The sequence below is a fragment of the Coriobacteriia bacterium genome (genome assembly GCA_030652115.1).
Lineage (GTDB): Bacteria > Actinomycetota > Coriobacteriia > Anaerosomatales > Anaerosomataceae > UBA6100.
The window spans coordinates 57672-115099 of the sequence record JAUSBK010000007.1 but is presented as its reverse complement, the minus strand read 5'-3'; the positions used below and the strand labels follow the sequence as shown (position 1 = coordinate 115099).

Genomic DNA, 57428 nt, shown 5'->3' with positions numbered 1-57428 from the left:
ATCACCTCGCCGGTGACGTGGTCGAACTCCGTGATCGACTCGATCTCGTCGCCGAAGAACGCGACCCGGATGGGCACATCGGCGTACGGCGGGAAGATGTCGAGCACATCTCCCCGCACCCTGAATGCACCGCGCTGGAGCTCGTAGTCGTTGCGGTCGTAGTTCACGTCGATAAGGTCGCGGATGAGCTGGTCGCGATCGTACGTGACGCCCTCGGAGAGGAAGACCGCCATGCCCGCGTAGTCCTCGGGCGAACCGATGCCGTAGATGCACGACACGCTGGCGACGACCACCACGTCCTTGCGTGAGAGCAGCGCCGCAGTGGCCGCATGGCGGAGCTTCTCCACCTCGGCGTTGATGCTGGCGTCCTTCTCGATGAACGTGTCGGTGGTGGGGACGTATGCCTCGGGCTGGTAGTAGTCGTAGTACGAGACGAAGTACATGACCGCGTTCTCGGGCATCGTGTCGCGGATCTCGCTCGCGAGCTGCGCGGCAAGCGTCTTGTTGGGCGCAAGGATGAGCGTGGGCTTCTGGACCGCCTCGATGAGCTTGGCCATCGTGAAGGTCTTGCCCGAGCCGGTGACGCCGAGAAGCGTCTGGTCGTGCAGGCCAGCGCGGACGCCTTCTGCCAGCCCCGCTATCGCGGTGGGCTGATCGCCGGCAGGCTCGAACTCGGAAACGACCTTCAGCTCGCGCACATGCTCTCCTACATGCCTCGGGAGTCGATCTCATTCTCCCAGAACGCTATGACATCGCGCTTGAACTCGTCGAGCTCCCCGTCGTTCTCGATCACGTAGTCGGCGATCTCGCGTCGTTCTGCATCGCCGGCCTGTCGCGCGATGCGATCCTCGGCGTCCTCCTGCGACATGCCGCGCGCCGTGGCCCGCTCGATCCGGGTGTCCTCGTGAGCCGAGATGGCAAGCACCGCATCCACGGGCTCGAGAAACAGAGGCGACTCGGCCAGCAGCGGGATCACGAGCACCACCGTGCGCGGCGCGTCGGCCTGCAGCGCGAGCGCGTCGAGGGCGCCGGCCGTCGCTGTGAACACCGCAGGGTGAACGACAGCGTTCAGACGCGCGGTGGTCTCCTCCGAGGCGAAGGCGGCTGCGGCGAGCGCCTTGTGGTCGATGCGCCCGTTGGACCCCACTACTCCCTCACCGAATGCCGCCACAACGCGGTCGCGGACCGCCGGCACTTCGTCGAGCAGGGTCTTTGCCACATCATCCAGATCGATCACCAGCGCGCCGCGCTCGGCGAAGACGGCTGCAGCCGTGGACTTGCCCGATCCGAGGCCGCCGGTGAGTGCGAGTACGTACATGCTGCCCTCCAGATGGTTCGGGGCCGAACCCGCACTTTCGCGCAGGGCCGGCCCCGGTCGGTTCGCTAGCGACAGTGCGACGGGCTAGTCCTCCTTGGACTCGTCCTCGTCATCCTTGTCGTCATCATCGTCATCATCGTCGTCATCATCATCGTCGTCATCATCGTCGTCATCGTCATCATCGTCGTCATCATCGTCGTCCGACTCCGCGGACTCCTCAGACGCCTCGGGCTCCTCGGTCTCAGCGACTTCCTCGACCTCAGCAACTTCCTCGACCTCTGCGGGCTCCTCAGACGCCTCGGGCTCCTCGGTCTCAGCGGCCTCCTCGACCTCTGCGGGCTCCTCGACCTCAGCGGCCTCCTCGACCTCAGCAGCCTCCGGAGCCTCAACGGCTTCCTCGGCGGACTCGACAGCCTCGACGGCCTCGTCGGATTCGGCGCCCTCTTCGGCATCCTCGCTGTCGTCCGGCACGGCGTCGGGGAGACCAAGCTCCTCGTTGGCGGCGCGGATGGAAAGCGAGATGCGACGGCGATCCATGTCGACGTCCTGGATCTTGATCTTGATCTCGTCGCCGACATTCACGACATCTTCCGGCTTCTCGACGTGACCGCGCGCCATCTCGGAGATGTGCACCAGGCCCTCGACGTTGTTGCCGATCTCAACGAACGCGCCGAACGGGACGATCTTGGTGACCTTGCCGTCCATGATGGCGCCGATCTGGAACTCCTTGACGAGCTGCTTCCACGGATCGTCCTGGGTCTGCTTGAGGCCGAGGGAGATACGCTCGCGGCTGAGGTCGACGTCGAGAACCTGAACCTCGACCTTGTCGCCCACCGCAACGACCTCGGACGGGTGGTTCACGTGGCTCCATGAGAGCTCGGAGATGTGCACGAGTCCGTCGATGCCGCCGAGGTCCACGAAGGCGCCGAAGTCGACGATCGAGGAGACAGTACCGGGAAGGATCATGCCCTTCACGAGCTTGTTCAGAATGTCCTGGCGCTCCTGCTTGCGGTCCTCTTCGAGCACCACGCGGCGGGAGAGCACGACGTTGTTGCGGTTGCGGTCCATCTCGATGACGCGCGACTCGAGGCGCTCGCCGAGGAACATGTGGAGGTCCTTCACGCGGCGAAGGTCCACGAGCGAGGCAGGCAGGAAGCCGCGCAGGCCGATGTCCAGGATGAGACCACCCTTGACGACTTCGATGACCTCGCCCTCGACGGTCTCGCCGGCTTCGAACTTCTTCTCGATGTCGTTCCACGCGCGCTCGTAAGCGGCACGCTTCTTGGAGAGGATCAGGCGGCCGTCCTTGTCTTCCTTCTGGAGGACGAGGGCCTCGATCTCGTCGCCGAGCTGCACGATATCGGCAGGGTTGGCGTCCTTGCGGATCGAGAGCTCGCGCGCCGGGATGACGCCTTCGGACTTGTAGCCGATGTCGAGAAGGACCTCGTCCCGCTCGACCTGGACCACGGTACCGGTCACCAGATCACCGTCGTCAAAGTCGGTGATGGTGCCATCGATAAGGGCGTGCATCTCCTCGTCGGTGTACTCGTGATCGTCGTGCTCGATGTAGCTGTCGTTCTCGTCTACCACTTTGGTGGCCCCTTTCGTGCTTCGGGGGCCCCGGGTGCCAACGTCTCGGTCGCTTTGCTTTCCGGTCGGTCATGCTCTCGGGGGCCAACAGGACTGTGCGCTGCGCGCAGGTGCGCAGAAGCCCTAGGATGATACCACCCGGGGCCGTGTGTTGGGTAGTCAGCGGAAGAAGGCGCCCGTCGCTCGCGACCGGACGCCTTCTGTCATGCTGCGCGTGCCACGATCTCCTACCCCCGGCTGTCAGCGCGATTCGTCCAAACAAGCGTTGCCGCAATGCCGATGACCGCCAGCCCTACGGCGATCGCCCACGATCCGGCCGTGAGCCGCGTCTCAATCGGAATGATCGGGCCGAAGAGGGTTCCTCCCACTACCGACGGCATGGCCCAGGGCAGCCAATCGCCCCAGCCGGCGATGCCTCCGAGCATGCCCGCGAGAAACCCAGCAGCCGACAGCATCATCGGCGCGAACACGCCCCGGCTCACAACCGCGACCAACGCGATCAGGGGCTGGGTGAGCAGGATCAGCAGCGCCACGGTGAGTACATCGCCAACAACCGGCCAGACCTCTGCCCATGCGAACCCGTCGAGACCCATTGCGAAGGCCGCGAGCCCCTGGGCAACCAGTGAGAGAATCGCGAGCACGAAGACCCAGACGCTCAGCACCGCGAACTTGGCGAGAACGAAGTACTCGCGGCGCGCGGGCGCAGTCAGCATGTTCGGCGACACGCCCTCGGCATACTCACGACCGAACACGAACGCGGTGATGAGCCCGAAGAGGAGGATGCCCCACCAGGTACCCATGGTCATCGCACCGAGCTTGAAGAACTCGGGCCAGGACAGCTGCGATTCCCCGGAGTCCTGAGCGTACGCGAAGATGTTCGACATCACAGGTGCAAGCAGGACCGTGACGACACTCCAGAGCGGCAGCGACGCTCGCTTCAGTTTGGTCAGCTCGGCTGTGAGTGCCCGGACCACCACAACCGCCTAAGCCGCTTCGGCGGTTCGGTTGACCCTGCGAAGCACCAGCAGCATCCCGACGGCGAACACAGCGAACGCGATCACCCATGACACGGCCGTCAGCTCACCCCTGAGCGGCATCCATGTGACACCGAACAGTACGATCGGCATGCTCCAGGGGACGTATGCGGCGAAATCCGTTCCGATCAGGCTGCTGGCGACCGTGAAGGTTGCGAGCGCGAAGAGCATCGGCCAAAGATAGCCCTTTCGGCGAAGTGAGAGCCACGCCACGAGCGGCAGCGTGAGGTAGAGCGGCAGCATCGCGTACAGCGTGTCCACGAAGGCTCTCCAGACGTACACCCACTTGAAGCCTTCGAAGCCGAGGTAGATCGCATCAACCCCAACCTGCGCGATCACCGCCAGCAGCCCGAGTCCGATCGCCCAGACCGCGACCACGACCATTTTCGCGACGACAAACGCCTCACGCCTCACTGGCAGCGTGGCCGAGGCGATGTCGGTCCCCTCGCGCAGCTCGCGCCCGAACACGTACGCGGTGACGAGGCTGAGCAGCATCATGCCCCATGCGCCGGAGACACCCATCGGGATGAAGCGCATCGCCGTCTCCCAGTTGATCTCGATGATGCCAGCGTCCACAAACACGTTGTCCTGCGCGCTCGTATCGCCGGCGGCGACCTGCGCCTCCATATCGAGCACCAGGTCCTCGAGCACCGGGTACGTTGCCAGCCCGATCGAGGTGTAGCCGATGATCACCAGCGCGGTCCACAGGATCATGCGCGACCTCTTGAGCTTGCTGAACTCCGCCTGCAGCGCCCGTATCACCGCACGTCCCCCCTCGCCGTGGCGGGCGCTGCCGTCGCGCCCTCGCCGTTGCCGTGACCGCCCGTGAGCTTCACGAAGTGGTCCTCCAGGTTCTCCTCGGACATGTGCGCCGAGATGATGCCCACGCCGGACTTCACGAGCGTGGTGGTGTACTCCTCGGCGCGATCGAATCCCGAGTACACGCGCACGATGCCCCCCTCGTGCACCGCGAAGTCCCGCACCTTGCAGGTCTCCTCGAGCGCCCATGCCGCGCGGTGCGCATCGGACACGCGGAACTCCAGGTACTCGCGGTTGCGCTCGCGCAGCTCCGCGTAGCCGATCTCCTCCAGCAGGCGCCCCTCGTGGATGATGCCGATGGTGTCGGCGAGCTGCTGCACTTCGGAAAGGATGTGGCTCGAGAGGAACACCGTGGTGTTGCGCTCGGCGGCGAGCCGCTTGAGCAGGGCACGAACGTCGGCGATGCCCACGGGGTCAAGGCCATTGGTGGGCTCGTCCAAGATGAGCACCTCAGGCTTGTGCAAGAGCGCCCGCCCGAGTCCGACCCGCTGCTTGTTGCCGAGCGACAGCGTGTCCACTCGCCTGTCGAGGTACTCGCCAAGGCCGCAGAGCTCGACCGCCTCGTCCACCCAGGTCCCGCGTCGCAGGCCGAGCAGCTTGCGCTGCAGCTCGAGGTTCTCGCGAACAGTGAGATTGCCGTACGCGCCCGCGGCCTCCACCATCGAGCCGATCCGGGCGAACGCGCGCACCACGTTCGGCGCCATCCGGTGGCCGAGGATCTCCACCGAGCCGGCGGTCGGCTTGATGAGCGCCAGCATCAGGCGGATCGTGGTGGTCTTGCCTGCGCCGTTGCGCCCGAGGAACGCGTAGATCTCGCCCCGGCGCACGGTGAGATTGAGATCGCGTACCGCCGTGACCGAACCGAACCGCTTCGTGAGTCCCTCGGTGCGGATCACGGTCTCGCGTGTGACATCCGACATCTGCGCACCCCCTTCATCACCCAGTGTCGGACGTCAGGCTGACGCCGCGCTTGCGCAATCCTTACGATTCGCTGAACTCCGGGCCGGCCGAGCGCCAGGCGGCCCTAGTCTCCGACGGGTGCCGCGGGGAAGACGAGCGAGAACGCGACCGTGCCCGCGCCGATCCGCTCGACCCCGACCGACGCCCCCATGCGGTTGGCCAACTCGCGCGCGATCGAGAGCCCAAGCCCGGCGCCGCCGCCAGTCCCGGCCACACCGCGCTCGAAGAGCCGCTCGGTGTCGGCTGGCAGCTCGGCACCATCGTTGATGAGGCGCACCACGCACGTTTCGCCTTCGCTCGCGACCGACACCGAGAAGACCGTCATGCCCCGTGCGTGTCGCACCGCGTTGGAGATCAGGTTGTCCAGGATGCGTGCCACAGCCGAACCATCGGCGTCCACCGTGCATGCGCGCTCGGGTATCTGCACCGCCACAGCGACGGTCCGTGCGGCAAGCTGCGGCTCGAACCCGAGGACCGCCCGGCGGACCGCTTCGGCAAGATCGAGGGGTACGCGCCTGAGTTCGAGGTCGCCCGCGTCGAGCCGCGCCTCGTAGAAGAGGTCGTCGGTGAGCTCGGCCAGCTCGTCGGTCTTGGCCGCGATGATCGCCAGATATCGGTCGGGATCATCGCCGAGGCCGCGCTGCAGCGCGTCCACGTAGCCCGCCACAGACGCGATCGGGGTTCGCAGGTCGTGGGACACGTTGGCAAGCAGTCGGCGCTGCGCTTCGTCCCGCACCGCAGCAGCCTCGCGTTCGGTCTGCATCGCGTCGGCGAGGGTGTTCACGCCCTCGGCGATGCGGCTCGCGCTGTCCGACCCCGGCATGATGATGCGATGCGCCAGGTTGCCCCGCGCGAGCTCGGCCACGCCCTCGGCCACGCGGCGCACGCACGCCCGGCGGCGTGCCGTGAGCGCGAGGTCCACGCCGAGACCGGCCGCAAACGCCGCCATGAGCGCTGCGATGAGCGTCCAGCCGGTCACGACGCACCACCCGAGAAGCGGTAGCCGATGCCCCACACGGTGGTGATCAACGTCGGCTCGTCGGGGTGCTCCTCGATCTTGGTGCGCAGGCGGCGAACGTGGACTTGCACGGTCGAAAGGTCGCCAAGCGGCGCCTCGCCCCACACGCTCTCGTAGATCTGCGCTTTCGTGTACACACGCGCGGGGTGCTCTGCGAGCATCGCGAGCAGATCGAACTCCTTGGCCGTGAGTTCCACCTCGGTACCGCGGACGGTGACCCGCCGGCGCAAGAGGTCGATGCGCACCGGACCGGCTTCGATCACGGCCTCCTGGTCGGTGCCCCGCGCCATCGCAGCACCGGCCCCACCGCTCGCGTACCGCCTGAGGTGCGCCTTCACGCGCGCGACGAGTTCGATCGGGCTGAACGGCTTGGTCACGTAGTCGTCGGCTCCCACACCCAGACCGACCGCCTTGTCCACGTCGGTGTCGCGAGCGGAGAGCATCATGATGGGAACGTCCGAGCGTTCGCGGATGGAACGTGCGAGGTCGAAGCCGTCACCATCGGGCAGCATGACGTCGAGGATGGCGAGCACGAACTGCCCGCTGTCGAAGGCGGCCAGTGCATGCGCCACGTCCTCGGCGGTCGTGACTTCATATCCCTCGGCTTCGAGGTTGAGCCTCACGACCTCACGGATCTCCGGCTGGTCGTCAACGACCAGGATGCGTCCCCTCACGATCCCCCCTTCCAACCCCTAGCCCGTCCCCTACTTGGCCCTGGCCCAGTTTGGACCCGACCCCACGCCCACCTCAAGCGGCACGTGGAGCGATGCAATGCCCGTCATCGCCTCGCACACCATGGCCGAGAGCCGTTCGAGCTCGGCCGGCGGCGCCTCGAAGACGAGTTCGTCGTGTACCTGCAACACCATACGCGCCTCAAAGTGCTCCTCGCGCAGCCGCCGGTCCACCTCGACCATCGCGAGCTTCATGAGATCGGCAGCCGTGCCCTGCATCGGGTGGTTCATCGCCGTGCGCTCGCCAAAGGAGCGGAGGTTGTAGTTGCTGCTGCGGAGCTCGGGGATCGGCCGGCGACGGCCGTAGAGCGTCTCCGCGTAGCCGTTTCTGTGGGCTTCCGCGATCGTCTCGTCGAGGTAGGCGCGCACGCGGGGGTACGCGGCAAAGTAGCGATCGATGGTGAGTTGCGCCTCGGCGTATCCGATGCCGAGCGAGTCGCCGAGGCCGTGCGCCGAGATGCCGTACACGATGCCGAAGTTGACCGCCTTGGCCTTGCGGCGCATCTCCGCGTCCACCGCCTCGGGATCCACGCCAAAGACGCGTGCCGCAGTGGCGGCGTGGAAGTCGGCCCCCGAGGTGAACGCCTCGATGAGCCCCGGGTCCCCGGACAGATGCGCGAGGATGCGAAGCTCGATCTGCGAGTAGTCCGCGCCCACCATGAGGTCTCCGGCGCGCGCGGGCACGAACGCCGCCCGGATGCGGCGCCCCAGCTCGGTGCGCACGGGGATGTTCTGCAGGTTCGGACTGCTGCTGGAGAGCCGTCCAGTGGCCGCGACCGTCTGGTTGAAGGTGGTATGCAGCCGCCCGTCCTCGCCGAGGAGGCGCGGCAGCGCGTCGATGTAGGTGCTCGTGAGCTTGGTGAGCTCGCGGTACGCCACGATCTTCTGCGCGATCGGGTGGAGCGGCGCCAACGCCGCGAGCACGCTCGCGGCGGTAGAGTAGCCGGTCTTCGTCTTCTTCTGGGTGGGCAGCTGCAGCTTGTCGAAGAGCACCTCGCCGAGCTGCTTGGGCGAGTCGATAGTGAACTCGCAGCCGGCAAGCTCGTGGATCTCAGACGCAAGCCTGCCGATCTCCGCGTGTGTCTCGGTCGAAAGCGCGTCGAGCACCGCGCGGTCCAGCCCGACGCCCAGCTCCTCCATGCGCACGAGCACCGGCACAAGGGGCATCTCGATCTCGTCGAGGCAAGGCGTCGCTCCCCACGCCTCGAGCTTCTCGCGCAGCACGGGCGCGAGGTCGGCAGCGGCCTGTGCCTCGGCAGCGAGGTCGCCCGGCTCGAGCGAACGGCCGAGGTGCTCGGCAGCAACCGACGCGATGCCGAAGTCGGAGCGGTTGGCGGCGAGCAGATAGCCGGCGATGCCGCAATCGAACAGGCGCGCCGGGTCGATGAGCGCTGCGGTGCTCGGTCCGGCGTCGACGGTAGATCCGGGCGGGCAGAAGCCTTCGACGATCGCCTTGGTGTCGGCGGCGCTCCAGCGGCCGCTCGCCACGAGCGCCTGCCAGATCCCAGCCGCGGTAGCGCCGCGCAGCACGGTGGCGCACCCGCCGCTTGCGAGTGCGAGCGAGCGCTCCTCGGCGAACAGGCACGCTTCGTCACCCGCACCGGCGGCCACGCCCACGAAGGAGAGCGGCGGGTCTGCCGCAAGCGCACGCGCCCAGGCCTCACCCTCGGCGCCCCCGAGCACGCGGCATCCTGCGGCGGGCGTAAGCTCGGCAGGCTCCTCGGCCGTCTGCGCTCCCGCTCGCCCCGCCCGCAGGCGTGGTATGAGCGAGGTCATCGCAAGGTCGGTGAGCGCGCCGAGCGCCGCCTGGTCGTCCCAGACGCCCCACGCTATCGTTCCCAGATCGATATCCACCGGTACGTCGCGCCGGATGGTGGCCACCACCCGGCTCGCGAGCGCCGCCTCGGTGTTGGCGCGGATGTTCTCGCCGAGCTTGCCGGGAATCTCCTCGGCGTGCTCGAGCACCGCGTCGAGCGTCCCGTATTCCTGCAGCAGCTTGGCTGCGGTCTTCTCCCCCACGCCCGGAATGCCCGGGATGTTGTCCGACGTGTCACCCTTGAGGCCGAGGAAGTCGGCCACCTGCTCGGGCGTCACGCCATAGCGTTCGACGACCGCATCGCTGTCGTAGACGACGATGTCGGTGATGCCCTTCTTGGTGCTCACCACACGCACGTTCTCGTCCACGAGCTGCAGCGCGTCCTTGTCGCCGGTGACGAGCAGCACGCGCATCCCTTCGGCGGAACCGCGTGCCGCAAGCGTGCCGAGGACGTCGTCGCCCTCCCACCCATCGGCCTCCACGATCGGAATGGCGAGCGCGCCGAGGAGGTCCTTGATCATCGGGAACTGCACCTTGAGCTCGGGGTCGGTGGGCGGGCGCTGGATCTTGTACTGCGCGAGCGCCTCGGTGCGAAACGCCGGCTTGCCGCGATCGAACGCGACCACCACGGCGTCCGGGCCGAGGTCGGCCACCATCTTGAAGAGCATCGACATGAACCCGAACACGGCGTTGGTGGGCCGACCGTCCGGGGCGGTCATCGATGGCGGCAGCCCGTGAAACGCGCGGTGTAGCAGGCTGTTGCCGTCGATGACGGCGATGGTGCGCTGGGGCATGAGCTGCCTTTCGGGTACGTACTCGGCAGGTGTGCCGCGGTTACCGCGGCACATGTATCGATTCTACCCGAGGGGCGTGACGTGGGCTTCTTCAACTGGGCAGCACCGTGGGTGCGGCGCTACGGCGACCGCTTCTCCGCCGAAGACGTGGCGAGCATCGCCGAATGGCTGCGCCCCGCAGTGGAGCCGGGAGGACATGTACTCGATGTGGGCGGCGGCGCGGGCCAGCTCGCCGTGCTGCTCGCCGATGCACTCCACGCGCGCGTGACCGTGCTCGATCCCACCGCCGAGATGGTCGCACACGTTCCCTCGAGCGACCGGATCGCCGCCGTCCAGGGTACCGCCGAGGCGATGCCGCTGCCTGACGATGAGTTCGATGCGATCGTGGTTACCGACGCCTTCCATCACTTCCGCGACCAGCCCGCGGCCGTGGCCGAGTTCGTGCGCGTAGTTCGTCACGGCGGGCTTGTGCTCGTGCTCGACCTGGACCCGAGGCCATTCTCGATGCGGGTCATCGCACTGGCCGAGCGGCTCGTGGGAGAACCCGCCACCTTCATGACGCCCGAGCAGATGTGCGCGTTCATGGCCGCGCACGACATCACCGGCGAGTGCACGCCCGAAAAGGACGCGAGCTACCGGTTCCTCGGACGCGTGGGCAAGGACCGCCCGGCGGCGTAGCCGAGGCCCGCGGTCGCGCGCTACTCCACTACGAGTGTCGCGTCAGCGTACCCTTCGGCGCACACGAGCTCGTACGTGCCGGCCACCGGCGCGGGGATGGTCAGGCTCGCACCCTCGGCGGTGATGTCCTGCGTGATGCCGAGCGCGGGGATCGAAACGGTCGCGAGATGCCCCTGGCCCGCCGAGAACGTGATGGTCAGCGGCACGCCAGCGGGCGTCTTGAAGAACGAGGGCTCGAGCACTTCGCCCGGCACGAGATGGATGCTGCGACCGGTGCCGTCGGCCGTCAGCTGCGTCTCGGCGGCATCCGCAATCGATTGCGTGACGTAGCCACTTGCGGCCAGCTGCTGCCGAAGCGAGTCCGCGGAGACGATCGAGGCGTCGAAAGCGACCGTGAGCGTGAGCGCCTGCGTGTCGAACGCGAGCGTGGCGACGCCTGGCGCGGACTCGAGGCTCTGGAAGATGTGGGACGACTCGTGCGCGGCATCGCCGCCCTCGAGCAGCGTGATGTCGAACACAGCGGTGGCGTTCGGCTCGGTGCGGGACACCGTCATCGTGATCGTGTCGCCCTCGGTCGCAAGCGAGCCGGGCTGCGACCCGCCGGTCACAACGGCGGTCATGGCGATGGCGGCGATCGTGAACGCGATCAGCAGGTGCAGGGGGCGGAGCTTCACTGGGTCTCCTCGTGGGCGGCGACAGTGACACTAGCGAAAGCACGTCGCGTGCCGAACGCCCTACCGACGCCAGAGATACCCGACGTTGCGCACCGTCTCGAGCCGGCGCGCCACCTCCGGTCCAAGCTTCGCCCGTATGCGACGGATGTGAACGTCCACCGTGCGCGCTCCGCCGAAGTAGTCGGTGCCCCACACGCGGCTGAGCAGCACCTCGCGACTGTAGACGCGGTTCGGGTGCGTGATGAGGAACGCGAACAGCGCGTACTCGAGGTAGGTAAACTCGACCGGCACCGGTCCGACATACGCCTGGTAGGTGGCAAGGTTGAGCACGAGGTCGTCCACGCGGATGATGTCGTCCGAGCCGACCTCTTCCCCGGGCCACAGAAGCATCCGAACGCGCGCGCCGAGCTCCTGCGCCGACGCCGCTCGCGCCACGAAGTCCGACGGGCACCGCACGGGCAGCCGAAGCCGCTCGAAAGCATCGTGCTCGACGACGAGCATGAGCCGGACATCCGACCCCGCGGCCGAAGCGGTCTCGGCGAGAGCGACAGCCTCATCCGGAGCGTGGCCCGCCTCGACGACCATGAGATCGCCCGGGGCGCTCGCGAGACGGTTCGCGAAGTCGGCGGTCGTGCAGTAGTCGATCGCCACGTCGAGCGCACCGATCGCCGATTCGATCCAGGCCCTGGTGTACAGGTCGTCTGCGACGACCACCACGTGCTTCACATGCACGGCCACACCTCCTCTCGAGTCCGCCGAACGGCAGCGCCGGGCGGAGGGGTCCGCCCGGCGCCATTGCCGTCGTTACGCTGCGCCGGGACGAAACCCGCTGCAGCTAAAGGTACTACAGGATCGACAGGTACTTGTCCTGCTCCCACGGCGTGACGTACGCCACGTACTCGCTCCACTCGGCCTTCTTGTTGGCCACGAAGAAGCTGTGGATATGCTCGCCGAGGACTTCTTTCATGAGCTCGGACTCCTCGAACAGCGCGATCGCCTCGCCGAGGTCCTTCGGCAGCGTCTTGATGCCGGCGGCGTCCAGCTCCTCATCGGACATGTGGAAGATGTTGTTCGTCGCCTCGGGCGCGAGCGTCAGGCCCTCTTCGATGCCCTTGAGGCCGGCGCCCAGCATGACCGCGAAGGCCAGGTACGGGTTGGCTGTGGGATCGGGCATGCGCAGCTCCACGCGGGTCGCGACTTCCTTGCCGGGCTTGTACATCGGCACGCGGACCATGGCCGAGCGGTTACGGCGGGCCCAGCAGACGTACACCGGGGCCTCGTAGCCCGGAACCAGACGCTTGTAGGAGTTCACGAACTGGTTGGTCACGGCGCAGAACTCAGGTGCGTACTTCAGCAGACCGGCGATGTAGCTCTTGCCGATGGCCGAGAGGTGGTAGCCCTCGGGGTCGTTCGCGTCGAACATCGCGTTGCCGGTCCCCGTGAACAGCGACTGGTGCACGTGCATGCCCGAGCCGTTCTGGCCCTGGATGGGCTTCGGCATGAAGGTCGCGTAGACGCCGTTGGCGTGCGCGATCTCCTTGACGGTGAGGCGGTAGGTCATGACGTTGTCGGCCATGGTGAGCGCGTCGGCGTAGCGCAGGTCGATCTCGTGCTGCGACGGAGCCACCTCGTGGTGCGAGTACTCGACCGGGATGCCGAGCTTCTCGAGCGCAAGCACGGTCTCGCGGCGCAGGTCGCTCGCTACGTCGAGCGGCGTCAGGTCGAAGTAGCCGCCCTGGTCGAGCGTCTCGGTGCCCTTGCTATCGGCGAAGTAGAAGAACTCGAGCTCCGGACCCACGTACATCGTGTAGCCCATGTCGGAGGCCTTCTTGAGCACGCGCTTGAGCGCGTAGCGGGGATCGCCCTCAAACGGGGTGCCGTCGGGGTTCTGCACGTCGCAGAACATGCGGCCGGTGCCGCCGCCGTCGCCGCCGTTGCTGCGCCACGGGAGCATCTGGAACGTCGACGGGTCCGGGAACGCGACCATGTCGGACTCCTCGATGCGGGTGAAGCCGTCGATCGAGGAGCCGTCGAAGCCCATGCCCTCCTCGAATGCGCCTTCGAGCTCGCTGTCGGTCACTGCGAACGACTTGAGGAAGCCAAGCACGTCGGTAAACCAGAAACGGATGAAGCGCGTGCCACGCTCCTCAATGCTCTTGAGTACGAAGTCCTTGTCCATCGTCTTGCTCATGGGCGGTACCCTCCTCTGGATGCCTGTGTACTAGTGCAGCGTACGGAACAGATGTTTCGCGCATGTTTCGGAACCGCGAACGGCGCGAGAAACTTCCCACGTCCCCGCTGTTATGCGAGAGTGGCTGTCAACATCTGGAGAACGGAGGCCGCGATGATCCGCGGTGACAGCATCTACCTCACGCGCTTCGACAGGGCCAACGCCGAGACGCTGCGCGGCTGGCTCAACGATCCCGTCGTCAACGAGTGGCTCATCTCGAGCCAGCTCCCGTACTCCAGCGAGCAGGAGCTCGCCTTCTTCGACCTCACCGAGCGCGAATGGAGCGCCGGCAGCGCATACCGTTTCGAGATCCACGTTGCAGACGACGACCGCCTCATCGGCATCGTCGGGCTCGATGCGGTCAGCCTGCTCCACCGTCGCGCCGAGGTGGGCATCTTCATCGGCTCGGCTCCCGACCAGAACCGCGGCTTCGGCCGGGATGCGATCGTGACGCTCCTGCGCTTCGGCTTCGACCGCCTCGGCCTGCACTCGATCGGCATCAAGGCGAACTCCGAGAACGAGCGTGCCGTGCATCTGTACAGCTCGGCCGGCTTCGTGGAGACCGGTCGCGAGCGCGAGTGCGCGTTCATGCGCGGCCGCTTCCGCGACCACGTGTGCTTCGACATCCTCGAGTCGGAGTTCCATGAGCGCTACGGCCGTCAGGAGTAGCTACATCGAGGCGTAGAGCTTCGCGTACGGCCGGTGGCTCATCGGCGCGATGCGCGTGAACGGACGCGCCAGAATCTCGGCGGCGTCCATCCCCATCGCCGTCGCGTAGTCCTCGATGACGGGCCTGAGCTCGGCCAGATCCTCCTCCGAGGCCTCGGTGATTCCCACCTCGGCGCCACACTGCCACGGCTCCACGGTGCCGCGTACGTAGATGACACCTCCGTGCATGCCCGCGCCGAGGAACGATCCGGCGATCGGCTGGGCCTCATCGCGCGTGTTCATGCCGAGTAGCACGAGCATGCCGCCGGCCATGTACTCGCCGAAGAAGTCCCGCGCCTTGCCGCCGCAGACGAGCACCGGCACGAGCTTCTCGTATGCCTTCATGTGGATGCCCACGCGGTAGCCCACGTCGCCTTTGATGTAGACGCGACCGCCACGCATGCCGTAGCCGAGCACGTCGCCGGCGTCGCCATGCACCACGACGCGGCCGTTGCTCATGGTGTTGCCCACGCCGTCTTGCGCATTGCCGAAGACCTCGATCTCGGTGCCGTCGCCGAACATGGCCATATCGTTTCCGGCGCACCCCTGCACCTCGACCTTCACGCCGGAGACGCGCAGGCCGCAGCCGATGTAGCGCTGGCCGTTCACGCCGGAGAGCGTGATCGTCTTCGCGCCTGCCGCGATCTGATCGCGGACGGCGTCGTTGAGCTGCTGGTAGTAGACGCCCGTGGCGTCGATCGTCACCGCGTCGCCGTTGCGCTCGATGGACGGCGCCACGTAGCGGTAGCCCTCGATCACGCCGGCGGGCGGTGCAACGCTTGCTGGCTTCATCATCATCTTCGGCTCTCCCCTACAGTCCGGCCGGCTTGACGCCGAGGATGCGGCACGTCTGCTCATCGAGTCCCACCGAGCGCAGCCGCTCGCGGCTGCCGCGCAAGCTCTCGACGGCGTTCACGCCGAGCGCGCCGAGGATCTCCTGCAGCTCGTGGCTCCACGCATGGATGAGGTTCGTGAGGCGCTCCGCCCCCCACTCGGGATCGATGCGGCGCGTGAGCTCGGGCTTCTGCGTGGTGATGCCCCACGAGCACTTGCCCGTGTGGCAGCTCTGGCAAAGGTGGCAGCCGAGCGCGAGCAGCGTGGCGGTACCGATCGCCACCACGTCGGCGCCGAGCGCAATCGCCTTGGCCGCATCCGCCGAAGAGCGGATCGAGCCGGCCGCGATGATCGACGTCTGATTGCGGATGCCCTCGTCGCGCAGCCGCTGATCCACTGCCGCCAGCGCGATCTCGATCGGGATGCCGATGTGGTCGCGGATGACCTGCGGCGCGGCGCCGGTGCCGCCCTTGAAGCCGTCGAGGTAGATGTAGTCGGCACCCGCGCGAACGATGCCCGAGGCGATGGCCGCCACGTTGTGCACCGCCGCGATCTTCACGCCGACCGTCTTGTAGCCGCTTGCCTCTTTGAGCGCGTAGATGAGCTGGCGCAGGTCCTCGATCGAGTAGATGTCGTGATGCGGCGCCGGCGAGATGGCATCGCTACCCTGCGGGATCATGCGCGTGGACGAGACTTCGCGGTCGATCTTCTCGCCCGGCAGGTGACCGCCGATCCCCGGCTTGGCGCCCTGGCCGATCTTGATCTCGATGGCCGCGCCGCGCTGCAGGTACTCGGGGCTCACGCCAAAGCGGCCCGAGGCCACCTGGACGATCACGTTGTCCTGGTAGGGGTAGAGGTCCTCGTGCAGGCCGCCCTCACCGGTGTTCATCAGGATGCCGCAGCGCTCGGCTGCCATCGCGAGCGACCGGTGCACGTTGAGCGACACGGAGCCGTAGCTCATGGGCGCGAAGATGATGGGCGTGTCGAGCTTCACGTTGCGCTCGAGCCCGGTGCTCCCGGCAAGCTTGAAGCCACCCGTGCCGTTGGGCTCCACCGCCACACTGTCGGACTTGCGGCCGAGGTAGGTGCGGAGCTCCATCGGCTCGCGGAGCGGGTCGATGGACGGGTTCGTGACCTGGCACGCATCGAGCACGAGCTTGTCGAAGATGCGCTCGTACGGACGCGGGTTGCCCATCGAGGTCAGCAGCACGCCTCCGGTCTCGGCCTGCTTCCAGACCGCCTTGCGGGCGTCGGTGGACCAGTTGTCGTTGTCGCGGAATGCGAGCGTGTTCTTCTCGATGGTGATGCAGTGTGCCGGACAGTACGTCACGCAGCGGTGGCACGCGCGGCACTTCTCGTCGTGCGGGATCGGGCGCTCGTTGAAGTCGTAGACACCCCAGCCGCACTGCTGCACGCAGCGCCCGCACTTGTGGCACTTGTCGTAATCGATCTTGACCCGGAACTCGGGCTGCACGAAGGTCTGCTGCATGCTAGACCGCCACCTCCTCTATCTCACAGGCGGTCTCCACCGCGGTCACGGCGCACGATATCTCGGCGGGGCTGGCGTGAAGCTGGCTGTGGAACGGCAGGTCCATGCCCTTCACGCGCGCGATGACCGGCTCACCGGCCTTCGGCATCCAGACGTCGTCGGGCTCCGGCATGATCGTGCGGATCGCGCTCTCTTCCGAGGCGACCATGAGCTTGCTGCCGCTGCGTGCCGCCACGAGCGGGCGGAGCTTGATGCGGTCGTTCAGCGCGACCATGCCGCCATTGAAGCCGAGCACGATGGCGAAGGGGCCGTTCAGCATGCCCGGGCCGTACACCGCGCGGAGCGAACTCATCAGCGCGGCCTGCTCGGGATCCATGCGATCGATCTCAGTCCAGAGCGCGGGCGCAAGCGCCTTGCACGCGAGCTCAAGCGGGAGCTTGTGCCGACGCAGCAGCAGGTCGAACAGGTATGCCGCCACCTCGGTGTCGGTGCCGAGCGAGCACGTGTAGCCGAACTGCTCGAGGTAGCGGCTGTTGATGCCGTAGCTCGAGATCTCGCCGTTGTGCACGATCGACCAGTCGAGCAGCGTGAACGGGTGCGCCCCGCCCCACCAGCCCGGTGTGTTCGTGGGGAAGCGGTTGTGGCCGACCCACGTGTGGCCGGCGTACTCCTCGAGGCGGAAGTAGTGGCCGATCTCCTCGGGGTAGCCCACGCCCTTGAACGCGCCCATGTTCTTGCCCGAGGAGGCGACGAACGCACCGTCCACGCGAGCGTTCACGAGCATGACCACGCTCACGACGTAGTCCTCGGCGGTGACCTCGCGCTCCTCGAGCAGGTGCGCGTGCGGGGTCATGAAGTAGCGCCACAGCAGCGGCGCGTCGGTGATGCCCTTCACGGGACGCGTGGGCATCGGCTCGGCGACCTCGATCAGGAAGTGCTGGTCGAGGATCGCCTCGGCCTCCTCTTTGGCCTTGAGGTCGTGATACATCATGTGGAAGCAGAAGTGGTCCGGGAACTCGGGGTAGATGCCGTAGCCGGCAAATCCGCCGCCGAGGCCGTTGCCGCGATCGCGCTGCACGGCCATCGCGAGGATCGGCTCCTCGCCGCTCATGAGAGCGCCGCTCTCGTCGCAGATGCCCATGAGGCCGCAGCCGCCGTGGATCTTGAACGGCGACTCCTCGCGGTAGTTCGCGGGTGCGAAGTTGTCGTATCGGCTCAGGTCGTAAGGCATGTCATTCACTCCTTCTCCGCGGAAAGCGGGGACGGTTCGTTCGCACCCAGCAGGCGGGCGATCGCATCGCCGCCGCCTTCGGGCAGGGGCTCGAGTCCGAGCTTCTTGCGCGCGCCCTCGCGCGGCTTGCCGAGCGCGCCCGTCTTGAGGAACTCAGCGTAGGCCGCAGCCACCGACTCCGGGCCGTGCCCGCCCTCGAGCGAGAGCTCCTTGAGCTGGCGGAAGACGTCGGCCATGCCGATGCGGCTGTGGCACATCTCCTGGCACGTGTAGCACTCGAGGCACTTCCATAGCTGCCCGTCGGCGACGATCGCATCGAGGTTGCCGGCGAGCAGCGCGGCGATGATGTCGTTCGGCTGGAAGGTGGGGTCCACCTTGCAGACCGGGCAGTCGTCCTTGCACGCCTGGCACGAGTCGCACTTGGCGAGCAGCGCCACGTCGAAGTGCTCGGCAAGCCGCTGCTTGTCGCCAGTGCGCGCCTCCCACTTGGCGAGGAAGCTGTCCACCGGCACGCGATGCATGTCGAGGCCGAGTTCGGCGGGCGCGTGCCCCATCGCGAGCGCGATGAGTTCCGAGAGGTAGAAGACCGGCACGTGCACGTCTTCGTTCGCGCGCTGGAGCGCCGCCTGGTTGAGGTCGAACTGCTGGAAGCAGCTCGGGCAGACCACCACGAGCGCGTCGGCGCCTTCGTTCTGCACGTCGTAGAGCTTGCGCCGCGCGAAGGCGAGCGAGCCCTCACGCTCTCCCACGCGGTCGAGCGCACCGCCGCAGCACTGCATCTTGGTGGTGTAGTCCACGACCTTCGCGCCGAGGGCCGCGACGAGCTCCTCGACCTTGGTCGGGTTGAGCGGGTCGTCCCATCGCACCGCGGGCTGTGGGCGAAGCAGGTGGCAGCCGTAGTGCACGGCGACCTTCATGCCCCAGAGCGGCTTGGTGACCTTCGCGCCGAGCGACCCGACGCCGACGGTGTCGGCCAGCCACTCGGCAAAGTGCACGATGTCCAGATCGCCCGTGTAGTGCAGCTCCTCTGTGGCGAGACGCTCGTTGATGCGCTCGCGACTGCGCCAGTCGCTGCGCAGGTGGCTTGCGGCCTCCTTGAAAGTCGAGTAGCAGCCGTTGCACGGCGTGACCACGCCGAGCTCCGCCTTCTCGACGATTGCGAGGTTGCGCGCGGCGGCCGTGTAGAACGCGTCCTCGTCGTTCGCCTTCACGAGCGTGCCCTCGGGGCAGCAGGTGTGACCCGCAAGCTCGTGCACGGTCGCGCCGAGGTCCTCGAAGACCACGCGCGTCGACTTCTCGATGAAGGGGAACCTCGCAGGGATCGTGCATCCCCAGAAGACCGCGAACTCCCTCATGCGTGCCGCCTCTCATTGCCAGACAAACGAAAACGCCCACCCGGACCACGTTGGGTCCGCTGTGAGCGTCATTGCTCGCATCTTGGATTCGGCTCGCCGTTGAGCCGTGCAAGGGATTCTAGCAGGCGCCGGGCCAAGTGTGAAGATGTGGCCGAAACGCGGAGGAAACCCGGGGCAAACCGTGCGAGCCTTACCCCGCGGCGTCGGCGGCGAGTACCACGGCCTCGGCGACGTCTTTGAGCGACATCCGGCGATCCATGGCAAGCTTCTGCAGCCGGCGGAACGCCTCGGGCTCGGTCATGCCCTTGGTCATGAGCACGCCCTTGGCTCGATCGAGCGCCTTGCGCGTTTCGAGTCGCTCGGTGAGGTCGTCCACCTCGGCCTCGAGCGCACGCGCCTCGGAGAAACGCGAGACCGCAACGGTCATCGCCGGCACGATGTCGCGCTTGGAGAACGGCTTGATGAGGTAGGCCATGGCGCCCGCGGCAGTGGCCTCGTCCACGTACGACTGCTGCGAGAACGCGGTCACCATCACCACGGGCGCGATGCGCTCCTCGCCGATGGCGCGCGCGGCCTCCAGGCCACCGGTGCCGGGCATCTTCACGTCCATGAAGATGATGTCGGGGCGCAGCTCGCGGGCGAGCGCGATCGCCTCGGCGCCGTTACGCGCCTCGCCGACGACCTCGTGGCCCTCTTCGGCAAGCATCTCGCGCAGGTCCATGCGGATGATGGCTTCGTCTTCTGCGATGAGCACGCGCACGGGCAGGATCACCTACGTCCGTTCGGGGACGGGCACGCGAACCGACACGAGCGTGCCGGCCGCCGTGCCGAATGAGAGTGTACCGCGCAGGTCGTCCTCCACGATGGTGCGCACGATCGCCAGGCCGAGGTTGGCCGATGCGCTGACCGAGAAGCCGTCCGGCAGGCCGCGCCCGGTGTCCTTGACGGTGAGCGAGACCTCCGAGGCGGTGCCCCGCATGGTCACGGTGACCGAGCCCGATCCCGACGCGCCGATGCCGTGCTGGATCGCGTTGTGCACGAGCTCGACGGCGACAAGCGCGAGCGAGGTGGCGACCGGCGCGGGCACGAGGCCCGTCTCCCCCTCGACCACGAGCCTGATGTCCGCTCCCGGACCGATGAGGCTACGCCCGACCATCTCGACGACGGTCCGCACCACCGCCGACAGGTCCACCGACTCCTCGGCGGACTCGGCGAGCATCTCATGGACGACTGCCATCGACGACACCCGCTCCACCGCCTCGCCGAGCGCGAGCGCAGCCTCGGTGGTGGAGGACCGACGCGCCTGGATGCGCAGCAGACTGGCGATCGTCTGCAGGTTGTTCTTCACGCGATGGTGCACCTCGCGGATAGTGGCTTCCTTGACGCGCAACTCCTGCTCGCGCCGCCGCGCGTCGGTGACGTCTTCCACGAGCACCAGCGCACCCTCGGCGAGCGCGATCGTCCGGTAGCGGAGCGAGCGGCCGCGGACCTCGAGCGTCATCTCGCGCGCGGCGCCAGTACCGAGCACCGGCGTCACGGTCGAGGCGCCGCCCGGAAGCGCCGAAGCGGGGCTTCCCACGAGCGTGCCCTCGGTGCCGGCGAGCCGCATGATGTTGACGGCGTTCGGGCTGGCGTAGGTGACGGCGCCACTCTCCGCGACCTCGATCACGCCGTCGCCGGCAAGCCGGGTGGTGGAGTATGGGGCGTCGGCGTCGAGGTCCGTGATCGGCGCAGTCTGCAGCCGTTCGAGCACCAGGGCCGCAAGGCGCATGAACGCGACTTCCATCTTGCCGGGAGCCTCGGCCACGCTCTGGCCGACATGGCGGACCACCACCGCGTACGGATGCTCCGCCGGTCCGATGGGATAGCCCGTAGAGGTGAACGCGATACCGCGGCGGATGCGGCGATGCGTGCCGCATGCGACGACGCCGCCTTCGAGCGCGTCGTACGCCTCCGGCTCGTCGGTGCGCACCACCGACTCGCCCACCCGCGTCACCGGCACCGCCGCCGCCGCGGTCATCGGACGGGCGTCCGCAAACACGCGCAGGTCGCCGCCCTCGGCAGCAACGAGCAGCGCCACATCCCCGTAACCCAGGTCGGCGGCCAATTGCAGGTTCGCGGCCACGTTGGTGATGTGGTCGCGTTCGGCGGGAGCGAGCCCTGACAGCGGGGCGCGCGCGGATGATGGTGTGCTCATGCTGAGGATTATACGCATGCGACGGTAGGACCGAAGCGGCCGAAGGAGTCGTGTGGCAACGCCCCCCGCATCACCATCATGTCCGACACCCGTACATCCGATGTATCAGGTAGAATCCATCTGGAATCTGATCGCGGGGAGGGAAGAGATGTCGTTCGGCACGTCATCGACCTACATCTACGCGTACGTCGCGTTCGCCGCAGTCTACCTCGTCGCCAGCTTCACCTTCGTCGCGGCAGCACTCCGGGTGAGCACGGGACTCTCGCGTGCACGTCAGACCGCGCCCGCAGAGGTCACTGTGGAGCCCACCTCTTCGGCGGGCAGCCTCATCGATCACGGCCAGAAAATCGTCGACTACACGCAGCTCGCCACGCTGCTTCCGCTCGTCTACATCGTGGGGAGCATGTTCCTCGGCTCAGTGATCGTCCGCGACGCCGGACTCGCCCGTCTGGTCAACGTAGGCTGGGTGGTCTTCACCCTTCTGTGCGCGGCGGCAAGTGTCGGGCTCGCCGCCCTCGGCATCCGCGAGTCGGGCGCCATCAGCCGCACGCCCACGCTCGCGGAGGACCTCGCCGGACGCGCATCCGACGCACTTCAGCGCATCGGCACGCGCCTCGGCGTGAGTGCGGCCCTGCTGCTTCTGGTGGCGGTGTTCACGCTGCTGAATCTGTGGTCGATCGTGAGCAGTCTCGACGTGCTGAGAGCGGCCGACTTCCTCTTGTAGGCTCCATGCGCGTTACTATGGTGCGTGCGCGCATCCCTGCGCCCGGGTGGCGGAATTGGCAGACGCGGAGGTCTCAAAAACCTCTGGCCGAAAGGTCGTGCGGGTTCGATTCCCGCCCCGGGCACCATCACTCCTCGGCATGCGCCTCGTTAGGCGTCACGTCCCCGGCCCGTGCCCCGCGGTAGAGCGGCGCAGCAAGCAGCAGCATCGCCCCGCCCGCGAGCCAGGCCACCGGGATCGAGACGGCCCGGGACAGCCATCCCAGGCCCAGCTGCCCGCCGGACGCGCCCCCGTCGGCGAAGAACGCGTCGAGCGACAGCACGGTCGCGCGCTGTGCCGATGGGATCTGGCGGTTGAGAAACGCCTGGCGAACCGGGGTCTGCACGCCGAGGATCACGCCCAGGACGATGTAGAGCCCTGCCGCCACCAGGAAGACGGGGATACCGTACGACGCGGCGGGTACCACGATGCCGACGAGACCGATGGCGAGCACGAGGAGCGCCTGCCCGAGTGCCGCCACCGCCAGCACGTTGCCTGCGTTACGCCGCTTCGCGCCCTCGCGCATGACGCGCCCCACCAGTGCGCTGCCGATGATCCCGGAAAGCGCGAAGGCGGCCGTCACCACGCCGTTCACCCACACCAACTCCCGCGCGAGCAGGTCGAGGAAGTACCGCTGCCAGGAGTAGAAGCCGAAGATGAAGAACACGCCCTGCGCGGCCGATGCGAAGAACAGAAGGCGTACAACGCGATTACGCCACCCGAATTCGGTCCCCTCGCGCAGTATGCTGCGCGTCTCCTCGCCGAACCGACGCCATTCAAGAGGCCGAGGCTGGAAGCCCACGTCGCGCATGGCGACCGCAACGAAGGCGAACGCCAGCAGAAGCACAACGCTCCGCACGTAGTACGGCAGCGCCAGGTCGACCTGCCCGAGGAACCCTCCTCCGAGCGTGCCCACGAGGGTGGCTGCGCCGAACACGATCTGCCCTCGGGAGAACACGCCGTCGAGCGGACGGGCATACCCCGTGTACGCGAGGGCATCGACCAGCCAGGCGTCCATCGCCCCCGTCTGACAGGTGAAACCGAATCCGATCAGGACCGAAGCAAGGACGAACATGCCGATTCCGAGGTGCATCTGCGCCGTCAGCACGTAGAGCACTGTCGCGACGGCCAGCGCCCCGATGCCGAGCAGGAACGACGCCTTGCGGCCGATCGTGTCGGCCACCACCCCGGTTGGAACCTCGAAGACCAGCTGGCCGAGGGTGAAGCTCGCGTTGACGACCATCACCGTGAAGATGTCGAGACCCGCATCCAGCAGGAAGAGGGTGTTCACGGCCCAGATGAGCGATGCGGCCAGGGTGAAGAGGCCGTTAGCGGTCAGGTACGTCTTGATGACGCGCGATGAGTCTGGCGCAACTGGCACTGGTTCCCCGTTACCGAAGGGGCATAATCCATCCAGGACTCTGTTCCCTTCATCCCGCGGGGAGGCACATGTGACGCCTGACGTGAGAGCATTCGCCCTCGGACTTCCAAAGGCCGAACTCCATGTACATCTGGAGGGCACGCTCGAGCCGGAGATGATGTTCGAGCTTGCCGCACGCAACAACATCAGCCTCCCGTTCTCCACCGTCCAGGCGGTCCGTGCCGCGTACGACTTCTCGAACCTGCAGTCGTTCCTCGACCTGTACTACGCCGGATGCGCGGCCCTGGTGACCGAAGACGACTTCTACGACCTCACCTGGGCCTACCTGGTGCACGCCGCCGAGGAGAACATCACGCACGTCGAGCCGTTCTTCGATCCGCAGACGCACACCGATCGGGGCGTGCTGTTCGGAACGGTCGTGGCCGGGATCCTTACCGCACTCGAGGACGGTGCGGACCGGTTCGGGATCTCCTACCGCCTCATCATGTCGTTCCTGCGTGACCAGCCGACCGAGAGCGCGCTGCGCACCCTCGAGCACGCGAAGCTCTACGGACATCGCATCGTCGGGGTCGGACTCGACTCGGCGGAGCTGGGACACCCGCCGGAGGACTTCGCCGAGGTCTTCGAGATCGCTCGCGACCGCGGGTACCACGTGGTGGCGCACGCTGGCGAGGAGGGTCCACCCTCGTACATCACCGGCGCGCTCGATGCGCTGGGCGCCGAACGCATCGATCACGGCTACAGTTGTCTGCAAAGCCCGCAGTTGATGGAGCGCCTCGCCCGGGATCGCGTGCCGCTCACGGTCTGCCCGCTGTCGAACGTCCGCCTGCGCGTGGTGGACTCCATGGAGGCGCATCCCATCAAGCAACTGATGGACGCGGGACTCATGGTGACCGTCAACTCGGATGACCCCGCGTACTTCGGCGGCTACCTCACCGACAACTACGTCGCGGTCGCCGAGGCGCTCGGTCTGGGACTCTCCGACCTCGCCACGCTTGCCGAGGCGTCGTTCGAGGCGTCATTCCTCGATCAGGACGCCAAGGATGCCCGCATCGCGGAGGTACGCGCGTACGCTGCATCGCACGGCGTGGAGTAATCGAACACCTGTTCGCTTTCTCGCGGATTCGATGCTAGCATCGGGACAGTACTCCCCCGTACGCGGAGGTCCCGATGGCTGCTCCCCTCCCACGCACCGACGATGCTCAGCAGACCGAGACCGGCGCCCCGGTGCTCCGCGGCCTGAACGACGCGCAGCGCGCCGCAGCGTCGCACGGCAGCGGGCCGCTCCTGATCGTGGCCGGCGCAGGCACCGGCAAGACCGCCACGCTCGCCCACCGCGTCGCCCACCTCGTCGCCGAAGGCATGCCGCCGGGCCGCATCCTTCTTCTCACTTTCACGCGGCGCGCTGCCGAGGAGATGCTCCGCCGCGTCGACGGGCTGCTGCGCAGCGCCGCCAGCGCCGGGGACCTGCACGCATCGCTCTCGGGCGCCCGCGTCTGGGGTGGCACGTTCCACGCGGTTGCCACGCGCCTGCTGCGCATACACGGCGAGTCGATCGGCCTGCCGCCGGGATTCACCATCCTCGACCGCGCGGACGCCGAAGACCTCATGCACGCCGTGCGGACGTCGCTCGACCTCGGCACCAAGGGCAAGCGCTTCCCGCAGAAGGCGACGTGCCTCGACATCTACTCGCGCTGCGTGAACGCCGCCGAGCCGCTCGGCGATGTGCTGCAGACGCGCTACCCGTGGTGCAAGAACGACGCCGAGGACCTGAAGAGCCTGTTCGCGGCGTACGTGGACCGCAAGGAAGCGAGCCACGTGCTCGACTACGACGACCTGCTGCTGTTCTGGCGGGGCATGCTCGCCGACCCGGCGCTCGGCGAGGTCGTGCGCGGGCACTTCGACGCCGTGCTGGTGGACGAGTACCAGGACACCAACGCGCTGCAAGCCGACATCGTGGCGCTCCTGCGCCCCGACGGGACCGGCATCACCGCCGTCGGCGACGACGCGCAGGCGATCTACGGCTTCCGCGCCGCGACCGTGCGCAACATCCTCGACTTCCCCACGCGCTTCGCCGGCGCCACCGTGCTCACCCTCGAGCAGAACTACCGCAGCACGGCGCCCATCCTTTCGGCCACCAACGCGATCATCGCCGAGGCGGCCGAGCGCTACGACAAGGCGCTGTGGACGAACCGCGAGGGCGGCTCGCAGCCGGCGCTCGTCACCTGTCGCGACGAGCGGGAGCAGACCGACTACGTGATCGAGCGCATCCTCGGCCACCGCGAGGAGGGCACGCCGCTCAAAGATCAGGCGGTGCTCTTCCGCGCGATGCACCACTCGATGGAGCTCGAACTCGAACTGCAGCGGCGTAACGTCCCCTTCGTGAAGTACGGTGGCCTCAAGTTCGTGGAGATGGCGCACGTGAAGGACTACGTCGCGTTCCTGCGCCTCGCGGAGAACCCGAACGACGAGGTGGCGGCCCTGCGCGTGCTCGGCCTGCTCCCCGGCGTGGGTCCGCGCACGGCCGCATCGCTCGCGAGCGATCTCGCAGCCGCCGGCGGCGACTTCGAGTCCTGGGTCGGACACGTCGTCCCCACGGCCACGGCCGTACTCTGGCCGGGCTTCGTGACGCTCATGCGCACGCTCGCAAGCGCACCCTCGGAGGACGTGGCCGCGCAACTCGCGGCCGCGCGCGCGTTCTACGCGCCACTTGCCGAGCAGCGCTACGACAACGCGCCCGCACGCCTTGCCGATCTGGAGCAGATCGAGATGCTCGGCTCGCGCTTCGCCGATCGGACCGCGTTCCTCACCGACCTCACGCTCGACGCTCCCCAGTGGACGGGCGACTTCGCGGGCCCTCCCCTGCTGGACGAGGACTACCTCATCCTGTCGACGATGCACTCGGCCAAGGGTCTCGAATTCGACGTGGTGTACGTCATCCACGCCGCCGACGGCAACATCCCCTCGGACATGTCCACCGGCAGCGTCGAGGAGATCGAGGAGGAGCGTCGGCTGTTCTACGTGGCCTGCACGCGCGCCCGCGATGCGCTCTACGTCACCCACCCGCTGCGCTACTACGCGGTCGGGCGCGGACGCGCGGATGCGTACGGGTACGCTCAGCGCACGCGCTTCGTCCCCGACCGGCTGCGCGCGCTCTTTGCCGAGAGCCAGGCTCGTCCCGAGTCGGCGACTGCCGAGAGCGCCCCGGTCGTCGCCACGACCGCCAGTATCCGGGCAGGCGTGCGCTCCATGTGGGAGTAAGGCTTACCTCGTCTCTCGATACCCCTATCCCCCGCCCTCGGCTTGTGGCACGATGCTGTCTCACGAGCAACGAACGGGGGAGTTGCGTGACGACCGCTGTGCAGGTCACTGACCTCACGCGCGAGTACCTGATGGGCGGGGAGCCACTGACGGTCCTGCGAGGGGTGAATCTTGCCGTCGAGCGCGGCGAGATCGTCTGCGTCATGGGCCCGTCGGGCTCAGGCAAGTCGACCCTACTCAACATCGTCGGCGGCCTGGACCGCCCGACATCCGGCTCCGTCGTCATCGACGGTGAAGACCTCGCCGGGATGGACGACGAGCGGCTCGCCGTGTACCGGCGGCGACAGGTCGGTTTCGTCTTCCAGTCGTTCAACCTGATCCCTACGATGACGGCACGCCGTAACGTGGAGCTGCCGCTCGTCTTCGCGGGCGCGTCTCCCGAGGAGCGCGCCGAGCGCGCCGCCGCCGCACTCACCTCCGTCGGCCTGGCCCATCGCATCGATCACCGGCCCACAGAACTCTCCGGGGGCGAGCAGCAACGCGTGGCGATCGCGCGCGCGGTCGTGAACGAGCCGTCGATCATGCTCTCCGACGAACCCACCGGCAACCTGGACACACGCACCGGTCTCGAGATCCTTGAGCTGATGCGCGCGATGAACGCCGCCGGACGCACGCTGCTCATCACTACGCACGACCGAGCCATCGCCGAGTCGGTGGCCGACCGCATCATCACGATCGTGGACGGGTCGATCGAGACCATCGAACAAGGAGGAACCGCGTGAGGCGCACTTGGGTGGCACGGATCCTGGCACTGTCGATCGCACTTGCACTGCTGATCGCCCCCACGGTGGCGTTCGCCGATCCCGATTCCGGCGACACCTCTGAGACGATTCCCGGCTCCACCGCTCCCACCGCTCCCACCGCTCCCACAGCGACCGGCGGCGTCACGGCGGTCATGCCGACACCCGCACCCGTCGTGGTCGTGCGCTCGTACGCGACCGCCCCCGCCCGCGTGACCCCGGGGACGGAGTTCGACCTCACGCTCACGCTCTACAACGCCACGTCCCGACGTGCCGACAACCTGGTCGTGTCGCTCGGCCAGACCACGCCGACCGCGACGGGCACTGCCGCAACTGCCACCGGCGGACTAACGGTCCTCGGAACGGGTAACGCCAAGTACGTCGGCCTGCTCAAGGGCAAGACGGAGGACACGGTCACGTTCCGTGTCATCGTCACGCCCGGCACCCCACCCGGTGCGCTCACCGTGCCCGTGACGGTGAGCTTCGAGCATCAGGGCGCCCGCCAGGAGGTCGGCTATACCCTCGGCGTTCTCGTCGAGCGCGACGCCGTGCTCTCGCTGGTCACCGCCGAGCTTCCCGAGATGGTGATGGTCGGGGAGACCTTCGATGCGAGCTTCGAGGTCGCCAACGCGAGCACGTATGCGCTCTCGGGCGTCACGCTGAGCGTCGAGGCAAGCGGGGCCCAGATCTTCGACGGCACATACTTCCTCGGCACGATGGACGCGGCAACCACCGAGGGGCTCGACGTGCAGATCACCCCTGAGGTGCCGGGAGACCTCGAGGTCGTGTTCGTTGTCTCGTATCGCGACGACTTCGGCCGGCCCCAGGAGTATCGCGAGACGCGAACGGTCACGGTCGAGGACTCTCCGGAGCCCGGCGAGATCGAAGAGGGCACCGAGATCCCTGAAGACGAGACCGGCGAGGACAACTGGTTCGTCTCGTTCTTCAAGGCGCTCTTCGGCCTCGGGTCGTAAGCATGCGCTTCCGCGACCTCGCGTTCCTGGTCGTCTCCAACCTGCGGCGCATGAAGCTCAGGCTGGCTTTGACGTCCCTCGGCGTGGTCATCGGCACCTCGGCGATCGTGCTCATGGTGTCCCTCGGCATCGGCCTCCAGGCGAACCTCACCGCCGAGCTCGGCGACCTGGGCGCGGCGACGCACATCACCGTGATGGGCGGCGGCGGGATGCCGGGCGTCGAGTTCACGTCCTTGAACGACGAGATCGTCGAGGAGATTGCGGCGATCGAGCACGTCGAGGCGGTGCTGCCGAGCACCCCGGTGTTCGTCGACAACATCCAGTACAAGAAGTACGTCATGTACAGCATGCCGTACGGCGTAGACATGGAGAACTTCGAGAAGTTCGGATACGAGATCAAGGAAGGCCGGTTGCCGCGTAACGACACCGAGATCCTCCTCGGTGCGATGCTTCCCGCTTCGTTCTCGGTCGCATCCGAGGACGGGATGATGATGGGGCCGACCTCGACGGTCCCCGAACTCGACCTCCTCGGCAAGCGGCTCGTCATCACCACCTCGATCTATCCGACCGAACAGGACATCAAGGCCGATCCGAACGCGCAGCCGAGGCAGATCAAGCAGAAGTTCACGGTCGTGGGCATCCTCGCCCCGAGCGACATGATGACGGACCAGTCGGCGTTCATCTCGATGGACGCAGCACTCGACATGAACGACACCGATCGCCGGAAGGTCACGTACGAGCAGCTCATCGTCAAGGCCGACTCGGTGAACTCGGTCACTGACATCGAGAAGACCATCATGGACCGCGGCTATTATGCGTACTCCTCGCAGTCTATGCTCGAGAGCCTCAAGAGCGTCTTTCTCATCATCCAGGGCGTGCTCGGCGCGCTCGGCGGCATCGCCATGCTCGTCGCTGCGCTCGGCATCGCGAACACCATGACGATGTCGATCTACGAACGCACGCGGGAGATCGGCATCATGAAGGCGGTCGGCGCCTCGAACCGCCAGATCAAGCGCGTGTTCCTTGGCGAGGCCGCGATCATTGGCGTGCTCGGCGGCATCGGCGGTCTGCTGTTCTCGGGCGCAGGTGCCGCGCTTGCAAACCTTTTCGTGCAGGCGATGATCGCCGGGCAGGCCACGTCCACCGGCGTGGCATCCACCGGGACGACCTCGTTCTTCCAGATCCCGGTGTGGCTCGCCGTCTTCGCCATCGCCTTCGCCGCGGGCATCGGCCTACTCTCAGGCGTGCTCCCTGCGGTCCGCGCCGCGAACCTCGATCCGCTGACCGCGCTTCGACACGAGTGATGAAGGAGTAACCATGCGTTCGTTCGCAAGCATCCTGCTCGGCCTGTTCCGTCCCGCCAGGGGCATCGACGGTGCGGGCAGCGCAGTCAAGTGGCTGTGGGTCCCGCTGGCGATCATCCTGCTCGCCTCGGTGCTCTTCAAGACCGCGGTGTCCACGCCCATGAAGATCGAGGCCCAGACCGCCGAGGCCCAGGCGATCATCCAGGAGCAGATCGAGTCGATGCCCGAGGCCGACCAGAAGCAGTACGAGAAGGACATGGCCACCGCCGAGGCGAGCGGGCAGATGACCGAGGACGAGGCACTCAACACCGCCATGCAGGTGACCTCGGTGGCCGACATCGTGTTCGGCGCTCTCGGCGCGCTCATGGCGATCGTGTACACCGCGACGTTCTTCTTCATCGCGGCCAAGACCTGGGCCAACCCCGTGACGTTCACGACCATGCTCACGGTGGGCGCGCTCTCGTTGCTGCCCAACGCGATCCGCAACTTCATCCAGGGCGCCTACATGGCGTCCTCGGGTGTGTGGCTCCGCTTCAGCGGTCTCGGCGCGCTCGTAGCACCCAAAGAAGTAACCGAGGCACCGGGTGCGGCCTACGCCGTTCTGTCCCAGATCGACCTCTTCGTGATCTGGGGACTGCTCGTCTTGTTCGGCACACTGCTCTCCAAGACGATCGGCATCGATAAGAAGCGCGCCGCGCCCGCGATGCTCGCCTTCATCGTGGTCACCGGGATCGTGAAGGCCATCCCGGTGATCGTGAGCAGCCTGTTCGCCGGCGCGGTGATGTAGCCTTCGCTACCTGCCGAGCAGGTCGAGGATCGTCGCGCTCGCCTCAAGCACGCTCACGTGCATGAACGCCTCCTCAAGCGTGGCGCCCCGCGCGAACGGCCCGTGCGTCCGCAGAACAGCGATGGGCGCTCCGCGGAGCGCTTCGGCAAGCACGTCGGCCGCCTCAGGAGAGGCTATCGTCTGCGCGGCCGTCACTACCGGCACCTCGCCGAGTACGTAGAGGCCCTCCGAGTCCGCGGGCGCGATGATGTCTGCCGAGAAGCTGCGCGCCACGGTGCGCGGCGGATGCGCGTGCACGATCGCGCGCGCGTCGGTGGCGGCGTAGATGGCGCGATGCACCACCAGTTCGCGGCTGCAGCGCTCGTCCGCGGCGCAGGGCGCGATGCCGGTCTCGATGAGATCGTCGTCGGTGAGCCTGCCAAGCATCGAGCCACGTCGCGTGATGATCACCCGGCCGCCGTCACGCACGCTCATGTTCCCGCCGTGGCTCGTGGTGAGCCCGGCGACGAACAGGTCGCGGCCGACCTCGCGGAAGATGCGGATGAGTTCGCGGTCGATCATTCGCCGCCCTTGTCGTCGGAGAGCATCCCCTGATACTCAAGCGCCCGGGCGAGCTTGTAGAAGTCGCTCTCGCGGTCGATGAAGCGCACCTTCGTCTTCATCGTTTCGTCGTCGATGAGCAGGTCGAACGGCACGTACTTGAGGGAGAGCTGGTCCTCCACGCTCACCATGACGCCGGTGAGCCCCTTCTCCACGAGCGCACGGTACGCGCCCACGCCGAGCTGCGTGCCGAGCAGCACGTCAAAGGCGCTCGGCTCGGCGCAGCGCGCCTCGTAACCGATCTGCTTTGCGCGCACCTTGATCGTGATGCCGGTCCGCGCCAGGTAGACGCGCTCCATCTCCCTCGCGAGCACGCGTCCCACCTGGGCGTCGCCGAGCTTGAGGTTGCCGTGCTCGTCGGTCGTCCGCGGACGCAGGTCGTCGGGCAGGTGGTCGGCGAGCCCTTCGGCGATGCAGACGATGCCGTAGCTCCTGCCGTCACTCTCGCGCCGCTGCATGAGGTCCACGAGTCCCTCGGCCTCGATCCGCGCGTCGAACGTGCCGTCGTAGTCCTCCACGGAGATCATCTTGGTCGCCTCGCCGGCGATGCCCGATGCGTAGGTGAGCCAGCCGGCCTTGCGGCCCATGATCTCGAGCACGTACCACACCTGCGTGGAGCGCGCGTCAGCGCCGAGGTTGCGGATCTCGCTCGCGGCGAAGTGAGCTGCCGAGAAGAAGCCGAACGTCCAGTCGATGCCGTAGTAGTCGTTGTCGATCGTCTTCGGCAGGTGGACGATGCGGATCGGCCGTAGATCGGCCACCACGTTCTGGAGCTCCTTGAGGTAGTTCGCGGTCTTGAGCGTGTCGTCGCCGCCGATCGAGACGAGCGCATCGACCTCGTGTGCCTCGAGCGCCGCGTATACGTTGCGAAGCTTCTGGTTGCGCCGGTCGTCGGCGAGGTCATCGCGCTGACCCACCGGCTTGCCGGGGTTCGCGCGCGAGGTGCGAAGGATGATGTCCTTGCGGTTGCGGATGCCGGACACGTCATCGCGCACGAGCCGGATGAAGTGGCGCCCCTCAACGAGCGGATGCTCTTCCGAGTAGCTCTCGAGATTCTCATAGCCGTCGTAGAAGCCCATGACTTCGATACCGCTGTTGAGGAACGAGAGCGCTGCGGCGGAGATCACCGCGTTGGCGGCCGGTGCCGGTCCGCCGCTGAACAGCATGCCTACACGCTTGATATCGGTCGCAGGACTCACGATCACTCCCCCACAGGTCGGATGACGGTACCTCGGCGGGCGCTACCCTGCGCCGTCTGCGAACTCCCCTATCGCACGCAGCCGTGCGTACCGGCGCTCGGCGAGCGCCGCAGAATCCTCGGCCGAAAGGCTCTCGAGTGCAGCCGAGACGCGCGCGCCCACCTCTATAACCACGGCGGTTGGGTCACGATGTGCTCCGCCGAGGGGCTCGGGCACGATCTCATCGGCGATGCCGAGGCGCACGAGATCGTCGGCGGTCAACGTGAGCGCCGAGGCGGTCTCGGGCGCACGGGTCGCGTCCTTGTGCAGGATGACCGCGCACATCTCGGGCGAGATGACCGAGTAGTACGAGTTCTCGAGCATGATGAGGCGATCCCCGAAGCCGATCGCGAGCGCGCCCCCGCTGCCGCCCTCGCCGATGCCGACCACGACAACGGGCACCGGCAGGTCCGAGAGCGTTGCAAGACAACTGGCGATGGCCCACGCCTGGCCGCGCTCTTCGTCCTCGAGGCCGGGAGAAGCGCCAGCAGTGTCGAGGAGCGTGACCACCGGCAGCCCGAACTTGCCCGCCAACCGCATGGCGCGCTCCGCTTTGCGGAAGCCCTCGGGATGCGGCGAGCCGAAGTTGCGGGCGATGTTCTCCTTGGTGGTGCGGCCCTTGCGGTGACCGATCACGACCACGCGTCGGCCGCCGATCGTCGCGAGCGCGGCGAGGATGGCCTCGTCATCGGCAAAGGCGCGATCGCCCTTGAACTCAACGACATCGGTGAACAGTCCGTTCAGGTAGTCGTCGGTCTTGGGTCGCTCCGGATGACGGCTGACCTGCACCTTCTCCCAGGGCGAAAGCGCCGAGTAGAGCGTCTGCCGAAGGCGTTCGACCTCGCGCTCGAGATCGGTGATCTCGGCAGCCAGTTCTGGCATCGCCGCCATGTCGAGCCGACTGAGCTCGGCGAGCTTCTCTTCGAGTTCGACGAGCGGCCGCTCGAACTCCATCACGAAACGGGCCACTACGCCCCACCCCCCGCGGTCGCGGCGGCAGGGGATCCCGGCAGCAGGTAGGCGAGCACGGTGGCGACGCGCTCACGCTGCTCGCCTCGCGGCACCACGCCGTCGATCATCCCGTGCTCCACGAGCGATGCGGCGCTCTGGAAGCCCTTCGGCAGCGAGCGACGGATCGTCTGCTCCACCAGGCGCGGACCGGCGAATCCGATCAGCGCGCCGGGCTCGGCGAAGATAACGTCGGCGAGCGTTGCGAAACTCGCGGTCACGCCGCCATACGTGGGATCAACGAGGAGCGCGATATACGGGAGGCCGGCCTTCGCCAGACGCTCGGCAGCCGCGGCGGTCTTGGCCATCTGCATGAGCGAGAGCATGCCCTCCTGCATACGCGCGCCGCCCGAGGCCACGATGATGATGACCCCTCTGCGCTCGGCGAGCGCGAGCTCGAAGAGCCGTGTGATCTTCTCGCCGACCGCCGAGCCCATCGAAGCGCCCACGAAACGGAAGTCGAGCGCGCCGATCACTACGGGCAGGCCGTCCACGGTGGCGCGGCCGGTGATCGCGGCTTCGGAGAGTCCCGTCGTTTCGCGCGCCTTCTCGAGGGTGCCGGCGTACGGCTTGGCTGCCGTGAACCGGAGCGGATCAAGCGAGGTGACATCCGCGTCGATCTCCACGAAGCTGCCCTCGTCGACGAGCACGTCGATGCGATCGCGTGCGATGAGCTCGAAGTGGTGGCCGCAGTGCGGGCAGACCGAGTGACGATCTGCTACATCGCCCTGATACAGGGTCTTGTTGCAGTCGGGGCACTTGCGCCAGACGCCGTCGGGAAGCCCTTCGGCCGGCAGCGCACCCGCGGAGACCGTGTAACGACGGCTCTCCCGCTGTTTGAACCAGTCGTTGATGGACATGCTGCTCCGCGGCTCGAGGCTGAACGTTCAGGTGGTAATGATAACGCGGCACCGCCCCCGAGGCGATGCCGCGTCAGTGGAACTTCGATGAGCGGCGCCTACAGGCTGAAGTCCTTCTCGCCGTTGAACACCGCAAGCGCGTCGGCCACGCTCCAGTCGCCAAGCGTGATGGCGCTGATCGCCTTGGTCAGACGCACAGCCTCATCAAGCGAGCGCTGATGGATGTTGCGGCCTGTTGCATTGCCGGACGCGCCGCCCACGTGGATCTGCTCCCACAGCTGGGTGAGGAACGTCTGCGCGTCCACGGTCGAGCCGCCGGCGCACACCAGACCGGTACGGCCGGCCGCCGCGGCGGCCTCCTTGAGCTTGTCCGCTGAAGAAGCGGCCTCGTCGCCCTTCGGCGGGTTGACCTTCACGAAATCCGAGCCGAGGCAGCACGCAACGCCCGCAGCGCCGGCGATCAGGTGCGCGTCCTTCTCGTCGGCCACTGCCTTGCCGCGCGGGTAGATCCACAGCACCACGATGAGGCCTATGGAGTGCGCATCGGCAATGAGCTGCCCGGCCTCCATCATCATCTGCGACTCGTACTCGCTGCCGAGGTAGATCGTGTAGCCGATGCCGACCACGTTCACACCGTTTTCGCGCAGGTCGAGCGCGGTCTGGATGTCGTAGAGCTGCGGCGAGTAGGGATCGTCCTGGTGCTTGGCCGGATCCTTGGCCGAGGTCTTCACCAGATGCGTCTTGGAGTTCATCTTCACGAGGTAGTTGATGTCCGGGTAGTCGGCCGCGTACTGCGCGATGAGGCCGCGCTGGCCGGCGAGCACGCCACAGATCCCCTGGCTGCCGATTCGGAAGAGGTGCTCGGGCTCGGCGTCGGCCGGGTCGATGCCCTCGCCGTAGAAGTCGTCATTCAGGTGCTCGATCTTCTGGTCGCACGCGAAGAGCATGAGCCTTCCGGTGTCATGGGTCGCCTTAAGGTAGTTGTCGATGTAGGTATCGCGTGCCGCCGCGGGCACGTCAGCGGGTACATGGACCTGATCACGGGTGATGCTCGGCATGGACTCCTCCTAAAGGATCGTTTGACAGCGCAATGATACGCGGGCGCCCGTGGGCGCACCCCGTCTGTTAGGTTATGCCACACACCGGCTGAGCGCTACCGCGCAGGGCGCTTCAGCGCACCAGCGGCAAGTGCTCTTCTTACCGCGCAGGGCGCTTCAGCGCACCAGCGGCAAGTGCTCTTCTTACCGGCCCGGAAGCTTCTCCATCCGGACGTGCGGCACGCCGGTTCGGCCCGACGGGAAGACGCCGCTCACCGTGGCGTAGCCAAGGCGCTGGTAGAACGGCTCGGCGGTCACGCGGGCGTTCAGCCACAGCAGCGGCAGGCCACGACGCGCCGCCTCGGCCTCGGCTTCCAGCATGAGCGCGCGCCCCACGCCCGAACGCTGCAGCGCAGGCCAGACGCTCACCTGACGGAGGTGACCGCCACCCTCGGCATCGAGCAACAGGCACGCGTAACCCACGACCTCGCCATCGCCCAGCGCGACGAGATGGCACCGGTCCTCGCCCGCGTCGTCCCAGCGGTCGTCGCGAGAGATGCCGAAGGGGGCGAAGAGCGCCTCGTGGCGCAGTGCGTCCACCTGAGCCATCCGGGGGTCGTCCGCCTCGATCCAGACGAGATCGACGGGGATCACTCGGCGCCCCGATACAGATTCGTGATGGGCATGCGCCGATCGCGGCCGAAGGCCTTGTGCGTGACGCGCGTGCCCGGTGCGGCCTGTCGGCGCTTGTACTCGGCGGCGTCCACCATCCGGATCACGCGCTCGACCACCTCGCGGTCGAAGCCCGCGTCCACGATCTCATCAGCGCACCGGTCGTGCTCGACGTAGGCACGCAGCACGCCGTCGAGCACGTCGTAGGGCGGCAGACTGTCCTGGTCGGTCTGGCCGGGGCGCAGCTCGGCCGAAGGCGGCTTGGCGATGGTGGCTTCCGGGATCACCGGTCCCTGCTCGTTGCGCCAGCGGGCCAGCTCCCAAACGCGCGTCTTGAAGACGTCCTTGATGGGCGCAAAGCCGCCCACCATGTCGCCGTAGAGCGTCGAGTAGCCGACCGATATCTCGCTCTTGTTGCCGGTCGCAAGCACCAGCCACCGAAGCTTGTTCGAAAGCGCCATCAGCAGCGTGCCGCGCACCCGCGCCTGCAGGTTCTCCTCGGTCACATCCTCCGGCAGCGCGCCGAAGGCCGGCTCCAGCGTGCCGAGGAGCGACTCGAACGACTCCCCGATCGGCAGGGTGAGCGCGTCGATGCCGAGGTTGCCGGCGAGCGTGAGGGCGTCGTCCACGCTCCCCACGCTCGAATACGGCCCCGGCATCAGCACGCCGTGCACGTGCTCGGCACCGAGCGCGTCGGACGCGAGCACCGCCACGAGCGCCGAATCGATGCCGCCTGAGAGCCCCACGACCACGTCGGTGAAGCCGTTCTTGCGCGTATAGTCGGCAAGGCCGAGTTTGAGGGCCTGATAGACCTCCGCCGCGCCCTCCGGAGTGGCGCTGATCGAGCCAGGCGCGAGGTCCCGGCCCGCCGTGACGATCGAGGCTTGCTTCCCCACCTCGGCGACGATGGCGCCCTCCGCGAAGGCGGGGGCCCGCGCAACCAGGCGGCCGCCGGGAGCCACCACCACCGAGCGGCCGTCGAAGACGAGCTCGTCCTGGCCGCCTACGAGGTTGCAGTACGCCACCCACACCGGGCTTTCGGTCGTGCGCGCGCGCAGCATGGCCTCGCGCTCACCGCCCTTGCCGGTATGAAACGGCGACGCCGAGAGGTTCAGCACGACATCTGCGCCGGCCTCGGCAAGCCGCACCGTGGTCTCGGGCACCCAGATGTCCTCGCAAATCGTGATCGCGCAGCGCTCGCCGGCGACCGTCACCAGCAGATCGCACGTGCCCGGCTCGAAGTAGCGCTCCTCGTCGAAGACGCCGTAGTTCGGCAGGAGGCGCTTGTGGTAGACCGCCTCGACCGTGCCGTCGCGCACGAGCGCTGCGGCGTTGCCGAGACCACGGTCGGTGCGGTCAACGAACCCGATGAGCGCAGAAACCTTCGCTGCAGCGGCGAACTCGCGCAACGCGTCGAGGGTGCGGTCCACGAAGTCCGGGCGCGCGAGCAGGTCCTCCGGCGGATAGCCGGTAAGCGCCAGCTCGGGCAGGAGCACGAGATCGGCCCCCGGGGCGGCGGCGACCGCCGCGAGACAGCGGTCGAGATTGCCCTCGATGTCCCCCACGGTGGCGTTGATTTGTGCGAGTGCGATGCGCATGCGCCGAGTCTATCATCACGTCGGCGTGCATTCCGAGACGCACCGACCAGCACGTCGTTCGGGGTACACTAGTTCAGAGGCCGAAGGAAGGAAGGAGCGCCATGCGCCGCGTGACCAGACTCGTAACGATTCTCACACTCCTCGTCCTGACGATGGCGCTCGCCGCGTGCTCGACCACCGAGGCAGGCACCGGAACACTCAGTTCCGACGAAAGCCCGGTGCCTGACGGGATGCCGGTCATGTACGAGTTCTACACCGAGAGTTGACCGAGCTGCCTGAAGATGGCGCCCGTCGTGAACGGGCTCATTCCCGAGTACGAGGGCACCGTGGCGATCCGCATGTACAACGTGGACACAAGCGATGAGGGCGCGGCCCTCGCCAACGAGTACGGCATCCAGTTCGTACCATCGTTCGTGTTCGTGTCGTCATCAGGCGAGCATATGGACACGATCATCGGCGAGGTGTCCGAAAGCGCACTCATGGGCGCGCTCGACGATCTGGAGTAGGACCGGCAGGGGCCGCTTCGTGCGGCCCTTCGCTTCGGACGCGGGCCGGGGGGCCCGCGGAGCATAGGGGGGGGTTGTGACTGCGATCGAGACGCCGAACGGCGCCGAGTTCTCCATAGGTGCGAAGACGTACCTGTGCGCCGCTGCACTCGTCCCGGGCGCGGGCATTTCCCGGGGCTATCCTTCGCCAGCCGGCCCGCTCGTGGACTATCACCATCTCGCCATCGGGATTCTCGCCGACACGCTCGACTGGCTGCAAACCGCCGGCTACGCGCAGGTCTGGGTCGGTGTGCCTGAAACAAGCCGCTCGCGCAAGCCGATGCTCATGATGCGCGCCGTCTACTCGGGCGGTCCGGGGCTCTCCGGCAGGATGCTCGAAGCCACCGGCTGGGCGGACGCAACCGTACTCGGCGTGATGATGGCGCTTCTGCCCTTCGCCGAGGCGCCGTTCGTGTCCTTCCTTGATGACGTTTCCACCGAGTTCGCATCGGCCGGCATCCTCACGCGCGGTGGCTACGCGGCGCACGGCAACGTGTGGAACGCCGAGTGGCTCTCCTATCTCTCGCAGGCATGGCTTCCCGAAGCCGCCCAGTCGTGGCAGCGCACGCATGCGCGCCCCGACTGGCAGCTTCTCGAACGCGTCATCCTGAGCGCGAAACACGCACGGCTCGACCGCGACGACAGCTGGAGCGACTGAGGGCTGGACTACCGGTGCGCATGCGCACCCGAAGGAGGAACGGCCATGGCCATCGAGACACCCAACGGGATCGAGTTCTCCGTCGCCGCAAAGGCGTACCTGTGCTCCGGGCGCTTCCTGCCGGCCGCGGGCATGATGTTCGGCTATCCCTCCCCTCAGGGTCCGAAGGTAGACGTCCGCACGCTGAGCAAGGGCATCTTCGGCCTCACGCTCGACTCGCTGCAGGCCACCGGCCATTTGCGCGTGTGGCCTGACGAGCAGAAGATCGGGTTCCAGCGCTTGCCGGTCCTCATGGTCCACGCCGACTACTCGGGAGCGCCCGGACACGGCGGCGCGTTCCTCGAGGCCACGAAGTGGGTGGACGCGAGCCTCGTTGACATCGCCGCACGTCTGCTGCGGCGCACCCAGGCCCCGCTCATGGACTACCTCGACAGCGTCTCGACCGAGTTCGTCCCGGCGGGGATCCTCACCCGCGGCGGCTACGCGGCGCACGGCAACGTGTGGAACGCCGAGTGGCTCACCTACCTCCAGGAGGCATGGCTGCCCGAGGTCTGGGAGACCTGGCAGCGCGTGCAAGCACGTCCCGACTGGCCGGTGATCGAGCGCAACTTCATGCACGCGGTCGCGCTCGAACAACACACGGAACGCGATGATGACTGAGCAGCCGCGCTACCTGCGCGAGCCCCCCGACCTCCATCCCGCACTTGTCGGCTGTCTCGAGCACCGCGGGCGCGTTGGGGAAGCGGAGATCCAGGCGAGCCTGCTGCTCCTCGTCGCCGACGGTGCGCTCGAACAGCGGGCGAGCGTTCGGCGGGTCACGACGATCGCGCGGGCCCACGATATCGCCGTGACCGAGCTCAGGCCGGTGGCCGAGCACTGGGACACGCTGGACATTCTCGACAAGGAACTCGTCTCGTTTCTGTGGGAGACGCTCGGCGGCGCGGGCGCGCTGTCGCTTGCGGACCTGCAGGCGGGAGCGCGCAGCCACCCGGGTACGTTCAACGCCGGACTGCTCCGCTGGCAGCAGAGCGTGAACGCCAGAGCCGAGCAGCTCGGGCTCATGAGCGGCGGATCGCGCACCGACGCCGGCAAGGCCGAGCGGGAACGGCTGCAGGCATTCGAGCGCTACTTGCAGGACTTCGGAACGCTCGAGGACGAACCACCGATCGCAGTTGAGTTGTGGGGTCCCTACCTCGCCTACGCGGTCGTCTTCGGCCTGGGCGATCGCGTCGCGCGCGAACTCGGTCTCGACACGCCGAGCGTGGCGGGCGACCCCAACCTCGCGGTCTGGAAGACCTGGTTCGGGCTGGACTAGCCCGACACCGCCTCCGACAGCTGGTGCACGAACCGTTCGACCTGGTCGGGGTCGTGCTGGCGCTTCACGATGGCGCTTCCCACGATCACCCCGTCGGCGATCGCTGCCACCTGCGCGGCCTGCTCGGGCGTGCTCACGCCGAACCCCACGGCAACCGGCAGGGTCGTGTGCGCGCGGATGCGCTCGACCTGGTCGGCCAGCCCGAGCGCGAGCGTGTCCCGCTCGCCGGTGATCCCGGTGGAGCTCACGCAGTACACGAAGCCTTCGGACGCAGCTGCCACGATCGCCAGGCGCTCGTCGGTGGACGTCGGCGCCGCCAGAAACACCGTGTCGATGCCCCCCGAGACGCGCTTCCAGGACGCCGCCGCTTCCGGCGGCATGTCGGGCACGATGACGCCGGCGATGCCGGCGTCGCGCATTCGTTCTGCCGCTGCCGGGAGCCCGAGCCGCATGAGCGGGTTGAGGTAGGTCATCACGACCACAGGCGGCGCTTCCTCAACGCCGGGATCGGCCCCGAACACCTCGGCCACCTGGAGCGCGTGCACGAGTCCGAAGCCGCCCTCCTGCTCGCGCGCGACCTTGGCGGCCTCCGCGATCACGGGACCGTCGGCAAGCGGATCGCCGTACGGTACACCGAGCTCGATCACGTCGGCACCCCCGCGCGCGGCGGCGCGAAGCGACTCGAGTGATGTGTCGCGGTCAGGGTAGCCTGCCATGAGGTAGACGATGAGGGCTGGTCTTCCCTTCCCGAAGGCATCCATGAGGCGGGACTCGTGGGGCGACGGACGCGCCGCGTTCTCGAGCGAAGCCTCCGCAGCCGGGGTAGGCGCCGAGGACGCAGCGCGTTCTTCGGCGCCGCGGGCCCCCGGCGAGGACAGCGAGCGAGGGGACGCGGCGTGGTCGGCGCTAGCCACCAAGACCGGCCTCCCGGACGATGTCCATGTCCTTGTCGCCGCGGCCGGAGACCGTCACGACAACGACCGCATCCGGTCCAAGCTCTTCGGCCAAACGCGGCAGCAGCGCGAGCGCGTGGCTGCTCTCGATCGCCGGGATGATGCCCTCGGTGCGTGTGAGCAGCGCAAACGCCTCAAGCGCCTCGGCGTCCGTCACGCTCTCGTAACGCACGAGGCCCTCATCTTTCAGGAAGCTGTGCTCCGGACCCACGCCGGGATAGTCGAGCCCGGCCGAGATCGAGTACGCCTCGAGCGGATTACCCGCGTCGTCTTGCAGCAGGTAGCTGTAGAAGCCGTGCAGCACGCCCGGCGAGCCTTTGGTGAGCGCAGCGCCGTGCTTGTCGGTCTCGATGCCGAGACCGGCCGCCTCCGCACCGATCATGAGCGGCCGTCCGTCCGCGGGCACATCGCGCAGGAACGGGTGGAACGTGCCGATGGCGTTGCTGCCGCCACCCACACACGCAATCACCGCGTCCACGTGGTCGATGCTCTTCTCGGCGAGCTGACCGATGATCTCCGAGCCGATCACGCTCTGGAAGTCGCGCACCATCCTCGGGTACGGATGCGGGCCGACCGCCGAACCGATCACGTAGAACGTATCCTCCACGCGCTCAACCCAGTGGCGCAGCGCCGCGGTGACCGCGTCGGCGAGCGTGCCGGTGCCCTCGGCGACCGGCACGACCTCCGCGCCCAGCAGGCGCATCTTGTAGACGTTGAGCGCCTGTCGGCGGATGTCCTCGGTGCCCATGAAGACCGCGCATTCGAGGCCCATGAGCGCCGCGGTGGTGGCGGTGGCCACACCGTGCTGGCCCGCGCCCGTCTCGGCGATCACGCGCTCCTTGCCCATGCGCTTGGCGAGCAAGCACTGGCCGATCGTGTTGTTGATCTTGTGTGCGCCGGTGTGGTTGAGGTCCTCACGCTTGAGGTAGACCGCGCCCAGGCCTACTGCCGCGGCGAGCCGGTCCGCGCGGTAGAGCGGCGACGGACGGCCCACGTAGTCGCGCAGGAGGTAGACAAGCTCCTCGAGGAAGGCAGGGTCGGCGAGCGCCGCTTCGTACGCCGCAGCGAGTTCATTCAGGGCCGGTATGACGGTCTCGGGCACGAACGTGCCGCCGTAGGGGCCGTAGAAGCCCTGAGCGTCGGGCGTGGAGTACGCCATCTCGGCCGAGGGGAGCAACACGTCGGACATGAAAGGACCTCCGGGTCAGGGACGTTCGGCGAGCAGGGGCAGAAGCGCCTCGTCCAGCGCATCGTAGGCGGTATCGCTCAGATGCGAATCGTCAGAAGACACAGCATAGCGGTCGCGCAGCGCACCGTCGGAGTCGGCGAGCACCGCGTTCAGGTCGAGCACCACCACATCCTGGCCGGCGGAGCGCCGGTCGGCGGCGAACTCCTCAATGCGCTGACCGAACTCACGGTGTTCCGCGACCAGCTCGTCGGTGGTCTCGCCATCGACCTTCGGCAGCGCTGTGCCAAGGATGAGGCGCACCCCACGCGAATCGGCGGCGTCCGCCACCTCGGCTACGTACTCGAGGTACGCGTCCAGCTCCTCGGTGTAGTCGCCGCCGTTGAAGTCCACGAAGCAGAACTTGAAGAGCACGGTGGACCCGGTGGGCGCCTCCGCTATCGCGCTGGCCGCGCTCTCGCCGATGCCGGGCGGACCTTCGATCTCGCGCATCGAGATGGTGTAGCCCTCCCACTCGGCCGGCATCGACGCATCGCCGCCCCAGTGCGCCATCCATCCCGTCATCACCGAGCGGCCGAGCACGAGCACCTGCGCCGATGCGTCGCCGGCGGCTGGCGAGGAGGACTCGTTCTCCGCAGACCCGCCGGACGATGAGCCGCCCCCGTTGCATCCGGCCAGAGCGGCCGCCAGGAGCAGCGCTGCGATCAAAGCTCCCGTACGTTTCATACGTCTCGCGCCTCCCCGTCAGCACCACGCACGGCCGCAACGAACTCCTCGATGAGGCGGTGGTCCTTGACCCCGGGTGCCGACTCGACGCCGGAGGACACATCCACCGTGTACGGCCGAAGCGCGCGCACGGCCTCGGCCACGTTTTCCGGACCCAGCCCGCCCGCGAGCACGACCGGCGCCCACTCCGGGAGACGCCCCGCGACAGCGTACCAGTCGAAGGCGACACCGGTGCCGCCAGCCTCGCCGGCCACGAGCGTGTCGAGCAGCAGCGCCGAGACGACGCCGCGGTACGCATCGGTTGAGGCGATGCCGAAACCCGGGCCCACGCGCAGCGCCTTGATCACCGGCGCAGGCGCCATCTCGCACGTCTCGGGCGCCTCATCACCGTGGAACTGCACGGCGGTGAGCTCCAACCTTGAGACGGCCTCCCACACGTCGTCTGCATGCGCGTCCACGAACACGCCCACGCGCGCCACGAACGGCGGCACGTCGGCGAGCACCTCGGCCGCCTGGTCGATCGTCAGCTGCCGTCGTGAGGGAGCCAGGACGACGCCCACCGCGTCCGCACCAGCGGCGACCGCGGCGGCGGCGTCCTCAGGCCTCGTGAGGCCGCATATCTTGATGCGTGTCCGGGACACGCGCTATTCGTTCTCGCAGAGCGTCGCACCTGCAGCGAAATCGAAGTCCTTGAGCTCGCCCGAGTTGTACTGGGCGTATGCGGCCAGGTCGAAGTGCCCGTGGCCCGACAGGTTGAACAGGATGACCTTGTCCTCGCCCGCTGCCTGGGCCGCCTGCGCCTCGTTGATGGCCGCGAGGATCGCGTGGCTGCTCTCGGGCGCGGGTAGGATGCCCTCGGCACGTGCGAACTGCACGGCGGCATCGAAGCACGCGGTCTGGTCGACTGCGACCGCCTCGGCCTCGCCCTCGTGCACGAGCTGGCTCACGAGCGGCGAATCGCCGTGGTAGCGCAGGCCACCTGCATGGATCCCGGCCGGCACAAAGTCGTGGCCGAGCGTGTACATGAGCATCTGCGGCGTCATACCGGCCTCGTCGCCGAGGTCGTAACGGTACTCGCCAGCGGTGAGCGTGGGGCACGCCTTGGGCTCGACTGCGAGCAGCCGCGCGTTGCTCTTGCCCTCAAGCTTGCGCTGGTAGTACGGGAACGCGATGCCGGCGAAGTTGGAGCCGCCGCCCACGCACGCGATGACCACGTCGGGCTCCTCCTCGGCAAGCGCCATCTGCTCGATGGCCTCCAGGCCGATGACGGTCTGGTGCAGGCAGACGTGGTTGAGCACGCTGCCGAGCGAGTAGTGCGTGCCCGGGTCCTTGATGGCAACCTCGACGGCTTCGGAGATCGCGATACCGAGCGAGCCGGTCGAGTCGGGGTCCATCGACAGCACATGGCGGCCGGCGTCGGTGAGGTTGCTCGGCGACTTGTGCACCGTGCCGCCGTAGGTCTCCATGAGGATGCGGCGGTACGGCTTCTGGTCGTAGCTGACGCCGACCATGAACACCTCGACGTCGATACCGTAGAGCGCGCCGGCGATCGAGAGCGCGCTACCCCACTGACCCGCGCCGGTCTCGGTGGAGATCTTGGTGATGCCTTCCTGCTTGTTGTAGTACGCCTGCGGGATAGCCGTGTTGGGTTTGTGCGAGCCAGCCGGGCTCACGCCTTCGTACTTGTAGAAGATCTTGACGCCCTCGGGCAGGCCGAGGTCACGCTCGAGCTGCCGCGCGCGCAGCAGCGGCGAAGGACGGTAGGTCTTGTAGACGTCGATGACCGCCCCGGGGATGTCGATCCACCGGTCGGGCGACATCTCCTGCTTGATGCACTCCATCGGGAAGATCATGGCAAGCCGCTCGCCGATCTGGTCCATCGTGAGCTCGGTGCCGTCCGGCGCGACCACCTTTGGCGGCGCCGGCGGGTTCTTGAGATCGGGGATGATGTTGTACCAGGCCTCCGGGATCCTGGTCTCATCGAGCCCGAACCTCGTCTTGTCGCTACCCATGTCCTGCTCCCTTCCTCCGGGACCTCCCGCCCCGGCATACCGGCTCCGCGAGCGTCCCGTTCTCGGATGTTCCCGTTCGCTATCGTTTCGGGCGCTTCGGCACGCCCGTCAGTGCCCTCACCGCTCCTTCCGGGTCCGATGCTCGCATGAGGGATGTCCCGACGAGCACCGCGTCGGCGCCGGCATCTGCGGCGGCCTCGACATCGGCGCGAGTAATGATGCCGCTGGCGGCGATCACGAACACGTCGCAGCTGCTGGCGGCCTCCGACACGATCTCGAGCTGCCGCTCCGTGTCCACCTTGAGCGTATGGAGATCGCGCGCGTTGACCGCGATGACCTCAGCACCGAAGGTGTAGGCCATGTCCAGTTCGTCCAGGTTCGCCACTTCCAGGACGGGGCCAAGACCCAGGCTCCATGAGTGCTTGATGTACTCGAGTGTCGAAGCCCCCAGAACGCTGAGCATCAGCAGCACGGCATCTGCGCCGCTCGCTCGCGCCATGTAGAGCTGGATCGGATCCACGACGATGTCCTTGCACATGACCGGCAGCTCGACGGCTTCGACCGCATCGCTGAGGTCAACAAACGAGCCACCGAAATACTCGGGTTCGCTGAGCACCGAGAGCGCCGCCGCTCCTCCAGCTGCGTACCGTCGAGCTTGTGCCGATACGGAGCATCCCGGAGCGATCGGCCCTTCGCTCGGCGACGCCTTCTTCACCTCGGCCACCACGCAGACATCGGTACGGTCACGCATGATCATCAGGTCCTCGCGAGGGCGCGGATCCCTGGCGCATCGGAGAAGCACAGAACGCTCGACACCGGTCAGCGAACCGAAGTCGGCCAGAACGCGCTCTCTCCGACGTCCCACGGCTGTCTCAAGGAAGCTCACGCGCCCACCTCCGCCAGCCGCCTGCTCGTGGCTATCAGCCGTTCGAGCACCTCAAGCGCCCTGCGCGCGTCGATCGACTGGCGCGCCCGTACGATTCCCTCGGCGAGATCGGGCACCTCGCCGGCCGCGAGCAGCGCCGCGGCGGCGTTCATGAGCACCACGTCACGCCGGGGGCCATGCTCGCCCTCGAGGACCGCGCGCACGAGGAGCGCGTTTGCCGCCCCATCGCCGCCCGCGATATCGGCGAGCGTCGAGCGTGCGATGCCGACCTCCTCGGGCGTGATCGTGTACGTGCACACGCCGCCGGCCTCGGCGTCGAACTCGGCGACCATCGTCGGGCCGCTTGCGGACACCTCATCCATACCCGGGTGGCCGTTGACCACGAGCGTCCGCTCGGCGCCGAGTCTGCCCGAGACCTCGGCCATCACCGGCGCGAGCCGCGCGTCGTAGACGCCGAGGAGCTGCCGCTTGGCGCCCGCCGGGTTCGTGAGCGGCCCCAAGATGTTGAAGACCGTGCGGATACCGATCTCGCGGCGCGTCGAGCCCGCGTGACGCATGGATGCGTGGAGCGCCTGGGCGAAGAGGAAGCCCACGCCGCACTCGTCGATGCAGCGTGCAACCTCGGCGGGGCCGAGCGTGATGTCCACGCCGAGCGCCTCGAGCACGTCGGCCGAGCCGGCGCTCGAGGAGACCGCGCGGTTGCCGTGCTTGGCCACCGCCACACCCGCGCCCGCCACCACGAACGTGGTCGTCGTGGACACGTTGAAGGTATGGAGACCGTCCCCGCCCGTGCCGCAGGTATCGATGTAGCGCGCAGCGGTCGGCCGCACCGGCGTGGCGCGTTCGCGCATCGCACGGGCGAAGCCGGTGATCTCATCCACCGTCTCGCCTTTCATGCGCATCGCCACGATGAGCGCCGAGATCTGCGACGGCGTCGCCTCGCCGTCCATGATGATGCCCATCACGCGCTCGGCCTCGTCTTCAGCAAGCGAATCGCCGCTGCTCACGCGCGAGATCGCGCCCCCCACGCTCGTAACCTCGGCGAGTCTGGCCGAGGAGCGCGCCGTGCCGCCTGCCGCCGCGATGGCCGCCGGGGCCTCGGACGCCGAGCGTTCAAGCGGCACCTCGCCGCACACATCGAGGAAGTTCGCGAGGATCTTCGCGCCTTCGGGCGTGAGCACGCTCTCGGGATGGAACTGCACGCCAAAGACCGGCTTGTCCGCATGGCGTATCGCCTGCACGACCCCGTCTGCGGTGGTCGCCTGCACCTGCAGCGGCGCGGCAATGCTGTCGGCCGCCACGCACAGCGAGTGATAGCGGGTGGCCGTGAACGGGTTCGGCACGCCCGCGAACAGCCCCTGCCCGTCGTGGGCGATCTCGTCGGTCTTGCCGTGCACCGGCTTGGGCGCGCGACACACGTTCCCGCCGAACACCTCGGCGATCACCTGATGCCCGAGGCAGACGCCGAGTACCGGCACGCCCGCGTCGGCTGCGGCGCGCACCACGTCGGCGGAAATGCCCGCGTCGGCCGGAGTGCCCGGGCCGGGTGAGATGACCACGCCCGCGGGTGCGAGCGCGAGTGCCTCAGCGGCCGAGATCGCATCGTTGCGCTCCACCCGCACCTCGGCGCCGAGCGCGGAGAGCAGCTGCACAAGGTTGTAGGTGAAGGAGTCGTAGTTGTCGACGACGAGGATCACGAGGCCACCTCCCCGTGCATCCCTGCGGCGAGTTCGAGCGCGTGGTGCAGCGCCCGCGCCTTGTGCAGGCACTCGTCGTACTCGCGCGCCGGGTCGCTGTCGGCCACGATCCCCGCGCCGCTCTGCAGGTACGCGCGACCACCGGTGAGCACGAACGTGCGGATCGTGATGCACATGTCCATCGCGCCATCGAGGCCGAAGTACCCGACGGTGCCCGCATACGGGCCACGCGCCGCCGGCTCGAGGCCGGCGATGAGCTCCATCGCACGCACCTTCGGCGCGCCGGAGACGGTGCCCGCCGGGAACGTGGCCCGCAGCGCGTCGAACGCGTCTTTGTCTTCGGAAAGCGTGCCCGTCACGTTGCTCACGATGTGCATCACGTGGGAGTAGTACTCGACCTCCATGAGCTCGTCCACGGTCACGGTGCCCGGCGCGCTTACGCGGCCGAGGTCGTTTCTGCCGAGATCCACGAGCATCACGTGTTCGGCGCGCTCCTTCTCATCCGCGAGCAAGTCGGCACGCAGGCGGCCGTCTTCGGCAGCGTCGACCCCGCGCGGACGGGTGCCGGCGAGCGGACGCGTGAGCACGCTGTCGCCCTCCACGCGCACGAGCGGCTCGGGGCTCGAGCCCACGAGGGTCACGTCGCGGGTGCGCACGTAGAACATGTACGGGCTCGGGTTCACCGCGCGCAGCACGCGGTACAGGTCGAGGCCATCGCCCTCGTAGGGGGCGCTGAAACGCTGCGACAGCACGATCTGGAAGATGTCGCCGGCAGCGATGTGCTCCTTGCCGGCCTCGACGGACGCCATGTACTCCTCGCGCGAGCTGTGCTCCTTGAGCGGCACCTCACGCGTGACGCCCACAGCGCCCAGCTCGGCGCCGCGCGGGCCCTCGTCGATCCTGCGCAGGCACGCGTCGATGCGCTTGAGCGCGGCCTCGTAGGCGAGCTCGGGGGCGCCGCCCGGACGCACCGGCGCGATCACCTGCAGCACGCGCCGCGCGTGGTCGAACGCCACCACCATGTCGGCGGTCATGAACACCATGTCGGGGACGCAGAGCTCGTCGTTTTCGTGCCGCGGCACCCGCTCGAAGCCGGTAGCCGCCTCGTAGCCCACAAAGCCCACCGCGCCGCCCACAAACAGCGGCAGCCCCGACACGCGCGCCACGCGTCCGACCGAGAGCCGATCGGCCACGACGGTGAGCGGGTCGCTGGCCCGCATCCCGTGCACGCCGCCATTCTCCACGACCACTTCGGAGCCGCGCGCAGTGATGACCTCGCTGTCGCCCACGCCGAGGAAGCTGTAGCGGCCGAGCCGCTCGCCGCCGATCACGCTCTCCAGCAGGAATGCGTGCTCCGCGCCCTCGGCAAGCGCCATGAACGCCGAGATCGGCGTGGCGAGGTCGGCGTACACTTCGCGCGCAACGGGGACCACGTCGTGGTCCGCCGCCAGCCTCACAAACTCGTCTCTGCCCGGTAGGATCATCGGTAAGAGCGCTCCTTTCGGTACCCGGGAAAACAAAAATGCCCTCGTCCTCTAAGGGACGAGAGCAATGCTCCCGCGGTACCACCCTCGTTGCCGAGACTTGCGCCTTCGGCCACTCGTCCTGCAGTACTCGGCCCCGCTTGCGGCCTTCATACCCGGTCCCTGGTATCGGTGGGCGTCCGTCGGAACTAGTGGGCGATTGCTCGCTGTTGCTCCGAAGCCTCGAAGGTCCATTCCTGCCGGTCGCTCACGTCGGGTTCACACCGTCCCCGACTCTCTGGGCTTTGCTGACCGGAGTACTACTCCCCGTCACAGGCTGTGTATGCGGTTGCCGAGCACTCTAGCAGCCGAGGCGGGCACGGTGCAACCCTCCTCGGTTGGGAATCACGGCTCGTTGCCGATCAGCAGCACGCCGGGATAGGCGCCGTGTGCGCGTTCATCCGCGCTCGCAAGCGTGGCGCCCAAGAGCGACGCGCACGCCGGCGCGAGCGAGTCGTAGAACGAGCAGCCGAGGGCCGCGCACTGCGCTGCAGCCTCAACGATCACCTCATCGGACAGCGGGATGATCGTGACTCCGGATGCCTGGATACGGCGCCACGCCGGCACGACATCTCCTGCCGAGTAGTACCGACGAACCACGGAGAGCACCTCGTGCACGAAATGCGTTGGAGCCGCGAGTGCGATCTCCCCACTCACCGCTCGGCCGAGCAGCGCGAGCGCCGGCTCCTGGCTTGTCTCCGGCTTGAACCACCTCGCACCCACGGAGGCATCGAGTACGACGGTAGGACGCGAGCTCACTTCTCGTCCTCTCCGTAGCCGCGAAGCCGCGCCGAGTCATCCGTCTCGCGGATCTCGCGCAGGATCTCGAGAGAGGGCCGATCATCATGCACCGTCCGGCCCTCCGCAAACGTCCGCATTCCCTCGAGCGCCCACAGCATCCGCGCCCGCCGCGCGTCGGCCTGCCGCTCGTCTGCGGTCTTGCCGAGGTAGGTGGCGAGCGACTCCTGGACGAGCTCGCTTCGGGCCACGCCGAGCTCGCGCGCCTCGGCATCAAGGCGGCTCAAGAGGTCGTCCGGAAGTGAGACTGTCACCTTCGCGGTCATGGAGTGACTCCTTCGGTCATACCGGCGTTCGTACCGATGGTATGACCGCGTGCTGGGCGAGTCAAGGTGCGCGCGACCGCGGGCTGGTGACCCCTACGGCACCTCGGGCATCGTGACCGGCTGGTACGCCGGATCGCCAATGCAGTAGAAGTTGCCGTCCCGCGAGCCCACGTAGATGCGCCCCTGCCACACGATCGGCGTGGACTCGAAGCTGCCGGCCGCGAAGCTCGCCACTTTGGTGACGCCGACCGTCCACTGCCCGCCGGACCGATCGGTGAGCGGCACCCCGCCTTCGGCACGGTAGTCGATCTTGTAGACGTTCACGGCCGCCCCGTAGCCAGCCTGGATGATGTAGTCGTCAACCATGATCGGCGTAGAGATGGCGCCGCCCACGTTCTCCTTGAAGACGAGCTTGGGCTTAGGCACGGTGCCGCCCTGCGGGCTCGTGGCGGTGCCGTCGACCTCGTCTTGCGAAATCACGTAGAGGTTGCCGTCGATGGCCGTGAACGCCGCGAGCGCCGGGCGCGCAAGCCCCGAGCCGTACTCGTCGTTCACGCAGACCGACCCGATCACACCGCCCTGCCAGTCGGCGAACGTGCGGTTGTCCGTGGGGAAGTACCACACAGTCGCCTCGGCGGGCGGCTTGCGCGGGTCGAGCTTGAGCACGCCGCCGTTGGCCGAGATGTACTGCTTCTCAACCGCCTGCAAGATGTAGCCGTCCTCGGTGGTGACCGGCGAACCGTCGAGGTCCGAACCGATCCAGTAGTCCCAGACCACGCTCATGTCCGCCATGGATAGCCCGTACACGTCGCCTGCGCCCGAGGAGATGTAGATCGTCTCGCCGATGACCGAGGGTGAGCTTTCCAGCACCAGGTTGCCCCCGTGCCCCGACGCGTTCGAGCCGAGGAGCAGCTGCTGCGCCTTCACGACCGGCCACTTGTGGCCGCCTCGCTCCTCGGTTGTGGTGGGATCGACCGCGTAGAAGTAGCCGGTCTCCATCGCGAGGAAGAGTGTGTCGCCGATCATGATCGGGCTCGAGTCGGCGTCGCGGCTGTAGCTCTTCGACGTGGGCGAGGTCATCCGCCAGAGCTCCTCGCCCGTCTCGAAGTCCACGCAGCGGATCGGCGCGATGCTCGCGTCCCCCATCGCACGCGGGAACCCGCGCCGCGAGCCGCAGACCACGGCGAGCCTGCCCGTGTCGGGCATCCTGAAGACCGTCGGACTGCCCTTGATTACGTCGTCGAACGTGTACGCCCAGAGCTCCTTGCCGGTCTCGGCGTCGAGCTTCACCAGGTTGTGGTCGAAGCCGCCCACGATCAGGTAGAGCTTGCCGCCGTCGCGCACCAGCGCCGGCTGACCGGTCCACCCGGTACCCGCCCAGGTCACCATGCCCGCCGAACTGGCCGTGCCGCCCGTGCTGCCGCTGCCGATCGGCGTCTTCCAGATGAGCTTGAGGGTCTCCGGCACCGGCCCCTCGCCGTAGTAGCGGCGCGTCTCGTTGCCGAGGAAGGTCGCGATCTTGATACCGTCCGTGTATGGGTTGGGCCCGTCGGGCTGCGGCAGGTCGACCGTGACCGTGGGGAGGATCGAGGGAACGTCGGGGCGCGTGACCACCGCGGGAGCCGGGTCTTCGGCGGGAGCACACCCCGTGAGCGCGACCGCCACGACAACAACGGCGAGCGCAATGGATGACAGGCGCACGGGCTCCCCTCCGCGTGGATGCTGACGGCTCATTGTCGCCCGCCAGGGGTGCGGCATCAACCCTCGTACGCGCGAATAAGCGTCACGCTCGTGCCGCCGACGCGCACGCTCTCGCCGGGAGCCAGCATCGCCGTCACCACACACGCATCGCCGCAGTACATGCCCTGGCCGTCCGTGAGGTCGAGCGCTGTCACGCCGCCCGCTGCAGGAGAGAACCGCACGTGGTAGGCGGCCATGCCCTCACCGGCAAGCGGGATGTCGGCGTTCGGCGCGGTGCCCGCCACCGAGGGCAGGCGCAGGTCCAGTTGGCGCTCCTCGGCAGCCGAACTCACGCGGAAGACCGCCCGTGGCACCACGTGGCCGACAGGAGCGGCCGAGGACTCGGCGGCTGCGCGCACGGTGCGCGCGCGCCACCGTGCGCGAACAAGCGCCGCGACGATGAGCGCCACTGCCAACCCGATCGCGACGGCGATGCCGGTGGTGTTGCGGCGCTCGCCTTCCGTCGGCTCTTCGGACGCCTCGGCAGATGCTGTGCCCGTCGGGGTGTCGCGCAGCAGGACGATCTCCGGCGCCACGCGCTCGAGGAATGCGATCGCGTCGGATGCCGGCACGGCAAAGCCGACCGCGTCGACCTCGATCTCCGCCACCTTGGCCACCGTGATCCCCACCAGACGACCCTGCGCGTCGATGAGCGGCCCGCCTGAGTTGCCGGGGTTGATGGCGGCATCGGTCTGGATGAACGTGGCCCCTGCGTACGTCTGGCTCGGCGACGAGACCACGCCCTTGCTGAGGGTGACCGAGGTGAGCCCTATCGGAAAGCCGAGCGCGATCACGTCCTCGCCGAGTACGGGCGCCGCGTCGTCCCCCCACACGATCGCGGGCACGCCCGCGGGCAGGTCCACCGCCAGAAGCGCAAGATCGCGCTCGCGGTCGATGGCGAGCACCTCGTAGGTGAGGAGCGTGTCGGCGGCGATGATGTGCGTGGGCGTCCCCTGCGCGGCGTCCACCACATGCGCGACGGTGAGCACGCGGTCCTCGGCGATCACCACGCCGGTGCCGATGCGGTCGGCATACGACGTGATGGCCACCACCGAGGCCGTGGCACCGGCCACCGAGGCGGTCGCGGCGAACGCCGGCGAGACTAAGGCGAGCACGAGCAGCGCCGCGAGCATGATGCTCGCCCTACAGCGCATCGGCGTCACGCTCCCGGGCGAGCTCGTCGGCCAGGTCGAGGCGCGGCGCACGGGGCGCGGTCGGCCAGCCGGGAACGTTCGGACGCGGGATGTAGGGCGCCCCTGCGGCGCCAAGCGTCTCGCGCAGGCGCGCCACCCGGCGCATCTCGGGGTCCTGCTCGGGGGCGAAGCCGAAGCCGGCCCAGCAGAAGAAGATCTGCGAGTACGCGTCGCCCGCAGTGGGCACGTGGTTGTCGCGCTCGAGCACGTTCTCGATCGCACGCAGCATCGAGCGCGGGTCCTTGAGGAGCAGCATGCCCTCGGCATCAGCCTTCTCGGCAGCGGCCCAGGAGGCCTTGCGGTGGTACCACGCCATCAGCTCGGTCAGGACCACCGCCAGACCGTAGAGGATGAAGCCCGCCGCGCGTTGGTCCTCGGTCGCACTGCGTGGCTTGCCGCCAAGGCGCCCGTCGATGAGCGGGTCGGTCGGGTCGTACGCGAGGTCGTAGTCGCGCATCGCCCAGATCGGGCCCATGAGCGCCGAGACGGCCGTGGCCCACAGCGTGTCGAGCGTGAGCACGCGCGCGATGAGGTTGGCGAAGACCGCGCGCTGTTCGTCCACCACGATCCGCTCGACGAAGCCGCGCGTCACACCGATCCTCACGCGTGCGGCCGATCTGCCTACCACGAACGCGTTCACCTTGGGCGTGTCGATCACGTAAAGCGGCGGCGTCTTTGGCAGACCCGCAGCGATGGCCATGTCGCGCAGCATGCTCTTGGTCGGCAGCAGCGAGCCTCCCGCGGGCATGCGCGCCTCAAGACGTTCGACGAGCGAGACCTCCGAGCGGGCGAGCCTGCTGAGCGCCCACACCCATGCGATCACAACGGACGCTGCGAGTGCCACGCCGAGCGGAACGCGGAGCGCCGGGGCGAGCTCCCATGCCGTGCCGTAGACAAACAGGACAACGAGCAGCGTCACGAGCACGGCCGCTGTGAAGAGGCCGAGCGCAACCACCGACGTGAACGCCAGCATGAAGCCGAGGAACTTCCACCGATTGCGCTCAACGCGCCGCTGCAGCGGCTCGATGTGCTCCACGCGCACGCCGGAAGCGACCGCGTTGGCGAGCGTCGGCGATGGCCGCTGCGCCACGGCCGGGCTACTTCCGCCGGCTGTCGAGCTCAGATGCCAGGTCCACGAGGGTGAGTCCCTCGCGCGTCATCACCACGAGGAGGTGGTACACCAGGTCGCCGATCTCATACTGCAGGTGCTCGCGGTCACCGTCCTTGGCGGCCATGATGACCTCGCCGGACTCCTCGGCGATCTTCTTTAGGAGCGAGTCCTGCGGCCCGGCGAGCAGCTTGGCGGTGTAACTGCCTTCCGGCAGGTCGCGCTTGCGCTGTTCGAGCACGCCGAAGAGGCCGTCGAGCGACGCGCCGATGGGCGACGCGGCGGACACGGTCGGGGCAGCAGCGGGCGCGCCCTCATCGCCGAGCACGCGGTAGAAGCAGCTGTGCTCGCCGGTGTGGCACGCGCCGGGGCCGGTCTGGTCCACCGTCACGAGCAGGCAGTCGGCGTCGCAGTCGTAACGGATCTCGCGAACCGCCTGGACGTGACCGGAGCTCTCGCCCTTCTGCCAATACTTCTGGCGCGAGCGGCTCCAGAACCACGTGTAGCCAGTCACAACGGTCTTGGCGAGCGACTCGGCGTTCATGTACGCCACCATCAGCACCTCGCCGGTGCCCTCCTGCTGGATCACGGCGGGGATGAGGCCTGATGAGTCGTACGTCAGGTCGTCGATGCCGAGTGCGTCGCGCTCTGTGTCCACGAGGTACCTCCGGGTCGGGTCGTTAGACGTAGTGTAGCGGCGGACCTAGCCCTCGCGCACAGGAGGATGCCACTTGCCGTCCATACCCTCGATCACGAGCTCCATCACGCTCGTGGTTTCGAGCTTCGCATCGGGGATACCATCGCCCGTGCTGCCGTAGTGCCGCATGATCGTGTCGAGTCCCCGGCGCTTGTCTTCGGCCGAAGTCAGCAGCCGTGCCGTGCCGTAGCCGATCACGCTCGAGAAGCGCGACGTGAACCCGCACGGCCGGTCGGCGCGCACGATCTCCCCCTCGTCGGCCTCGAAGCACACGCGCGCACCCTCGGCGACGGCAGCAATGCGCCGTCCCTCACGAGCGCCGTGCACGTAGATGCGCCCGTCTGCGAAGCCGAAGTTGACCGGCACCACGTACGGGCCCTCGGCATCGCTCAGGCCGAGTCGCAGCACCTCGGCGCGGTGGAGCAGCGCCTCGCACTCCGCCTGAGGCATGCGGTGGTCCTCGCGTCGCATGGTGCGCCCCCTACAGCCGCACGGGCACGCCCGCGGCGGCCATCGCCTCTTTCACCTGGCGGATCGAGAACTCGCCGAAGTGGAAGACGCTCGCGGCGAGCACGGCATCGGCATCCGCTTCGATCACGACCTCCGCGAAATGGTCGAGCTGCCCCGCTCCGCCACTCGCGATGACCGGCACGTTCACCGTGCGGGTCACCGCACGTGTGAGATCGATGTCGAAGCCGTCCTTCGTGCCGTCGCAGTCCATGCTCGTGAGCAGCACCTCGCCGGCGCCGAGGCGCTCGGCCTCGGCCACCCACGCGATCGCGTCGAGCCCGGTGTTCGTGCGCCCGCCCGCCACAAAGACCTCCCAGCGCGCGGGCGAGCTGCCCGGAACGCGCCGCGCATCGATGGCGATCACGATGCACTGCGAGCCGTAGATGCGCGCCGTCTCGGTGATGAGCCCGGGTGATGCGACCGCCGCCGAGTTCATCGAGATCTTGTCGGCGCCGGCCGCGAGCATCGCGCGGATATCGGCGGCCGAGCGCATCCCGCCACCGACGGTGTACGGGATGAACACCTCTTCGGCGGTACGCGTGGCCACGTCGAGCATCGACGGCCGTTCCTCGTGCGTGGCGGTGATGTCGAGGAAGACGAGCTCGTCGGCGCCCTCGCGGTCGTAGACGGCCGCAAGCGCGACCGGGTCGCCCGCGTCCACGAGGTTCACGAAGTTGACGCCCTTGACCACGCGCCCCTCGTGTACGTCGAGGCACGGGATGACGCGTTTGGTGAGCATCCGGGCTTCAGATCCCCTCGGCGCGCGCGGCCTGGAGCGCTTCCATGAGCGTGAAGGCGCCCTCGTAGAGCGCCCTGCCGATGATGACTCCCTCGATCTGCGGACCGAGCATCGCGAGCTCGCGGAGGTCGGTGAGCGAGCTCACGCCACCAGAGGCGATGATCGGTATCGAGACGTGGGTGGTGAGCGCACGGTACGCGCCGAAGTTGAGGCCCACCTGCATCCCATCGCGGGCGATGTCGGTGTAGGCTACCCGCCTCACGCCGTACGACTGCAGCTCGAACACGACCTCGGCAGCATTGCGGTCGGTACCCTCGGCCCAACCCTCGACCGCCACCTTGCCGTCGCGCGCATCGACCGCCGCCACGATATCGGGATAGATCCGGCACGCCTCCCGTACGAGATCGGGGTCCTTCACGACCGAGGTGCCGAGGACCACGCGCTTCACGCCGGCCGCGAACATGCGGTCGATCGTGTCCATCGTGCGGATCCCGCCGCCCGTCTGCACGGAGATGCCGAGCGAGGCGATCTTGCTCACGATGCTGATGTTCTTGGGATCGCCCAGAACCGCACCGTCGAGGTCGACGACATGGACCCAGTCAGCCCCCGCATCCCTGAACCGTTCGGCCTGGTCGACCGGATCGTCGTTGTAGACGGTGACCGCGTCGAGGCGGCCCTGCCTCAGGCGAACGACCTTGCCGTCGAGGATGTCGATTGCCGGAAAGACGATCATCGGAGCCTCCTCGCCACAATGTTGCCGAAGTTATGAAGCAGCCCCAGACCGGCCGAAGAGGACTTCTCCGGGTGGAACTGCACTGCATATACGTTGTTCTGTTCCACAGCAGCAGCGAAATCAACACCATAGGTCGCCATCCCGATGATGCGGTCCGCGCTCGCCGGCTTCAGGTAGTACGAGTGCACGAAGTAAAATGCGGTCTGCTCGGGGATGCCCGCGAACAGCTCGCTCTCGCGCGGATACGCGACCGTGTTCCAGCCGATGTGCGGTACCTTCACGCCGCCCGGCAGCCGCTCGCACGTCCCGCCCACCACGCCGAGGCCCTCCCACTCGCCGTCCTCGAGGCCGACATCGGCCAGCAGCTGCATGCCGAGGCAGATG

General features: G+C 67.7%; 58 protein-coding genes and 1 tRNA gene (2 of these 59 cut by a window edge). 15 read left to right on the top strand and 44 right to left on the bottom strand.

Annotated elements, in window-relative coordinates; genetic code table 11:
- The 9 genes from uvrB to polA all read right to left on the bottom strand — a co-directional run.
- Positions 1-698 carry the start of an excinuclease ABC subunit UvrB gene (gene uvrB / locus Q7W51_04580; GenBank protein MDO8847645.1) on the bottom strand. 1369 nt of this gene lie to the left of the window's left edge, so only the first 698 of its 2067 coding nucleotides appear in the window; its start codon is at positions 696-698; the stop codon falls past the left edge of the window.
- A gap of 8 nt (positions 699-706) precedes the next feature.
- Positions 707-1318, bottom strand: coding sequence for a dephospho-CoA kinase (gene coaE, locus Q7W51_04575; GenBank protein ID MDO8847644.1), 612 nt, complete (start codon positions 1316-1318; stop codon positions 707-709).
- Between the two features lie 84 nt (positions 1319-1402).
- The gene (gene rpsA / locus Q7W51_04570; GenBank protein MDO8847643.1) at positions 1403-2848 is read right to left on the bottom strand and encodes a 30S ribosomal protein S1; all 1446 of its coding nucleotides are present in this window, start codon (positions 2846-2848) and stop codon (positions 1403-1405) included.
- Positions 2849-3135: 287 nt separating this feature from the next.
- On the bottom strand, positions 3136-3882 hold the full coding sequence (locus Q7W51_04565; GenBank protein ID MDO8847642.1) for an ABC transporter permease: 747 nt from the start codon (positions 3880-3882) through the stop codon (positions 3136-3138).
- Between the two features lie 9 nt (positions 3883-3891).
- Positions 3892-4704, bottom strand: a complete 813-nt coding sequence (locus Q7W51_04560) for an ABC transporter permease (GenBank protein ID MDO8847641.1) — start codon at positions 4702-4704, stop codon at positions 3892-3894.
- Positions 4701-5681 (bottom strand): ABC transporter ATP-binding protein, encoded by a 981-nt coding sequence (locus Q7W51_04555; protein MDO8847640.1) that lies wholly within the window; start codon positions 5679-5681, stop codon positions 4701-4703. The genes Q7W51_04560 and Q7W51_04555 overlap by 4 nt, the downstream gene beginning before the upstream one ends.
- 104 nt (positions 5682-5785) lie before the next feature.
- Positions 5786-6700, bottom strand: coding sequence for a HAMP domain-containing sensor histidine kinase (locus Q7W51_04550; GenBank protein MDO8847639.1), 915 nt, complete (start codon positions 6698-6700; stop codon positions 5786-5788).
- On the bottom strand, positions 6697-7413 hold the full coding sequence (locus Q7W51_04545) for a response regulator transcription factor (protein MDO8847638.1): 717 nt from the start codon (positions 7411-7413) through the stop codon (positions 6697-6699). The genes Q7W51_04550 and Q7W51_04545 overlap by 4 nt, the downstream gene beginning before the upstream one ends.
- Before the next feature lie 30 nt (positions 7414-7443).
- On the bottom strand, positions 7444-10080 hold the full coding sequence (polA, locus tag Q7W51_04540) for a DNA polymerase I (GenBank protein MDO8847637.1): 2637 nt from the start codon (positions 10078-10080) through the stop codon (positions 7444-7446).
- Positions 10081-10161: 81 nt separating this feature from the next.
- Between polA and Q7W51_04535 the strand changes: the two genes are divergently transcribed.
- On the top strand, positions 10162-10758 hold the full coding sequence (locus Q7W51_04535; protein ID MDO8847636.1) for a methyltransferase domain-containing protein: 597 nt from the start codon (positions 10162-10164) through the stop codon (positions 10756-10758).
- A gap of 20 nt (positions 10759-10778) precedes the next feature.
- On the opposite strand, the gene Q7W51_04530 is transcribed toward Q7W51_04535, so the two are convergent.
- The 3 genes from Q7W51_04530 to Q7W51_04520 all read right to left on the bottom strand — a co-directional run bounded on the left by Q7W51_04530 (position 10779) and on the right by Q7W51_04520 (position 13623).
- Entirely contained in the window at positions 10779-11432 is a 654-nt protein-coding gene (locus Q7W51_04530; protein ID MDO8847635.1) for a hypothetical protein, read from the bottom strand.
- A gap of 60 nt (positions 11433-11492) precedes the next feature.
- Positions 11493-12164 (bottom strand): response regulator transcription factor, encoded by a 672-nt coding sequence (locus Q7W51_04525; protein ID MDO8847634.1) that lies wholly within the window; start codon positions 12162-12164, stop codon positions 11493-11495.
- Positions 12165-12276: 112 nt separating this feature from the next.
- Positions 12277-13623 (bottom strand): glutamine synthetase family protein, encoded by a 1347-nt coding sequence (locus Q7W51_04520; protein MDO8847633.1) that lies wholly within the window; start codon positions 13621-13623, stop codon positions 12277-12279.
- A 153-nt stretch (positions 13624-13776) separates the two neighbouring features.
- Here Q7W51_04520 and Q7W51_04515 point away from each other — a divergent pair, with 153 nt between their 5' ends.
- The gene (locus tag Q7W51_04515) at positions 13777-14331 is read left to right on the top strand and encodes a GNAT family protein (protein MDO8847632.1); all 555 of its coding nucleotides are present in this window, start codon (positions 13777-13779) and stop codon (positions 14329-14331) included.
- Here the strand turns inward: Q7W51_04515 and Q7W51_04510 are convergent, their stop codons facing one another.
- The 6 genes from Q7W51_04510 to Q7W51_04485 all read right to left on the bottom strand — a co-directional run bounded on the left by Q7W51_04510 (position 14332) and on the right by Q7W51_04485 (position 21476).
- Positions 14332-15168, bottom strand: coding sequence for a hypothetical protein (locus Q7W51_04510; protein MDO8847631.1), 837 nt, complete (start codon positions 15166-15168; stop codon positions 14332-14334).
- A 13-nt stretch (positions 15169-15181) separates the two neighbouring features.
- Complete coding sequence (locus Q7W51_04505) at positions 15182-16693, bottom strand: glutamate synthase-related protein (protein ID MDO8847630.1); 1512 nt, start codon at positions 16691-16693, stop codon at positions 15182-15184.
- 1 nt (position 16694) lies between these two features.
- Complete coding sequence (locus tag Q7W51_04500; GenBank protein MDO8847629.1) at positions 16695-17834, bottom strand: glutamine amidotransferase family protein; 1140 nt, start codon at positions 17832-17834, stop codon at positions 16695-16697.
- A gap of 95 nt (positions 17835-17929) precedes the next feature.
- Positions 17930-19279, bottom strand: coding sequence for a heterodisulfide reductase-related iron-sulfur binding cluster (locus tag Q7W51_04495; protein MDO8847628.1), 1350 nt, complete (start codon positions 19277-19279; stop codon positions 17930-17932).
- Between the two features lie 190 nt (positions 19280-19469).
- Positions 19470-20051, bottom strand: a complete 582-nt coding sequence (locus tag Q7W51_04490) for a response regulator (GenBank protein MDO8847627.1) — start codon at positions 20049-20051, stop codon at positions 19470-19472.
- Complete coding sequence (locus Q7W51_04485) at positions 20052-21476, bottom strand: histidine kinase N-terminal domain-containing protein (protein MDO8847626.1); 1425 nt, start codon at positions 21474-21476, stop codon at positions 20052-20054.
- Between the two features lie 148 nt (positions 21477-21624).
- Between Q7W51_04485 and Q7W51_04480 the strand changes: the two genes are divergently transcribed.
- Both Q7W51_04480 and Q7W51_04475 read left to right on the top strand, forming a co-directional pair.
- Entirely contained in the window at positions 21625-22200 is a 576-nt protein-coding gene (locus Q7W51_04480; protein ID MDO8847625.1) for a hypothetical protein, read from the top strand.
- Positions 22201-22240: 40 nt separating this feature from the next.
- Positions 22241-22327: transfer RNA gene (locus Q7W51_04475), tRNA-Leu, on the top strand.
- Here Q7W51_04475 and Q7W51_04470 read toward each other — a convergent pair.
- Positions 22328-23620 (bottom strand): MFS transporter, encoded by a 1293-nt coding sequence (locus Q7W51_04470; GenBank protein MDO8847624.1) that lies wholly within the window; start codon positions 23618-23620, stop codon positions 22328-22330.
- Between the two features lie 70 nt (positions 23621-23690).
- On the opposite strand from Q7W51_04470, the gene Q7W51_04465 reads away from it, so the two are divergent.
- The 6 genes from Q7W51_04465 to Q7W51_04440 all read left to right on the top strand — a co-directional run bounded on the left by Q7W51_04465 (position 23691) and on the right by Q7W51_04440 (position 30746).
- Positions 23691-24716: an adenosine deaminase gene (locus tag Q7W51_04465; protein ID MDO8847623.1), complete on the top strand. Its 1026-nt coding sequence runs from the start codon at positions 23691-23693 to the stop codon at positions 24714-24716.
- A 74-nt stretch (positions 24717-24790) separates the two neighbouring features.
- The gene (locus Q7W51_04460) at positions 24791-26881 is read left to right on the top strand and encodes an ATP-dependent helicase (protein MDO8847622.1); all 2091 of its coding nucleotides are present in this window, start codon (positions 24791-24793) and stop codon (positions 26879-26881) included.
- Between the two features lie 86 nt (positions 26882-26967).
- Positions 26968-27663 carry an ABC transporter ATP-binding protein gene (locus Q7W51_04455; GenBank protein ID MDO8847621.1) on the top strand — a complete coding sequence of 232 codons (696 nt, stop codon included), beginning with the start codon at positions 26968-26970 and terminating at the stop codon, positions 27661-27663.
- Positions 27660-28655, top strand: a complete 996-nt coding sequence (locus Q7W51_04450) for a hypothetical protein (GenBank protein MDO8847620.1) — start codon at positions 27660-27662, stop codon at positions 28653-28655. The genes Q7W51_04455 and Q7W51_04450 overlap by 4 nt, the downstream gene beginning before the upstream one ends.
- A gap of 2 nt (positions 28656-28657) precedes the next feature.
- Entirely contained in the window at positions 28658-29959 is a 1302-nt protein-coding gene (locus Q7W51_04445; protein MDO8847619.1) for an ABC transporter permease, read from the top strand.
- A 13-nt stretch (positions 29960-29972) separates the two neighbouring features.
- Positions 29973-30746, top strand: a complete 774-nt coding sequence (locus tag Q7W51_04440; protein MDO8847618.1) for a YIP1 family protein — start codon at positions 29973-29975, stop codon at positions 30744-30746.
- A 6-nt stretch (positions 30747-30752) separates the two neighbouring features.
- On the opposite strand, the gene Q7W51_04435 is transcribed toward Q7W51_04440, so the two are convergent.
- The 7 genes from Q7W51_04435 to Q7W51_04405 all read right to left on the bottom strand — a co-directional run bounded on the left by Q7W51_04435 (position 30753) and on the right by Q7W51_04405 (position 37759).
- Positions 30753-31307 (bottom strand): class II aldolase/adducin family protein, encoded by a 555-nt coding sequence (locus Q7W51_04435; protein ID MDO8847617.1) that lies wholly within the window; start codon positions 31305-31307, stop codon positions 30753-30755.
- A complete protein-coding gene (locus tag Q7W51_04430; GenBank protein MDO8847616.1) occupies positions 31304-32545 on the bottom strand; it encodes a 6-phosphofructokinase in 1242 nt (413 codons plus the stop codon). The genes Q7W51_04435 and Q7W51_04430 overlap by 4 nt, the downstream gene beginning before the upstream one ends.
- A 42-nt stretch (positions 32546-32587) precedes the next feature.
- On the bottom strand, positions 32588-33538 hold the full coding sequence (locus Q7W51_04425; protein ID MDO8847615.1) for an acetyl-CoA carboxylase carboxyltransferase subunit alpha: 951 nt from the start codon (positions 33536-33538) through the stop codon (positions 32588-32590).
- A gap of 14 nt (positions 33539-33552) precedes the next feature.
- Entirely contained in the window at positions 33553-34452 is a 900-nt protein-coding gene (gene accD, locus Q7W51_04420; protein MDO8847614.1) for an acetyl-CoA carboxylase, carboxyltransferase subunit beta, read from the bottom strand.
- 98 nt (positions 34453-34550) lie between these two features.
- The gene (locus tag Q7W51_04415; protein ID MDO8847613.1) at positions 34551-35510 is read right to left on the bottom strand and encodes an aldolase; all 960 of its coding nucleotides are present in this window, start codon (positions 35508-35510) and stop codon (positions 34551-34553) included.
- A gap of 183 nt (positions 35511-35693) precedes the next feature.
- On the bottom strand, positions 35694-36143 hold the full coding sequence (locus tag Q7W51_04410; GenBank protein ID MDO8847612.1) for a GNAT family N-acetyltransferase: 450 nt from the start codon (positions 36141-36143) through the stop codon (positions 35694-35696).
- Positions 36140-37759 carry an NAD+ synthase gene (locus Q7W51_04405; protein ID MDO8847611.1) on the bottom strand — a complete coding sequence of 540 codons (1620 nt, stop codon included), beginning with the start codon at positions 37757-37759 and terminating at the stop codon, positions 36140-36142. Before Q7W51_04405 ends, Q7W51_04410 begins: the two co-directional genes overlap by 4 nt.
- 110 nt (positions 37760-37869) lie before the next feature.
- On the opposite strand from Q7W51_04405, the gene Q7W51_04400 reads away from it, so the two are divergent.
- The 5 genes from Q7W51_04400 to Q7W51_04380 all read left to right on the top strand — a co-directional run bounded on the left by Q7W51_04400 (position 37870) and on the right by Q7W51_04380 (position 40277).
- Entirely contained in the window at positions 37870-38025 is a 156-nt protein-coding gene (locus tag Q7W51_04400; protein MDO8847610.1) for a hypothetical protein, read from the top strand.
- Between the two features lie 15 nt (positions 38026-38040).
- Positions 38041-38265 (top strand): thioredoxin family protein, encoded by a 225-nt coding sequence (locus tag Q7W51_04395; GenBank protein ID MDO8847609.1) that lies wholly within the window; start codon positions 38041-38043, stop codon positions 38263-38265.
- Positions 38266-38341: 76 nt separating this feature from the next.
- Positions 38342-38962 (top strand): hypothetical protein, encoded by a 621-nt coding sequence (locus Q7W51_04390; GenBank protein MDO8847608.1) that lies wholly within the window; start codon positions 38342-38344, stop codon positions 38960-38962.
- Positions 38963-39007: 45 nt separating this feature from the next.
- Entirely contained in the window at positions 39008-39622 is a 615-nt protein-coding gene (locus Q7W51_04385; protein ID MDO8847607.1) for a hypothetical protein, read from the top strand.
- Positions 39615-40277 carry a DUF2207 domain-containing protein gene (locus Q7W51_04380; protein ID MDO8847606.1) on the top strand — a complete coding sequence of 221 codons (663 nt, stop codon included), beginning with the start codon at positions 39615-39617 and terminating at the stop codon, positions 40275-40277. Before Q7W51_04385 ends, Q7W51_04380 begins: the two co-directional genes overlap by 8 nt.
- Here Q7W51_04380 and trpA read toward each other — a convergent pair.
- From trpA to hisH, 18 genes are all read right to left on the bottom strand, one after another.
- The gene (gene trpA / locus Q7W51_04375; GenBank protein ID MDO8847605.1) at positions 40274-41038 is read right to left on the bottom strand and encodes a tryptophan synthase subunit alpha; all 765 of its coding nucleotides are present in this window, start codon (positions 41036-41038) and stop codon (positions 40274-40276) included. The two genes, Q7W51_04380 and trpA, sit on opposite strands and share 4 nt — an antisense overlap.
- A 145-nt stretch (positions 41039-41183) precedes the next feature.
- Positions 41184-42419 (bottom strand): tryptophan synthase subunit beta, encoded by a 1236-nt coding sequence (gene trpB, locus Q7W51_04370; GenBank protein MDO8847604.1) that lies wholly within the window; start codon positions 42417-42419, stop codon positions 41184-41186.
- A gap of 15 nt (positions 42420-42434) precedes the next feature.
- Positions 42435-43142: a hypothetical protein gene (locus tag Q7W51_04365; GenBank protein MDO8847603.1), complete on the bottom strand. Its 708-nt coding sequence runs from the start codon at positions 43140-43142 to the stop codon at positions 42435-42437.
- Positions 43139-43783 carry a phosphoribosylanthranilate isomerase gene (locus Q7W51_04360; GenBank protein MDO8847602.1) on the bottom strand — a complete coding sequence of 215 codons (645 nt, stop codon included), beginning with the start codon at positions 43781-43783 and terminating at the stop codon, positions 43139-43141. Before Q7W51_04360 ends, Q7W51_04365 begins: the two co-directional genes overlap by 4 nt.
- Positions 43784-43786: 3 nt before the next feature.
- Positions 43787-45154, bottom strand: coding sequence for a TrpB-like pyridoxal phosphate-dependent enzyme (locus Q7W51_04355; protein ID MDO8847601.1), 1368 nt, complete (start codon positions 45152-45154; stop codon positions 43787-43789).
- Between the two features lie 79 nt (positions 45155-45233).
- Positions 45234-46040: an indole-3-glycerol-phosphate synthase gene (locus Q7W51_04350; protein MDO8847600.1), complete on the bottom strand. Its 807-nt coding sequence runs from the start codon at positions 46038-46040 to the stop codon at positions 45234-45236.
- Entirely contained in the window at positions 46037-47737 is a 1701-nt protein-coding gene (gene trpD, locus Q7W51_04345) for an anthranilate phosphoribosyltransferase (GenBank protein MDO8847599.1), read from the bottom strand. Before trpD ends, Q7W51_04350 begins: the two co-directional genes overlap by 4 nt.
- On the bottom strand, positions 47734-49221 hold the full coding sequence (gene trpE / locus Q7W51_04340; GenBank protein MDO8847598.1) for an anthranilate synthase component I: 1488 nt from the start codon (positions 49219-49221) through the stop codon (positions 47734-47736). The genes trpD and trpE overlap by 4 nt, the downstream gene beginning before the upstream one ends.
- Positions 49222-49605: 384 nt before the next feature.
- Positions 49606-50019: a type II toxin-antitoxin system VapC family toxin gene (locus Q7W51_04335; GenBank protein ID MDO8847597.1), complete on the bottom strand. Its 414-nt coding sequence runs from the start codon at positions 50017-50019 to the stop codon at positions 49606-49608.
- Positions 50016-50324: a ribbon-helix-helix protein, CopG family gene (locus Q7W51_04330; protein ID MDO8847596.1), complete on the bottom strand. Its 309-nt coding sequence runs from the start codon at positions 50322-50324 to the stop codon at positions 50016-50018. The genes Q7W51_04335 and Q7W51_04330 overlap by 4 nt, the downstream gene beginning before the upstream one ends.
- Before the next feature lie 93 nt (positions 50325-50417).
- Entirely contained in the window at positions 50418-52025 is a 1608-nt protein-coding gene (locus Q7W51_04325) for a PQQ-binding-like beta-propeller repeat protein (GenBank protein ID MDO8847595.1), read from the bottom strand.
- Between the two features lie 56 nt (positions 52026-52081).
- Positions 52082-53218 (bottom strand): serine protease, encoded by a 1137-nt coding sequence (locus tag Q7W51_04320; protein MDO8847594.1) that lies wholly within the window; start codon positions 53216-53218, stop codon positions 52082-52084.
- Positions 53208-54347 (bottom strand): M48 family metalloprotease, encoded by a 1140-nt coding sequence (locus Q7W51_04315; GenBank protein MDO8847593.1) that lies wholly within the window; start codon positions 54345-54347, stop codon positions 53208-53210. The genes Q7W51_04320 and Q7W51_04315 overlap by 11 nt, the downstream gene beginning before the upstream one ends.
- 7 nt (positions 54348-54354) lie before the next feature.
- The gene (hisIE, locus tag Q7W51_04310; GenBank protein MDO8847592.1) at positions 54355-55023 is read right to left on the bottom strand and encodes a bifunctional phosphoribosyl-AMP cyclohydrolase/phosphoribosyl-ATP diphosphatase HisIE; all 669 of its coding nucleotides are present in this window, start codon (positions 55021-55023) and stop codon (positions 54355-54357) included.
- 45 nt (positions 55024-55068) lie between these two features.
- Positions 55069-55533, bottom strand: coding sequence for a pyridoxamine 5'-phosphate oxidase family protein (locus tag Q7W51_04305; protein ID MDO8847591.1), 465 nt, complete (start codon positions 55531-55533; stop codon positions 55069-55071).
- A gap of 10 nt (positions 55534-55543) precedes the next feature.
- Positions 55544-56311 (bottom strand): imidazole glycerol phosphate synthase subunit HisF, encoded by a 768-nt coding sequence (gene hisF / locus Q7W51_04300; protein ID MDO8847590.1) that lies wholly within the window; start codon positions 56309-56311, stop codon positions 55544-55546.
- A gap of 7 nt (positions 56312-56318) precedes the next feature.
- Positions 56319-57044 carry a 1-(5-phosphoribosyl)-5-[(5-phosphoribosylamino)methylideneamino]imidazole-4-carboxamide isomerase gene (hisA, locus tag Q7W51_04295; protein MDO8847589.1) on the bottom strand — a complete coding sequence of 242 codons (726 nt, stop codon included), beginning with the start codon at positions 57042-57044 and terminating at the stop codon, positions 56319-56321.
- A protein-coding gene (gene hisH / locus Q7W51_04290) for an imidazole glycerol phosphate synthase subunit HisH (protein ID MDO8847588.1) crosses the window boundary here: on the bottom strand, positions 57041-57428 show its 3' portion. 236 nt of this gene lie beyond the right edge of the window; the window shows 388 of its 624 coding nt (coding positions 237-624); the start codon falls outside the window, past its right edge — the gene reads right to left on this strand; it ends in the stop codon at positions 57041-57043. Before hisH ends, hisA begins: the two co-directional genes overlap by 4 nt.

Excerpts from the sequence above, each read along its gene's own strand:
- coaE (MDO8847644.1), bottom strand. The coding sequence starts at position 1,318 with ATGTACGTACTCGCACTCACCGGCGGCCTCGGATCGGGCAAGTCCACG.
- rpsA (MDO8847643.1), bottom strand. The coding sequence starts at position 2,848 with ATGCACGCCCTTATCGATGGCACCATCACCGACTTTGACGACGGTGAT.
- Q7W51_04555 (MDO8847640.1), bottom strand. The coding sequence starts at position 5,681 with ATGTCGGATGTCACACGCGAGACCGTGATCCGCACCGAGGGACTCACG.
- polA (MDO8847637.1), bottom strand. The coding sequence starts at position 10,080 with ATGCCCCAGCGCACCATCGCCGTCATCGACGGCAACAGCCTGCTACAC.
- Q7W51_04520 (MDO8847633.1), bottom strand. The coding sequence starts at position 13,623 with ATGAGCAAGACGATGGACAAGGACTTCGTACTCAAGAGCATTGAGGAG.
- Q7W51_04515 (MDO8847632.1), top strand. The coding sequence starts at position 13,777 with ATGATCCGCGGTGACAGCATCTACCTCACGCGCTTCGACAGGGCCAAC.
- Q7W51_04510 (MDO8847631.1), bottom strand. The coding sequence starts at position 15,168 with ATGATGATGAAGCCAGCAAGCGTTGCACCGCCCGCCGGCGTGATCGAG.
- Q7W51_04505 (MDO8847630.1), bottom strand. The coding sequence starts at position 16,693 with ATGCAGCAGACCTTCGTGCAGCCCGAGTTCCGGGTCAAGATCGATTAC.
- Q7W51_04500 (MDO8847629.1), bottom strand. The coding sequence starts at position 17,834 with ATGGGCATCTGCGACGAGAGCGGCGCTCTCATGAGCGGCGAGGAGCCG.
- Q7W51_04495 (MDO8847628.1), bottom strand. The coding sequence starts at position 19,279 with ATGAGGGAGTTCGCGGTCTTCTGGGGATGCACGATCCCTGCGAGGTTC.
- Q7W51_04485 (MDO8847626.1), bottom strand. The coding sequence starts at position 21,476 with ATGAGCACACCATCATCCGCGCGCGCCCCGCTGTCAGGGCTCGCTCCC.
- Q7W51_04480 (MDO8847625.1), top strand. The coding sequence starts at position 21,625 with ATGTCGTTCGGCACGTCATCGACCTACATCTACGCGTACGTCGCGTTC.
- Q7W51_04460 (MDO8847622.1), top strand. The coding sequence starts at position 24,791 with ATGGCTGCTCCCCTCCCACGCACCGACGATGCTCAGCAGACCGAGACC.
- Q7W51_04445 (MDO8847619.1), top strand. The coding sequence starts at position 28,658 with ATGCGCTTCCGCGACCTCGCGTTCCTGGTCGTCTCCAACCTGCGGCGC.
- Q7W51_04440 (MDO8847618.1), top strand. The coding sequence starts at position 29,973 with ATGCGTTCGTTCGCAAGCATCCTGCTCGGCCTGTTCCGTCCCGCCAGG.
- Q7W51_04435 (MDO8847617.1), bottom strand. The coding sequence starts at position 31,307 with ATGATCGACCGCGAACTCATCCGCATCTTCCGCGAGGTCGGCCGCGAC.
- Q7W51_04425 (MDO8847615.1), bottom strand. The coding sequence starts at position 33,538 with ATGGAGTTCGAGCGGCCGCTCGTCGAACTCGAAGAGAAGCTCGCCGAG.
- accD (MDO8847614.1), bottom strand. The coding sequence starts at position 34,452 with ATGTCCATCAACGACTGGTTCAAACAGCGGGAGAGCCGTCGTTACACG.
- Q7W51_04415 (MDO8847613.1), bottom strand. The coding sequence starts at position 35,510 with ATGCCGAGCATCACCCGTGATCAGGTCCATGTACCCGCTGACGTGCCC.
- Q7W51_04405 (MDO8847611.1), bottom strand. The coding sequence starts at position 37,759 with ATGCGCATCGCACTCGCACAAATCAACGCCACCGTGGGGGACATCGAG.
- Q7W51_04395 (MDO8847609.1), top strand. The coding sequence starts at position 38,041 with ATGGCGCCCGTCGTGAACGGGCTCATTCCCGAGTACGAGGGCACCGTG.
- Q7W51_04385 (MDO8847607.1), top strand. The coding sequence starts at position 39,008 with ATGGCCATCGAGACACCCAACGGGATCGAGTTCTCCGTCGCCGCAAAG.
- Q7W51_04380 (MDO8847606.1), top strand. The coding sequence starts at position 39,615 with ATGACTGAGCAGCCGCGCTACCTGCGCGAGCCCCCCGACCTCCATCCC.
- trpA (MDO8847605.1), bottom strand. The coding sequence starts at position 41,038 with ATGGATGCCTTCGGGAAGGGAAGACCAGCCCTCATCGTCTACCTCATG.
- trpB (MDO8847604.1), bottom strand. The coding sequence starts at position 42,419 with ATGTCCGACGTGTTGCTCCCCTCGGCCGAGATGGCGTACTCCACGCCC.
- Q7W51_04365 (MDO8847603.1), bottom strand. The coding sequence starts at position 43,142 with ATGAAACGTACGGGAGCTTTGATCGCAGCGCTGCTCCTGGCGGCCGCT.
- Q7W51_04355 (MDO8847601.1), bottom strand. The coding sequence starts at position 45,154 with ATGGGTAGCGACAAGACGAGGTTCGGGCTCGATGAGACCAGGATCCCG.
- trpE (MDO8847598.1), bottom strand. The coding sequence starts at position 49,221 with ATGATCCTACCGGGCAGAGACGAGTTTGTGAGGCTGGCGGCGGACCAC.
- Q7W51_04330 (MDO8847596.1), bottom strand. The coding sequence starts at position 50,324 with ATGACCGCGAAGGTGACAGTCTCACTTCCGGACGACCTCTTGAGCCGC.
- Q7W51_04320 (MDO8847594.1), bottom strand. The coding sequence starts at position 53,218 with ATGCGCTGTAGGGCGAGCATCATGCTCGCGGCGCTGCTCGTGCTCGCC.
- Q7W51_04305 (MDO8847591.1), bottom strand. The coding sequence starts at position 55,533 with ATGCGACGCGAGGACCACCGCATGCCTCAGGCGGAGTGCGAGGCGCTG.
- hisF (MDO8847590.1), bottom strand. The coding sequence starts at position 56,311 with ATGCTCACCAAACGCGTCATCCCGTGCCTCGACGTACACGAGGGGCGC.
- hisA (MDO8847589.1), bottom strand. The coding sequence starts at position 57,044 with ATGATCGTCTTTCCGGCAATCGACATCCTCGACGGCAAGGTCGTTCGC.